This is a genomic window from Pseudomonas californiensis (assembly GCF_021147775.1).
In the GTDB taxonomy this organism is placed as follows: Bacteria; Pseudomonadota; Gammaproteobacteria; order Pseudomonadales; family Pseudomonadaceae; genus Aquipseudomonas; species Aquipseudomonas californiensis.
On sequence record NZ_JAGTPK010000007.1, the window covers coordinates 112,418 to 170,088 of the forward strand.

Here is a 57,671-nt window from a genome sequence, read left to right on the forward strand (position 1 = left end):
GCGCCAGTGAAGAACCGACACTGATACGCTTGACGCCACACTCACTCAGGTCTGCGACCGAAAGCGTCACGCCGCCCAGTCCCATCAGTACATTCACCGGTTTGGGGGCTACGGCGTTCACCACGGCGATGATTTCTTCGCGGGTGCGCAAGCCCGGCGCATACAGCACGTCAGCCCCGGCGTCCGCATAGGCTTGCAGCCTGCGCAGAGTGTCAGCGAAGTCCAGTCGCCCGTGCAGCAGGTTTTCGGCGCGGGCGGTCAGCATGAACGGGAACGGCAGACTGCGTACTGCAGCGGCAGAAGCACGCACACGCTCCACAGCCAGTTCGAAGTCATAGATGGGGTTATCGGCCTGCCCCGTGGCGTCCTCGATGGAGCCACCAACGATGCCGGTCGCGGCAGCAGCAAGCAGCGTTTGCGCACAACCTTGCGGGCTGTCGGCAAAACAGTTTTCCAGATCAGCCGCCACGGGCAAGGGCGTAGCGGCGACGATCGCGGCGACATTGGCCAGCGTTTCATCGCGGCTGAGCGCCCCTTGTGCATCGGCACGCCCGAGTGTAAACGCAAGCCCGGCACTGGTGGTCGCCAGCGCCTCGAAGCCCATCGAGGCCAGCAGCTTCGCTGAACCGGCATCCCACGGATTAGGGATGACAAAGGCACCATCACGTTCGTGCAACGCCTTGAACGTCTGCGCTCTGAGAAGTTGTTGTGAGTCCATGTGCGTGCTCTCCAAGGGTGGCTTTCTATAAGCACACACCTATCGACCTCAGAGCAAGCCCAACTGCTCCACTTGTGGACCACGATCCAGTTCAGGTAATGGCGGCAAGCCTGGCAAACGCACACACAACTGCTCGTGAAAGCGTCGAGCGAGTTCCGGCGCCTTGATGTTGTCCGGCGTATGCAGGAAAACGTAAGGCGTGCGGCCCTCTTCGATCCAGACAGCGACTTTTTCGACCCACTGGACCAGAAATGGATCGTTGGCCTCAAGCTCAGGCCGACCAATGAAGCGTACCTGAGGAAAATCGGTCAAGGCCGCCGGACGCGGCGGCAACTTGGGCTTCTTCGACTGGGCATGCAGGACGGCAGGGTCACTGGAGACACAACTGAACAGCGCTCGCGAGTCCAGGCAAACCCGCTCGATGCCACGGTCCAACAGCAGACGATTGAGCATGCGCTCTTCATCGCCTTTCATGAAGAACGCCATGTTGCGTACCTCAACTGCAAGGGGCACGTTCAACTCGTCAATAAACCCGATCAATTCGGCGAGGCGCTGCGGCGTAAAGCTGGCCGGCAACTGTAACCAGTAAGGCGAAACACGATTGCCCAGCGGGGCCAATAATCGAATGAATGTTTCGGCAGCGCCTACTTGCTGGCGTAAATCGCCATCGTGGCTGATGTCGCGAGGAAACTTGGCAGTGAAACGAAAGTCGGCAGGCATGACTTCTGCCCAGCGCTGCACAGTAGAGACTGCGGGACGGGCATAAAACGTGGTATTGCCTTCGACGACGTTGAATACCTGAGCATAAAGACTCAGGAAGTCCGTGGAGCGGGCATCTTCTGGATAGAGTGACTGACGCCAGGCGTTCTCGCTCCATGAAGGACACCCGAGGTAGTAAGGCAGAGCGGACACTGTCAAACGTGCAGATCGAGCCCCGACACTTCAAGGTCCCAGTCCACAAAACTGGCCGTGGTCAGATAACTGGCCAGGGCGTGGGCAACACGGGTGCTCATGGAGCGAGGGAATATGATGTCTTGCGGACGGGCCGGTACGTTGGCGGTACTGCCAATGGGACGCTCGTCAGCCTCACGGCGCGACGCTTGCGCAGGAGAAGGCAGCGCAGCAAGATCTGCGTCGTTCTCGACTTCCTCGAAGGTACCTTCAACAACCGAAGGACGCTTCTGCGGCTTTCGCTTGATGGGGTAGGAGCGTGGTGAAGGTCCGTCTATGCGCATTATTGTTACTCGGCTTCTGTAGTGGCTATTTAACGTTACAGTCCGGATGCTTGCAAATTAGGTAACGATAACTAGACCACACATATTGCAAATTGTTTGAGCACAAGTCACACACAATGTTTTAAATCGATAAACGGTAGATGGCAATGTGATACACGACCTGCGCAGGTTAATACAGCACAGGCCTCTGGGCCGGGCCATTGAGCTCGTCCCAGCCCGGTATACAGGTATATGTGGGCAACATCTAACGCGCTTTGGGAGTTGCAACCTGATCGCGCAGATACACAGGTTGCGCACCGTCTGCTGGAACAGCTTCGCCACGATTCCAGGCAAACGTCGCCAGCGTGAGCAAGTCCTGCGCGTGCGGCAACATACTTGCGTCGTGCCCGGTCAATGCCACAGGGATGCGCTCTGCATAGCCCCAGCCTGTGCCCGCACCAAACCATTCACCTGCCGTCCCTTTCGGCAATGCTGCAAGCTCTGGCGCCATGACCGCTTCGCTGCCCTGCAAAAGCATCTCGCCGACAGATTCGCTATAACAGCCCCAATACACCTCGTCCATTCGAGCATCAATGGCCGAAGCTACCTGGGAAACGCCATGCTCGCGATAAGCACGCTGCGCCAGCACTGCAAGATTGGAGGTTGGCAGCACTGGACGCTCCAGCGCAAAGGCCAGCCCCTGAACCACACCGATCGCGATACGTACACCGGTAAATGCGCCCGGCCCTCGGCCGAACGCAATCGCGTCGATGGCCGAACGGGCAATACCCGCCTCCGCCAACAGGTCCTTGATCATGGGCAGCAGACGCTGGGCATGCAGGCGCGGGATCACCTCGTAATGGCTCAGCACTTTGCCATCATGCAGCAAAGCGACCGAGCAGGCTTCAGTGGCGGTGTCCAGGGCCAGCAAGGTGGTCATCGGTGAGTCCGTCGTTATGGAAAAGTGGCGCAGTATAAATGACAAATGGCCCGCAAGCGGGCCATTGTTGACGATGCTTCGTGCATCACTTGAGTGCTTCGAGCACCTTGGCAGTGATGTCTTCAACCGAGCCGACACCCGGAATATGGCTGCACTTGGGCTTGCCGTTCTGCGCGCTCAGCTTGCTGTAGAACTCAACCAGAGGCTTGGTCTGCGAATGGTAGACCGACAGACGATGGCGCACGGTTTCTTCGACGTCGTCCTTGCGCTGCAACAATGGCTCACCAGTGACATCATCGACGCCTTCGACTTTTGGCGGATTGAAGATGACGTGGTAGGTGCGGCCCGAACCTTCGTGAACACGACGGCCAGACATGCGCTTGACGATTTCTTCGTCGTCGACCGCGATCTCAACCACGTGATCGATTTCCAGACCGGCCTTCAGCAGTGCTTCTGCCTGAGGAATGGTCCGTGGGAAACCGTCGAACAGTACGCCATTCGCACAGTCCGGTTCGGCCAGACGGTCCTTGATCAGACCAATGATCAGGTCATCAGAAACCAGACCTCCGGAATCCATGACGCTTTTTGCCTTCAAGCCCAGCTCGGTGCCCGCCTTGACTGCCGCGCGCAGCATGTCGCCTGTCGAAACTTGCGGGATGCCAAACTTTTCAGTGATGAATTTTGCCTGAGTACCTTTACCGGCCCCGGGAGCTCCCAGCAGAATCACGCGCATCGTCATGCTCCTAAAATTTTTATATGAAAATCATTGGATTCGCCTCGTCGGCCAATCTAAAAAATAAATCAGGCCAATAGGCCAAAAGGTTGATCAAGATACACAGCAGACCGTAGCCGCACAAGCCGCCGAAAGTCGCAGTAACCAAGGCGCACCGCCCTGTACGCCCTGGTCAAAGATTGGTGTGACCTGCTGCAACCTGGATGGCAGGTTAGCCTGTAAAGCCCTTACTCGCTGCGTGGAAATCAAAACGGGCTGCCAACCGCGCAGCCGCATCCCCGTCAACCTGTATTGCGAAGACCTGCGGCTATACCCGCCACAGAGACCAGCAGCGCCAGTTCCAGAGGGCTGCCCAGCTGCGCCTCGCGGTGGCGAGAGCGTGAAAGCAGTTCAGCCTGAAGCAGGTGCAAGGGGTCCAGGTAGGTGTTGCGCAAGCTGATGAACTCCAGCGTTTCGGGACTGTGCGCCAACAGTTGAGTCTGCCCCGTCAGCCCCAGCACAACGTTGCACGCCTGCGACAATAGGTCGCGCAAATGTGCGCCCAAATGTTGCAGCTCAGGGCTCACCAGACGCTCGTCGTAGAGCCGAGCGATATCGGTGTCCGCTTTGGCCAGGACCATTTCCAGCATGTCGATCCGGGTTCTGAAAAACGGCCAGCGCTCGCGCATCTCAGCCAACATATCGCCCTCTCCGCGTTCCAGCGCCCTGGTGAGCGCTGCCTCCCAGCCCAACCATGCGGGCAGCATCAGGCGTGTCTGCGTCCAGGCGAAGATCCACGGGATCGCGCGCAGGCTTTCAACCCCGCCCTCGCGGCGTTTCGCGGGACGACTGCCCAGCGGTAATCGACCCAGTTCCTGTTCTGGCGTGGCCTGACGGAAATACTCGACGAACTCGGGATGTTCTCTGACCACCGCACGGTAGGCGCTCACGCCGTCGCTGGCCAACTGGTCCATCATCGTGCGCCAGGCAGGCTCCGGAGGCGGGGGCGGCAGCAACGTCGCCTCCAGAACCGCAGCCAGATACAGGTTGAGGTTCTGCTCGGCGATTTCCGGCAGGCCGAACTTGAAGCGAATCATCTCGCCCTGCTCGGTGGTTCGGAAGCGCCCCGAAACTGATCCTGGCGGCTGCGACAGAATTGCGGCGTGCGCTGGACCACCACCGCGACCCACTGTCCCGCCGCGGCCGTGAAACAGCAGCAATTCGACCTGCTGCTCGCGGCAGATCTGCACCAGTGTTTCCTGAGCCCGATACTGAGCCCAGGCTGCAGCCGTGGTGCCGGCATCCTTGGCCGAGTCGGAGTAGCCGATCATGACCTCTTGAGGCCCGTGCAAGCGTGCGCGGTAGCCAGGCAGCCCCAGCAACGTTTCGATCACCGGGCCGGCGTTGTCCAGATCCGCCAGCGTTTCGAACAACGGCACGACGCGCATCGGCCGCTGCAGGCCAGACTCCTTGAGCAACAGTTGCACGGCGAGTACGTCGGATGCGGCCCCGGCCATGGAGATAACGTAGGAGCCCAGTGAAGCTGCGGGCGCAGCGGCGACTTCGCGGCAGGTCGCCAGTACCTCTGCGGTATCGGCAGCAGGCTTGAAATAACCCGGCAACAGCGGACGGCGGTTATTCAGCTCACGCAGCAGGAAGTCGATGCGTGTCTGCTCGTCCCACTCTTCATAGCGCCCCAGGCCCAGGTAGTCGGTGATTTCCGTCATGGCCGCACAGTGACGACTGGAATCCTGACGGACATCCAGCCGCACAAGGAACAGACCGAACGTGACGGCACGACGCAAGCAGTCCAGCAGCGGACCGTCGGCAATCACGCCCATCCCGCACTCATGCAGCGACTGGAAGCACAGCATCAGCGGCCTAAGCAGTTCGCGGTTGTCATGCAGCACCGCCTCAGGTGCAGGCTGCGCTGCGGTCAGCGATGCATTGGCCCAGTTGCGCGTGGCCCGCAAGCGTTCGCGCAGGCGCTTGAGCTCGGCACGATAAGGTTCTGCGCTGTCACCGACACTCGCTCGCAGCGCGTCGCTGGCCTGTTGCATCGACAGTTCCGCAGCCAGGTTGTCGACGTCACGCAGGTACAGGTCGGCAGCCATCCAGCGCGCCAACAACAGGACTTCACGGGTAACGGCTGCGGTGACATTCGGGTTGCCGTCCCTGTCGCCGCCCATCCAGGACGCGAAGCGGATCGGCGCAGCTTCCAGCGGCAAATGCATGCCGGTGGCAGCATGCAACGCGTGATCGGCCTTGCGCAGGTAGTTGGGAATGGCGTGCCACAGTGAGTGTTCGATGACCGCGAACCCCCATTTGGCTTCATCGACCGGGGTAGGACGAATCCGTCGGATCTCTTCGGTGTGCCAGGCCTCGGCGATCAGGCGCTGCAAGCGCGAGGTGATCTGCTCACGCTCGATGCTGTTGAGGTCCCGGTGGTCCAGCGCAGCCAATTGCGCAGCGATGGCGTCGTACTTCTGAATCAGGGTGCGACGGGCTACTTCGGTCGGGTGAGCGGTGAGCACCAGTTCGATGTCCAGCTTGCCCAGTTGGCGGGCCAGCGCATCGGCGGTGTGGCCTTCCGCCTTGAGGCGATCCAGCAGCTCAGGAAGCACCCTGGTTTCGAACGGTTGCGGCCGCGAATCATCGCGGCGATGCATCAACTGATACTGCTCGGCGATGTTGGCCAGGTTGAGAAACTGGTTGAAAGCCCTCGCTACCGGCAGCAGCTCGTCATCCTCAAGGCCATCGACGCTTGAGCTGAGCTCCTCGGCGCCTGCCGCAGATCCGCGCCTGCCCGCTTTCGCGCTTTTGCGAATGCGCTCGATCTTTTCGAGAAAATCAGGCCCGCGCTGTTCACGAATGGTGTTGCCCAGCAGCTCACCCAGCAGGTGAACGTCTTCGCGCAGACGCGCATCAATATCGGCCATCGTTCCTCTCCCGGTTTTTATATGGGCTCAGTTGTGTGTCCACTTGCCTGAACTGAACACATCAATTCAAATCCGCTCTACCAACAGTGCACCAAAGCCCGTGCGGCGACAAATGCTTATGCAGACGTGCCACGTTTGTCGCCCTCGTCTTCACACCGGCTAGTCTCATCACTGAACCAGCCGACCGCTCATAAACCGGGCCGCTGCGCCACGAGCGACCCACCACGAGGTGACTATGAAAATCCGCGAGCTTGCCCAACATTGGGAACGCAACGCCACAGGACGCTTGACCAAAAGCCGCTACGCCATCCATCTGGACCTTGAGTCTGCCGCGCGGCTGGCCGCCCTCTGCGAAATGTACCCCAAGCATCATCCTGAAGAATTACTGGGTGAACTGATTGGCGCTGCACTGGAAGAACTTGAAGCAGGTTTCCCCTATGTCAAAGGCCAGCACGTGGTGTCCACGGATGAAGAAGGCAACCCACTGTACGAAGACGTGGGGGCCACGCCTCGCTTTCTGGCCTTGTCCAGACGGCACCTGCACGAGCTGACCGAAAAGGAAGGCGACGCTGAAAATTGAGTCTCAACGCTGTAACACCGCAGGGTAAACACCCTGCGGCAACTCCTGCGCCTGCTTGAGCCAAGGCGACCACGTCCGCCATCACAGCTCAGTCGTCATACAAAACTGTTCAGTACTGTTTAGTAAATATTTATCTGAACTATTCAAAAACTGCACAGGTCCGAGCCATTAACCATGACGTGAATGGCCGAAGCGCAGCAGACAGTAAGTTGAGGTGCTGCCCGGCCGGAAAGCCATCATGGATAACCACGTTCGGATTCACACAATGGAGTTGATCACCATGAACACCCTGACTGCCAAAACAAAGTTCAAAGGCCTGCGCGGGCTCAAACTCGCTGCGTTGGCATTGGGTAGCACGTTCATCCTCGCCGGTTGCGCAGGCAACCCGCCATCCGAGCAGTACGCAGTTTCCCAGTCGGCCGTGAACAGTGCAGTAAGCGCTGGCGGCACCGAGTACGCCGCAGTGGAAATGAAGTCGGCTCAGGACAAGCTGAAGCAGGCTGACCTGGCCATGCAAGACCACAAATACGACGAAGCACGCAAGCTGGCTGAACAGGCCGAGTGGGATGCCCGCGTAGCCGAGCGCAAGTCTCAGGCCGCCAAAGCCGCCAAAGCTGTGCAGGATGCTCGTCAGGGCGTCAACGAACTACGTGAAGAAGGCATGCGTCAGGTTCAGTGAGCCGTCGACAGCAACCTTGAGTTTTCATGAATTCGTAATTGATTAAAGGACGACCTAACTATGCGCAAACAATTGATGATTCCCGCCCTGCTGGCCATGAGCGTAGCCCTGGCTGCCTGTGCCACCAAGCCAAACCCTAATCTGGAACAGGCACGCACCAACTTCACTGCGCTGCAGACCAACCCTGAGTCCACCAAAGTCGCAGCCCTGGAAACCAAGGACGCCAGCGAATGGTTGGCCAAGTCTGAAAAAGCCTTCCGTGATGGCGAAGACGTCAAGAAAGTCGACCAGTTGTCCTACCTGACCAATCAGCGTGTGGAGCTGGCCAAACAAACCATCAACCTGCGCACCTCTGAGGCCGCTCTGCAAAACGCTTCGGCCGAACGTGCCAAGGCTCGTCTGGACGCTCGTGACGCTCAGATCGCTCAGCTCAAGAACAGCCTGAACGCCAAACAGACCGAACGCGGCACCCTGGTGACTTTCGGTGACGTGCTGTTCGACTACAACAAAGCTGACCTGAAGCCGGGCGCCCAGGGCGACATCGGTAAGCTGGCTGCTTTCCTGCAGGAAAACACTGACCGCAAAGTGATTGTCGAAGGCTACACCGACAGCACCGGATCGGCTGCCTACAACCAGTCGCTGTCCGAGCGTCGTGCCAATTCGGTTCGCATGGCTCTGGTCCGTATGGGCGTAGACCCGGCGCGCATCGTTGCCCAGGGTTATGGCAAGGAATACCCGGTTGCTGACAACACCAGCAACTCCGGCCGCGCCATGAACCGTCGTGTGGAAGTGACCATTTCCAACGACAACCAGCCTGTAGCCCCGCGCTCGTCGATGAAGTAAGCGACCGCACCGCAACAGCATAAAGCCCCGTCTGCGTCAGCAGACGGGGCTTTTTAATGGGCGTTACGTTGACGTTCGGGACGCCGGGTTTGTCGGTCAGCCACCCTGAGGTTCAGGGCGTTGATGGTGTCTGCTGCCCTGCACACCGCACAGCCTGCCTGTGCTGATCGACCAGCACGCCCGACAGCCCCTTGCGGGTCGTGTCAAACAGCACCAGCACTCCGTCAATGCACTGCGCCACCTGCGCCGCCGGGGTCGCTGCAACCTTGTAGTCCTCACCGGGCACGCTCTTGAGCAGGGTGAACTCGCTGAGCAACAGGGCGTCTTCAGGCTTGGCAAAATGCAGATAGCCGTAGTACCACAGGCAGCCGACAGTACCAATAATGGCGCCAATGCCGGTCAGTATCATTGCGTTGACGCTACGTTCGGCGCTCATGGTGTTGACTCGGACGACGGTCGCTGCGAGCCGGCTCCGGACGACTCTGGATAATTGGGCACTTCGGCCAGGCGTCGTAGCCCATTGAAGTGCTGCGGGTCGTCGAGATAGCGCACCATGACTTGCCGCCAGAGCGGATCAGCGAAAGTCTGCACATGCCCACCCCGCGTAAGCTGCAGCACACGGGGTGGCGGCGCGACTTTGTACAGGCTGATGCCATTGTCCAGCGGTACTAAAGTGTCGTCCATGCTCTGAAAAATCAGCATGGGGGTACCCGCCAGTTGCGGCAGGCCATTGATCGCGCTGTCCGCATCAGGGATCAACCACGACAACGGTGTTTTCAGCGTCCAGGTCAGCCAGGAGGTGCCCAGTGTATAGCGGGCAACATCGCGGTAGCTGGCAGGTGCGCCATCGAGAACCAGCGCTTTTACCCGGGACCGCTCCTCAGGGTGCTGCGACAGATAATGCACCGCCAGCGCGCCGCCAATGCTCTGGCCCAGTACCACCAAGGGCTTGCCCTTCACCTGCGGCGATACTTTCAACCAGTCGAACGCGGCCTGAACATCCTGATAGATCGCCGGCAGGCTGGGCGCGCCTTGTGACTGCCCATAGCCGCGATAGTCGAGCATAAGCACCTGATAGCCCTGCTCCGGCAACCACCAACTGCCGCCCAGATGCCACGACAGATTGCCGCCGTTGCCATGCAGATGCAGCACCGTACCTTTGACCGGTACACCCTCTTTGGCTGGCAGCCACCAACCGTGCAAACGCGTGCCATCAGCGGCAGTCAGGTTTACATCCTGGTACTGCAAACGCGCCTTGTCGGGCGTGAAGGGCAGACCTTGCTCCGGGTAGAACAGCATGGAGCTGCAGCCGGTGAGACTCAGGATCAGAACGAGGATGCCGATCAGCTTCAAACGAGGTTTCCTTATTGTCACAGCTACAGAATGTTCGAATAGTCAGCTTCGATACGGTCCAGACTCAGATGATTGAGGAAGTTGGAAAAGCACATCCAGGCCGACAGCGCATTCATGTCACGGAACTGATCGGGCAAGTATTTGGGAGCAACCACCAAGCCCTCGTCGACCAACTGGCGAAGGGTTCGCATGTCTTCCAGCGTGGTCTTGCCGCAGAACAGCAACGGCACCTGCTCAAGCTTGCCCTTGCGCACGGCCAACTGGATGTAGTTGTAAACCATGATGAAGCCTTTCAGGTACGACAAGTCCTTGGTAAACGGCAGCCCATTGGGGACCGAACCCCGGAACACCCGGCTTGCATTGCCGTAGCTCTCAGGCATGCCGAAACCTTGTTCACGGTAGAACTCGAACACTTCCAGGAAGTCGGCGCCCTCTTCTGCCATATGGATGGCACGCGTGCGGTTGGTCAGCTTGCGCAGGCGACTCGGGTAGGAGGCAAACGCTATGACTTCCATCAAGATCGCCAGCCCTTCCTGAGTCACGGTCGACGATGGCGGGCCTTTGGACAGAAAGGTACAGATCGGCTGGTTCTGTCCATTGAGTGTGGTGCCCACATGCACCAGGCCCTCATGAACCTCCAGCGCCCGCACATCCCGTTCGTTGAACATCGCGTCCGTGCGAATCTTGATGTAGTCGGCGCCCGCAGCAGCATCGGCCACGATGCCGTCAGACTCAAATACCCTGATGGTATCTTCGGCTTCGCCAAACACCCGGTTCAGGCGCGATTGCAGCAACGCGACCGCATCCTTGGCTGTGAGGATCTTGGGCTCGTCCTTCAGATCGCCGCGGCCAGCAATATTGTTCAGGTAGTCAGACAGCATCAGGCCAAGGTCAGCCAGGGTCGGGTCTCCGGCGTGAAATGCATCGGAGGCCGCGCCGTACAACTCCTGGGATATCAATCCGAAATCAGGGGTGCCGCGCGCTTCGAGCATACGGATCACCATCCGATACTCTTTGCACATGCGGCGCATGATCTGCCCCACCGGGTTGAACTGACCCAATTGCCGGGTAATGTCGCGCTCGATGTTCTGGAACTCGAGCTTTACCGCGCCAGAATCGAAACCCAATGGGCGATTCTCGTAATACGCCCGGTCCACGGCAGGCAGAGCCTTGCCCTTTGCAGCCAGGAAATCCCTGCGAACCGTGTCGTCCCACTTCACCGCGTCCAGTACACGGATCGGCGTCTGCGCGACGACGATCCGGTCCGATAACGCACGAATAGTCTGCTGGTACTCGTCCACCCGGTACTCCTTGGCTGGTGGGCTATCGCCCTACTGCTTGGCCGCGCGCTGGTAGCACGCGACCTCTTGAAAAACATCGAAATTGGCTGGATCGTCGAGGTAGCCGAACACCTTGTCCAGAGAACTGGTGATCAACAGCTGCTTGCCGAGACTGGTCTCCATCGACTGACCTTCCAGCGCTTTCTGCTCTACCCACTGATCGAACCGGTCCATATCAGGATTGTAGACAACCAGCTCGTCAGCTTCGGTCACCTCAAAACCGGCAAGCGCGTAGTGAGCGCCGTATTTCTCGGGCAGCTTTGCCGACAGATACCAGCGACTGCCATGTCGCACCAGCGTCACGGCGTATTCGTCGCGATGCTGACGGTCGCCCTTGCGGTAGCTGATCACTTTGTAGACGTTGTTGTTCGCGCGTGAGACTTCCAGTTCCAGCGCCTCGCCCCAGGCGTTCTTGCTGGACCAGGTGCCCAGCAGTCCGCGTGGGGCGACATCGTGAGCAGGGATCGGGTCTTTGAAGGTCACCAGACAACCGCTCAACAACAGAAACGACAGCGCAATGATCACGCGCCAGGTCTTCATGGGACACTCCTGAAAAGAGGTATGGTCACCCTCGTACTGCTTGAGGGGTACCCAATACCAGACGCATCTGGCGGGTAAGAATACCGAGTATTTCTTCGTCCGCTTGACGCAACGGGCCATGAAGCAGGCCTTGATATTCCATCCGGCGGATAAGCCCCGTCAATACTTGAGCGTCCTGAAAGGGCTGTACAGAGCCGATCACCTGAAAAAACTGGCAACTGCCCTGCAGCAGGATTTCCTGATGGGCCATGACCAATGGGGTCAGACGTGGATTGATCAGCGCTTCGTGATAGAAGGCCTGCTCGGCGATCAGCGAGTCGCGACGGGTCAGCAGTTGATGACGAAGGTACTCCATCACCAATTGCGCAATATCGTCAGCCAGTCGAAAACGATCACTCGGGCTACCGGAACTGCGGGCCATCATGTCGCGCAATATCACTTCAGTGTTTTGCCACAACTTGGCCAGGTATACCGCGCTGCGTTGCACGTATTGTGCGAAGGCATCAGTCAGCAGGTCGTCTATGTCCTTGAAGTAGTAAGTGGTGGCGGACAGTGGCACACCGGCTTCGGCGGCCACCGCACGGTGGCGCACAGCACGTACGCCATCACGAATGACGATCCGCATGGCGGCATCGAGAATCACCTGCCTGCGTTGCTCGCTGCCCTCTCGACTGGCCTTGCGGCCCTGAAATTTGACGCTTTTGGCTACCGCATTCGCTACTCCGGCAGCTCCTTCTCTTGCAATGGTCACGACAGCTTCCCTTTAAGTCATCCTGGAAAATAGACCAAAAAAAAGCCGCCCATTCAAGGCGGCTTCATTTTTTCTGATTACGCTTGCGGGCGCATGTGCGGGAACAGGATCACGTCCCGGATCGAAGGTGAGTCGGTGAGCAGCATCACCAGGCGATCGATACCGATCCCTTCACCAGCAGTTGGCGGCATGCCATATTCCAGCGCACGGACGAAGTCGGCATCGTAATGCATGGCCTCGTCGTCGCCTGCGTCCTTGTCGGCCACCTGCGCCTGGAAGCGCTCGGCCTGATCTTCCGCATCGTTGAGCTCGGAATAGGCGTTGGCGATTTCACGACCGCCAATGAACAGCTCGAAACGGTCAGTGACATTCGGGTTGTCGTCATTGCGGCGAGCCAATGGCGACACTTCAAAAGGGTACTGGGTGATGAAGTGCGGCTGCTCCAGCTTGTGCTCGACCAACTCTTCGAAAATCATGACCTGCAGCTTGCCCAGTCCTTCGAAGCCCAGGACCTTGGCGCCCGCCTTCTTGGCGATGGCGCGGGCCTTGTCGATGTCCTGCAAGTCAGCCGCGGTCAGTTGCGGGTTGTACTTGAGGATCGAGTCGAATACTGACAGGCGCACGAACGGTTCGCCGAAATGGAACACCTTGTCGCCGTACGGCACATCGGTGGTGCCGAGTACCAACTGGGCCAACTCGCGGAACAACTCCTCGGTCAGGTCCATGTTGTCTTCGTAGTCGGCGTAGGCCTGGTAGAACTCGAGCATGGTGAACTCAGGGTTATGCCGGGTCGAGACGCCTTCGTTACGGAAATTGCGGTTGATCTCGAACACTTTTTCAAACCCGCCCACCACCAGGCGCTTGAGGTACAGCTCAGGCGCGATACGCAGGAACATTTCCATGTCCAGCGCGTTGTGGTGTGTTTCGAACGGCTTGGCCGCCGCGCCACCAGGAATGGTCTGCAGCATCGGCGTTTCGACTTCGAGGAAATCGCGCTTCATCAGGAAGCTGCGAATGTGCGCGATCACTTGCGAACGCACCCGGAAGGTCTCGCGCACGTCTTCGTTGACGATCAGGTCAACGTAACGCTGGCGATAGCGCTGTTCGGTATCGGTCAGACCGTGGTGCTTGTCAGGCAGCGGACGCAATGACTTGGTCAACAGACGCACCGAGGTCATTTCGACATACAGGTCGCCCTTGCCGGAGCGCGCCAGGGTGCCTTCGGCAGCAATGATGTCGCCCAGGTCCCAGGTCTTGACGTCGGCCAGCGTTTCTTCAGGGAGTGTCTTGCGGTTGACATAGACCTGAATGCGGCCGGTCATGTCCTGGATCACCATGAACGAGCCACGGTTGAGCATGATGCGACCGGCAACCTTGACCGGGATCGCTGCATCGGCCAGCTCTTCCTTGGTCTTGTCGACATACTGTTTCTGCAGATCATTGCAGTAGCTGTCGCGGCGGAAGTCGTTGGGGAAGGCCTGACCCTTGGCGCGCTCGGCAGCAAGCTTTTCCTTGCGCAGGGCGATCAGGGTGTTTTCTTCCTGTTGCAGTGCTTGCGGGTCGAGTTGTTGGTCGCTCATGTCTTTAGATATTCCATCACAGGTTCATTGCCCCGGCTTATCCAGGGTTCGCGGGCAAGGCGTATGCCGCCCCGGACGCTGCTGCGGAACTGCGCGATTGGCGCCCGTCCCGCAACTTCATGCTTACAGCCCTTGCTTGAGGCTGGCGATCAGGTATTCGTCGATATCGCCATCGAGCACCTTGTCGCAGTCGCTGCGTTCGATATTGGTCCGCAGGTCCTTGATACGCGAGGCATCCAGCACGTAGGAGCGAATCTGATGGCCCCAGCCGATGTCGGACTTGGTGTCCTCCAGCGCCTGGGAAGCAGCGTTGCGTTTCTGCACTTCCTGCTCATACAAACGGGCCCGCAGCATTTTCATGGCGGTGTCCTTGTTCGCATGCTGGGAACGTTCGTTCTGGCAGCTGACCACTGTGTTGGTCGGAACGTGCGTGATACGCACCGCAGAGTCAGTGGTGTTTACGTGCTGACCACCGGCACCCGAGGAGCGGTAGGTATCGATACGCAGGTCCGACGGATTGATGTCGATTTCGATGTTGTCATCGATTTCCGGCGAAACGAAAACAGCCGAGAACGAGGTATGACGGCGGTTGCCGGAATCGAACGGGCTCTTGCGCACCAGACGGTGCACGCCGATCTCGGTGCGCAACCAGCCAAAGGCGTATTCACCCTTGATGTGCACGGTCGCGCCCTTGATACCGGCGACTTCACCGGCAGACAACTCCATTATGGTCGCGTCGAAGCCGCGCTTGTCAGCCCAGCGCAGGTACATGCGCAGCAGGATATTGGCCCAGTCCTGCGCCTCGGTGCCGCCAGAACCGGCCTGGATGTCGAGATACGCGTTGTTGGGGTCCATTTCGCCACTGAACATGCGGCGGAACTCGAGCTTTTCCAGCGATTCGCGCAGGCGCTCGACTTCGGCAGCCACGTCATCGACAGCGGCCTGGTCTTCTTCTTCAGCGGACATCAGCAACAGGTCCCTGGCATCTGCCAGGCCTGAGGTCATTTCATCCAGAGTGTCGACGATCTGCGCCAGCAAAGCGCGCTCACGGCCCAGATTCTGGGCGTACTCGGGGTTGTTCCAGACATTTGGATCTTCGAGCTCGCGATTGACTTCGGTCAGACGATCATGTTTGTGATCGTAGTCAAAGATACCCCCGAATGGTTTCGGAGCGCTCGGACAAATCCTTGATGCTGTTTAGGATCGGGTTGATTTCCATGGTAGGCAGCACTCGCAGGCGAAATTTTCAAAGCCGACGAGTATACCTCAGCATGCACCACGAAAGCAGCCCGTCAGGCGGGCCTTATGTGGCCAATTTACAGGCGTCCAACGTGAAATATCGGCAACGGACGCCACAAGGCTCAACTCTGGCCGACTGCCACCTGATTGCGTCCACTGTGCTTGGCCAGGTACAGCCCCTTGTCGGCATCCAGAATCAACTGACGACTTTGCGTGCCGATCTGCGGCCCGACCGTCGCCACGCCGATGCTGACTGTCAGGCTTGAACCCTCCACTGGCGCGACGTGAGGGATGTTCATGCCCGCCACACTCTGCCGCAGTTTTTCCGCAATCAGCCGTGCGCCGCCCGGCGAGGTATTGGGCAGCACCATTGCAAACTCTTCACCGCCATAACGGGCCGGAAGGTCAGACGGTCGACTGCAACTGTTGCGGATAGCCTTGGCGACCTGACGCAACGCTTCGTCACCTTCCAGGTGACCGAAGCTGTCGTTATAGGCCTTGAAATAGTCGACATCGATCATCAGCAGCGATAACTGGGTCTGATCGCGAATCGCCCTGCGCCACTCAAGCTCAAGGTACTCGTCGAAATGACGCCGGTTCGAGAGCCCGGTCAGGCCATCAGAGTTCATCAGGCGCTGTAACACCAGATTGGTATCAAGCAACTGCTGCTGGCTGACCCGTAGCGCACGGTACGCCTCATCACGCTGCAACAGGGTCATGTAGGAACGCGAGTGGTAAAGAATCCGCGCGACCAGTTCGATATTGTCAGGCAGTTTGACCAGATAGTCGTTGGCGCCAGCGGAAAACGCTGCGCTCTTGATCAGAGGGTCTTCCTTGGTTGAAAGCACGATGATCGGAATATCACGAGTCAGCGGATTGCTCCGGTACTCGCGAACCAGCGTGAGACCATCCAGGCCCGGCATGACCAGATCCTGAAGAATCACTGTCGGTTTGATTTGCACAGCCTGAGCGATGGCCTGATGGGGGTCGGCGCAAAAGTGGAAATCGATCGAACTCTCGCTTGCCAGGCCGCGTCGGACCGCTTCGCCGATCATGGCCTGATCGTCGACCAGAAGCACCATCGCAGAACTTTCATCCGGGGGCTTGATGTCGTCTATCTGCAATTCATGCATGAAGTGTCTCCTGGTCACCGACCGCCGGTGAGCTCACCTGGAAAGTCATTGAGTAAATACCTCTGTCAGGCGAGGTGCGATGCTGGTCAACGTGCGGATCTCGCTCGCGGCATCAATGGCCGCGGCAGCCTTGGGCATGCCATAAACCGCCGAACTGGCCTGGTCCTGCGCGATGGTGAGATAACCGCGCTCTCGCATCATCTTGAGCCCCTGGGCCCCATCTCGTCCCATGCCTGTCAATAAAACACCCACGGCATCACCGCTCCAATAGCGGGCCACACTTTCGAAAAAAACATCGATAGAGGGCCTGTAAATTTCGTCTACCGGCTCGGCTGTGTAAGCCAGCGTCCCATCCTTCAAAAGGCGGATATGGTGATTGGTACCCGCCAACAGGACCTTGCCACGTTGTGGCACCTCACCTTCACACGCAAGCCGTACCGGCAACCCCGAAGCCGTACTCAGCCATTCTGCCATGCCTGCAGCGAACACTTGATCCACATGCTGTACAAGGACGATAGCTGCCGGAAAGTTGACCGGCAGCCCTTTCAACAGAATTTCCAGCGCAGCCGGACCGCCAGCCGAAGAACCGATGGCCACCAGCCTGTCACGCTTGGCCGTCCCGCGCAGAGCCGGCCCAGGCGTGCGCTCATGCGTGTTGCGCTGACCGATAAGCCACTCGACATTGAGTATCTTGCGCAACAACGGTGCTGCCGCTTCACGCGGATTGCCAGCGCCAATCGCAGGTGTGTCCACCACATCCAGCGCCCCATGCCCCATGGCTTCAAAGACCCGATGCACATTCTGCTCGCGGTCTACCGTCACGATAACAATAGCGCAAGGTGACTTGGCCATGATCACACGCGTGGCTTCAACGCCATCCATCACCGGCATGACCAGGTCCATCAGGATCAGATCAGGCGTTTGTTCGGCACAACGCTCAACGGCTTCGGCCCCGTTGCTGGCAACCCACAGCACCTGATGCAGCGGTTCGAAGGCCAATGCGCGTCGCAAGGCCTCGACCGCTATGGGCATGTCGTTCACGATGGCAATTCTCATCCCTGCGCGTCTCCAATGAGTTCGACGACAGCGTCGAGCAAGGCATCATCATGAAAGCTGGCTTTGGCCAGATAATAGTCGGCGCCCGCATCGAGACCCCGACGTCGATCTTCCTCACGATCCTTGTAAGACACCACCATCACGGGCAGCGATTGCAAACGTGTATCCCGACGCAGCAGCGTCACCAGCTCGATACCGTCCATGCGCGGCATGTCAATATCGGTGATCAGCAGGTCGAAGTCTTCGGCACGCAAGGCATTCCAGCCGTCCATCCCATCGACTGCGACTGACACTTCGTAGCCGCGACCGACCAGCAGTTTGCGTTCCAGCTCGCGCACGGTCAGGGAATCATCGACCACCAGCACGCGCTTGCGAGACACCGATTCACTCTGGCGATTACGGCGATCGATACGCTCGAGCCGCCCGGTATTCAGGAGCTTTTCAACAGAACGCAGCATGTCCTCGACATCAATGATCAGTACCACGGAACCGTCATCGAGCAATGCCCCGGCGGAAACGTCCTGGACCTTGCCGAGGCGCGCATCCAGCGGCATGACCACCAGCGTTCGTTCGCCGATGAAGCGCTCGACTGCAACGCCATACACCGCATCACGCTCGCGTATCACCACCACCTTCAGCGCTTCAGCAGTCACCTGGGAAGGCGGACGATGTAATAACTGGCTGGCCGACACAAGACCGACGTGACGCTCTTCGTCCCAGAAGTGCTGACGGCCTTCAAGCTGTACGATGTCGTCGGGTTGCAGGTCGCGCATACGCTCGATGTGCGCCAGCGGGAATGCGTACGCCTCGCCACCCACCTCAACCACCAGACTGCGCACTACCGACAGGGTCAGCGGCATTTCGATTCTGAAACGACTGCCCTCACCCGGCCACTGCTGCAGTTCGACACTGCCGTGCATCTGGCGAACCATGTGCTGCACGGCATCAAGCCCGACACCGCGACCTGATATCTGCGTGACCTTGTCGCGCATGCTGAAACCCGGCAGAAAGAGAAAGCTCAACAGCTCTTCTTCGCTCAACTGCGCAGCGGTTTCGGCAGGGGAAAGATTGCGCTTGATAATGTTCTCGCGCAGGCGCTCCAGGTCGACGCCACCACCGTCATCACTGAGTTCAACCACCAGCAGGCCCGCCTGATGTGACGCTTGCAGACGGATGAGCCCTTCTGGCTCCTTGCCCATGGCAATTCGTTTTTCAGGTGATTCGATCCCGTGGTCGACCGCGTTACGCAGCAGATGGGTCAGCGGCGCTTCAAGCTTTTCGAGGACATCCCGATCAACCTGGGTCTTGTCGCCCTCGATCTGCAAACGGACCTGCTTGCCCAGTTCACGCCCCAGATCACGCACCATGCGCGCCTGACCGACCAGTACATCGGCGAAAGGTCGCATCCGACAAGCCAGTGCCGTGTCGTACAATAATTGGGCACGCTGTCCGGACTGCCAGCCGAATTCATCCAGCTCGGCGGTTTGCTGAACGAGCATCTGCTGGGCTTGAGACAGCAGACTGCGCGCATCCTCAAGGGCTTTGCGAGCATCAGCGCCCAGGCCATCTTCGCCAAAGCTCGCACCCAGCGCTTCAAGGGCACGGTCACTGCTGCTCTGCAAACGCTTGAGACGCTGCATGCCCGCCAACAAGGGCTTGAGACGCTGAGTTTCGACCAGAGACTTGCTCGACATGTCCAGCAGGCCATTCAAGCGCTCGGCGGTAACTCGCAGTACACGCTCTCCACCTTCGGTAACGCGACGTTCGCGAAGCGGAGCGGCTACCGGCTCCGGCTCGGCTTGCAGCGCGGGCGCGGTATCGAGGCGCAAGTCGGCAGCCAGACTGTCGAACGCGGGCTCTGGCAGAGCCGACATCGTCAGCAGTGGGTCGATCTGTGCGATGTCACTGGCCAACAGCGGATCTGGTGTCGGCACGCTGACTTTGCGCGCAGCACCAGCGCCTGAAGCCAGCAAGGTGTTCATTCTGGTGACGTAGGCGTCGATATCGGGCTGAGCTACGCTGTTGCCACCTGGCGTGGCAATCCGCATCAGCAGGTCAGTACCCGACAGCAAGGCATCAATATGATCAGGCTGCAAAAGGAGTCGGCCTTCCTGCGCGCTGACCAGACAGTCTTCCATGACATGCGCAACACTGACACCAAACTCGACGCCCACAATACGTGCGGCACCCTTGAGCGAGTGCGCTGCGCGCATGCAGGATTCCAGATGCTCGGCCTGGGTGGGATTACGCTCGAGTTCCAGTAGTCCGGCACTCAGGACTTGCGTCTGTGCATCAGCTTCCAGCGTGAACAGTTCGAACAGTGAGGCATCACGCATTTGATCTGGCGTCATGTAAGGCTCCGATGGACCGCCGACAACAACTGTTCTTCATCGAGCCAACGCAGGCTGCGCTCTTTCCACTGCAACACACCCCGCGTAAAACGTGCGTTGGCGTGGGTGCCGGACGCCGAAGCAGCGTCCAGTTCACGCTGGTCGATGGCGTGAATCCCGTCCACCTCGTCAACCGGCACCACGACGGGGCCACCCTCGGCCGCGACTATCAACATACGCGGCACCGTTCGCATAGACTGCGCAGCCACCGAGCCGCTGTCCAGCCCCAACAACTCAACCAGCGAAATACACGCCACCAGCGCACCGCGCACATTGGCGACGCCCAGCAGCGCGCGTGAACGTTGATGTGGCAGCGAATGGATAGTCTGGTTCGGTGCGACTTCGGACAGGCAACGTGAAGCCAGCCCCAGCCACTCATCGCCCAGACGAAAGACCAGAATCGAACGCGTCTTGATGTCGCGCTGCAGTTCGGAGCCCTGAAACTGTTCATGGTGTTCTTGAACCAGCGAATACCGATCCAGCAAGCGCGTAGCCGCAGCCGAATAAACGGCACAGTTACGGCAGTGGATGTGGTCTTCCAGCAACGGACAGGAGCGATCACCGTGGATACCAATACGGTTCCAGCAGTCGTCGATGTCCTGGGCCTGATCATGGGTAAGGCTGGTAAAAGCGGACAGGCCCGTCATCAATGATTTCCTTGTTTGTTCGCGCCACGCGCGGCACGGTCCTGCAAGCGCCTGGCGCCGGCGCTGTCGCCCTGCGCAGCAAGCAGTGCTGCCAACTGAGCCAACGACTCAGGGTGCTGAGGTTGCAAATACAGTGCCTTGCGATAGAAACCCTGAGCCTCGACCGTTCGACCTTCGACCTCACTGAGCAGGCCAAGCCAGTAGAACACCGGCGCGATAGGCTCGTGGCGCTGCAGATATGTTTCGCACGCGGCACGCGCCTCGGCGCTTTTACCTTCGTTGGCCAAACGGGCAATGGTACTCAGCAACGCGGTGACTTCGTCATTGGCCGAGGCCGCAGCAGGCTTCACTGCAGGTGCGAAAGCCGCTGACGTTCGAGTTGCAGGCCGGCTCACGGGCATATCGACTGGCGGGCGTGGCGCGGGCCGGACAGGCGTTTGCACTGGCGCCGCGACCGGCGCTGCAACCACAGGCGCTGCGTGGCGAAACGCGAAGGATTGTGCAACGCCGATCGAGCGCATACCAATGGCCGCCAACAGATTGCCCTCTGCCGGTCCGATAAACAGCAAACCGTCTTCACGGGTCAGCCGTTTGAGCACTTTAAACACGCGCTGCTGTGTCTGTTGATCGAAATAGATCACCAGATTGCGACAAAACACGATGTCATAAGGCACGTGTGTTTCCAGCCTTGGGTCGAGCAGGTTGCCGGGCTGGAAGTCGACACGGTCGCGTACCGGTTCAGAAACCTCGAAGCCGTCGGCAACCGGACTGAAGTAACGCTCACGAAAACCGACGTCCACGCCCCTGAACGAGTTTTTGCCGTAGATGCCGCGCTTGGCTCGGTCAATCGAAATGGGGCTGATATCGATCGCATCGACCTTGAACTGACGAGCACCGATACCCGCATCGAACAACGCCATGACGATGGAATAAGGCTCTTCGCCCGTAGAACAGGGCAGGCTGAGGATACGCAACGGCCTTGCGCCATCCAGGGTCTTCAAGCGCTCGGATGCGAGTTTGCCCAGCGTCGCAAACGATTCGGGGTAACGAAAAAACCAGGTTTCGGGAACAATCACCGCTTCGATCAGCGCTTGCTGCTCCTGTGGCGACGTGACCAGCAATTGCCAGTAGGCCTCGGTATCGACGCAGTGTGCGGCAACCGCCCGTTGACGCAGGGCGCGCTCGATGATGGCCTCACCCACAGACGTAACGTCCAACCCGATGCGGTCCTTGAGGAAACTGAAAAAGCGCGAGTCATCCGTCATGGCGCATCCTCAAGCGACGCGAGGTCGAGCGGCTGTACCGGGTAGAGAAGCTCGCGGACCGGCTCGCTCAACAACTCCTGAACGTGAATCCACTGCAGCAAGCCCAGTTCATCTTCGCGAACCGGGCCCAGGTAAGGCGCCAGGCGATTCTCCAGCCCATACTCCTTGAACTCCGAAGCGGCGCAGCGCAAGGTCTCGGTCGCCTGTTCAAGAATCAACCCGAGCAATTGCGCAGGGTGCGCGTCGTCGTGCCGATAATGCACCAGCACCATACGTGTACTGGTTCTTGCACGTGCAGGCTGCCCTGAATTCAACGCGCTGATGTCAATCACCGGTACGATCTCGCCACGGTGGGCGAAGATGCCTGCCACCCAGTGCGGCGCTCTGGCGATGGCCTTGAGCTTTACACGAGGCAGGATTTCGGCAATTTCCGTGGCCTCCAGGGCATAACGGTCTTCGCCGATACAAAACAACAGGAACAGTTTGCTCGCGACCGGCGAGACGCCGTTACGTCGGGGTGATTGATCCATCATGACGGCGGACTCAGACCTTGAAACGCGAGACGCCACTGCGCAACCCGACCGCTACCTGACTCAACTCGTCGATGGCGAAACTGGCTTGACGCAATGAGTCGACGGTCTGGCTGCTGGCATCCGCCAACTGAACCAATGCCTGATTGATCTGCTCGGCCCCTGTAGCCTGCGCCTGCATCCCTTCGTTGACCATCAGCACACGCGGCGCCAGGGCCTGGACCTGATGAATGATCTGCGACAGTTGCTCGCCCACCTGGGTAACCTCATACATGCCACGACGCACTTCCTCGGAAAACTTGTCCATGCCCATTACGCCGGCAGACACGGCCGACTGAATTTCACGGACCATCTGCTCGATGTCGTACGTCGCGACCGCAGTCTGGTCAGCGAGACGGCGAACTTCGGTAGCGACCACCGCAAACCCGCGACCGTACTCGCCGGCTTTCTCGGCCTCGATGGCAGCGTTGAGCGACAGCAGGTTGGTCTGGTCGGCCACTTTGACAATGGTCACTACCACCTGATTGATGTTACCGGCCTTCTCGTTGAGGATCGCCAGTTTGGCGTTAACCAGATTGGCAGCACCCATGACCTGATGCATGGTGTCTTCCATGCGCGCCAGACCCTGCTGACCGGAACCTGCGAGGATCGAAGCCTGATCAGCAGCCGACGTGACTTCGGTCATGGTACGTACCAGATCACGTGAGGTGGCGGCAATTTCGCGCGAAGTCGCGCCGATCTCGGTCGTGGTCGCGGCGGTTTCAGTTGCAGTTGCCTGCTGCTGTCGTGAAGTGGCAGCAATCTCGGTGACCGAAGTTGTGACCTGAACCGATGAACGCTGTGCCTGGGAAACCAGCGCAGTGAGCTCGGTCATCATGTCGTTGAAACCTGTTTCAACCGCGTTGAATTCATCCTTGCGGGCCAGATTCAGCCGGGTGCTCAGGTCGCCGGTGCGCATGATGTCCAGAATGCGCACAATCAGTTGCATCGGCGCGGTGATGGAGCGCATCAACAGCAAGCCACAGGCCGCCGCCGCCATGACTGCGATAAAGAGAGAAAAGACCATGCTGATCTTTGCGGCCAATACCGCGTTCACGATACTTTCGGTGGCGGTGTCAGCGAGTTTCTTGTTCCCGACAATCAGCTCGTTGAGCTGTTTGCGACCGTCGCTCCAGATAGGATTGAGCTCGCCATAAAACTCAGTCCGCGCGCCTTGGTAATCACCACGTTCGTACTTGGCATGCACGTCGGCCAACATGCGGGAATAGGTCTCACGGCGTTTTTCGAACATTGCAAAGCTGTTACGGTCAGCCTCATCGAAAATGGATGTCTTGTAGCCGTTCATTTGTGTCTGAAGACTGTCGTCAAACCCTTGGAACTGGTCCTTCTCCTGCTTGGTCAGTGGACGTCCCTGACCTTCACCGATCAATTCCAGCGTGCGAATGTAACTTTCGCCCCAGGCGCTGCGAACCAGCGTGCTGTAGTAAACCCCCGGCAGTGCATCGAGGCGAACCTGTTCTTCACTGGACTCAATGGACAACAGGCGGGAATAAGACACCACGACCATCAACAGCATGATTGCAATGATCACGGCGAAACTCGCCAGAATGCGTTGGCGCAAGGTCCAGTTCTTCACGGTCAGCCCTCTGAAGTTCAACAACGGCGTCTGGCCGTGTTCAAGAAGCGGACCGATCGCGGCCCAAGCGGCGTGAGTATAGCCCAGCCATCTGAGCATAAGCGTGTCATATGAAAATGAAATCAATGGCCGTTTGACGCCATGCTGAAAGCTCATGAAATCAGCAATTTACGGGGCAATAACCCTTCTCGACCGGCTCTATGGCTGGCCCTGGACCTGCGGCGGTGGAGGCGTTGGGCGGATGACGGCGTGAGAGCCGTTAGTTGATTTCAAGTGAACAGCAACAGCATGCGTTACAGGAAATACACGCGGAGTTGTATGTCGGCATCACTTTCTTTCGACAGGGCGTGGTCAGGATTTACATTTACCCTGGGATTATCAATAACAATGAGTGGGTGGTCCTTCACCCATGCGGCAGGCAAGTAATCGTCAATGCAACGAAGGATCACCGGCGAGCTGAACGTTACTGAGCATCTCTGACCTGAGTCTCAAGTTCAGCCTTGAGGCCAGGATCAAGTTTCAGTTGACGGGCCAGTTCATCCAGGTAGGCGCGCTCCATGAAGTGTTCCTGATCCACCAGCATCACGCTGGCGATATACATTTCAGCGGCCATTTCCGGCGTGCTGGCTGATCGCGCGACTTCGGCCGGGTCCAGAGGCTTGTTCAGCTCAGCCTGAAGCCAGTGCTGCAATGTCTGATCTTCACTCAATTTGCCGAACTCTTCCTCGATCAGCGCACGCTCCCGCTCGTCGACATGACCATCGGCCTTGGCGGCTGCGACCAGCGCGCGCAGTATCGCCTGGCTATGCTGCTCGGCTTCGGATTCAGGCAAACGATCAATGGTCTGCGGCTCTCGCTGGTTGGCGAGACCCTGGCTGGCCTGCCAGTTGTTGTAAGCCTTGTAAGCCAGCACACCCAATGCCGCCAACCCGCCGTATTTCAACGCTTTGCCACCGACGCCTCGCGACCCTTTGCCCCGGAGCAGGCTCATCGCACCCGCTGCCAGCGCACCGCCGCCAGCCCCGGAAAGCAGACCACCCAGGCCTCCCTGACTGCCGCTCTTCCCGCCGCCCAGCAGGCTACCCAGGCCGTTCATCAAGGAATCGCTGCCCGAAGAGGGTTTGCCGGATTTACCGCTCGTCTTGTCCTGCAACAGGTTCTGGCCAGATTTCAACAACTGATCAAGCAAGCCACGCGTATTCACAGAAAACCTCCACTGGTTTTATCGGATGAATGATTGACCAGCAGGTTGGAGATAAGTCGCTCGCCCCCAATCACCGGTGTGCTTCGAGATGTTGCAGACAGTCAGTGCCCTATCCGTCTGTATCATGCTTTGAACGTTTGTTTCAGGAACATGCAACCGGCGATCAAGGATCCGGTCAATTACTTGCCGTCGGGAACACCTGCCGCGCAAAAACAACTCACATGAATGCTCTGCCGATACAATGGCACTCGAATGAACGTTATCGCTCCGTGAAGCGACCTATGGAGAGTTTGCCCCAAGTGATATCACGTGTTGGTTTTCCGGCAGGCAATAGCGAGGCAGCCGCTGTCATCCGGTCCAATGATTGGAGCACGACTTCGCTCGGACCGATGGATCAGTGGCCCTCGTCGCTCAAGAACGCGTTGAATCTGCTGCTTAACTCGCCTGAATCAATGTACTTGCTTTGGGGGCCAGAGCTGATTTTCTTCCACAACGATGCCTATGCGCCCATTCTCGGTCCGCGCAAGGACCATGCTATAGGCGCATTCATGCGCGAGCTATGGGCGGACGTGTGGGATCAGGTTGCCCCGCTGGTTAACGATGCACTGGCTGGCAAGGCTGGGCGCTGGCAGAACATGCCGTTGGTCATGGCCCGTTACGGGCAGGTCGAGCAAACCTGGTGGTCATTTTCGTTTTCACCCCTGATAGATGAGCATGGCGTGACGGTAGGTATGCTCTGCCTGACAACCGAAACGACACAGAACTATCTGGATCAACAGGCCCTGAAAGCCAGTGAAAACAAACGACTGGAGCTGATTGGCGAACTGATCGAGCTGGAGCGCCAGCAAACTGCCAAACTCGAACAGCGCACGCTGGAGCTCGATACATTCTGGAATATTTCACCCGACCCGCTGGCGGTGCTCGACTTCAACGGCATCTTTCTGCGCGTCAATCCAGCCTGGTCGACCCTTTTGGGACGCGAATCGCGAGAACTGGTCGGCACGTCGATCATGAACCTGTTGCATCCGGACGACGTCGCCAGCACTCAAAAAGCGCTGGAACACACGATTGAGCACGTTCTGCCACTGTTCGAAAATCGCCACCGGCATGTGGATGGCAGTTATCACTGGTTCGGCTGGACGGCAGCATCAGGTAATGGTCTGATTTTCGCGCTGGGCAAACTGTTGACCTACGAAAAGCAACGTATCGAAGCACTGCGGGCTGCCGAAGAAGCACTGCGCCAATCGCAAAAGATGGAAGCGGTCGGGCAACTTACCGGAGGTTTGGCGCACGATTTCAACAACCTGTTGATGGGCGTCAGCGGCAACATCGAAATGCTGCAATCGCGCGTGCAGAAAGGTCGCTTTACAGAACTGGACCGTTATATCGGTTCTGCGCTTGAAGGATCGAGACGCGCCGCGTCGTTGACACATCGACTCCTGGCCTTCTCCCGCCGCCAGACGCTGGCGCCAAAAGCCACTGACATCGACCACCTGATTGCAGGAATGGATGAACTGATAAGGCGCACCGTCGGGCCAGCCATTGATATGCAGGTGCGACCGACTGCAGGGCTGTGGTCGATCATGGTCGATCCGCCCCAGTTGGAAAACTCGCTGCTCAACCTGTGCATCAACGCCAAGGATGCCATGCCGGACGGCGGTCAGTTGACCATCGAAACGCGTAACTGCCAGTTGGACGCGACAACGGCTGCCAGGCACGAATTGCCCATGGGCCGCTATGTTGAACTGTCGGTCAGTGACACCGGCACCGGAATGACCAAAGAGGTGATCGGACGGGCATTCGATCCGTTTTTTACCACCAAACCGATCGGCATGGGCACCGGCCTGGGTTTGTCGATGATCTACGGTTTTGCACGCCAGTCCGGCGGCGGCGCGAGCATCGAGTCGCGGGTCGGACGAGGCTCAAGAGTCAGCATTTTATTGCCGATGGTCGAAAGCGAGGCCGAAACACCTCCGCATGACCACAGTGTCGTATCGCTTCCGTCTCCCAGTGCTGCGGGGGAGACCGTATTGGTGGTGGACGATGAGGAAGCTGTGCGCAATCTGATCACAGAGGTGCTTGTTGAGATGGGTTATGCGGTACTGCAGGCTGAACGTGGCTCAGAGGCGCTGATCATCCTGCAATCGAAAGCTGCGATTGATCTTTTGGTGACCGATGTGGGGTTGCCGGGTGGCATTAACGGCAGACAAGTTGCGGATGCAGCAAGGGCGGTTCGCCCGGACCTCAAGATCCTGTTCGTGACCGGTTACGCCGAAAACGCCGTGTTGGCTCACAACACCCTGGAGCCGGGCATGCATGTACTGCCCAAGCCGTTTTCGATTGCCGTGCTGGCAGCCCGGGTGAACGAGCTGCTGAACGGCGACTGACAGGCCGGTCAGGATATCGCGTCCGCAACCCTCTTTTTCAGATCGCCGACGCCCAAAGTCAATTCAAGGCGTCGGCTTGCGACTTCATCTTGCGGTGCCGTTCAATCGCGCAAATCCGACTCATGAATCGGCTGATCGCGATGGGTTGCACGCTGATACTGGGCTGGCCACGTCGCCAGTTTGCCGCCAAGGTCATCGTCGGCATGCAACGGCCAGTAAGGATCACGGAGCAGTTCCCGGGCGAGCAGAATAATGTCCGCCTGTCCGGTACGCAGAATATGCTCGGCCTGCGCAGGATCGGTGATCATCCCCACGGTACCGGTGGCAATCCCGGACTCCTTGCGCACGCGCTCGGCAAAACGGGTCTGATAGCCAGGCCCTACCGGGATCTCCGCCTTGGCGGCTGTGCCACCTGACGACACATCCACAAGATCAACACCCAGCGCCTTGAGGCGACGCGCCAGCTCTACGGTTTCATCCGGGTTCCAGCCATCTTCCACCCAGTCAGTCGCCGAGACACGAACGAACACCGGCAACTCTTCTGGCCAGACAGTGCGTACGGCTTCTGTTACCTGCAACGTCAGGCGAATGCGGTTTTCGAACGAGCCGCCGTACTGGTCAGTACGCTGATTACTCAACGGTGACAAAAATTGATGCAGCAGATAGCCGTGCGCAGCATGGATCTCGACCACCTTGAAGCCGGCTGTCAGCGAACGTCGTGCCGTATCGACGAACGCTTTGATCACCTCCTGGATCTGGGTTTCGCTCAACTGGACCGGGACAGTGTGCTGAGGATCGAAGGCAATTGCAGAAGGCCCGACCGGCGTCCAGCCGCCTTGATCCTTCGCGATGCTGCCGTGCCTGCCCAGCCAGGGACGCCAGGTACTGGCCTTGCGTCCGGCGTGTGCCAGCTGAATACCGGCTACGGCACCCTGAGCGGCGATAAACCGGGTGATGCGTTGCAGTGGTTCGATTTGCCCGTCATGCCACAGACCCAGGTCTTCGGGCGTGATGCGGCCGTCTTCAGTGACCGCAACAGCTTCGCTGATCACAAGTCCCGCGCCGCCCACCGCACGACTGCCCAGATGCACCAGGTGCCAGTCGTTGGCCAGGCCGTCGACGCTGGAATACTGGCACATCGGCGATACAGCGATGCGATTGCGCAGGGTCAATTGGCGCAGGGTATAGGGCTCAAGCAGCAGGCTCATGGCAACCTCTCATGTCTAGGAATCAGGGTGTCCAGGCTCTGTTCAGTGAACAGATCTTTTGGACAGAGCCTAGTCGACAACCCGGGAGCACGAGGGGTTCCTGCCTGTTCTCAGCGGGGCGCGATGTGAACCACCATCAACTGCACGGTTTCGTTACCGCGAAATTCGTTGAGATCGAGTTTATAGGCCAGTTCGACCCAACGGATGTTCGGGTTGGGCCAGATGTCCCGATCAACACTGAAAGCAATGCCATCAAGCTTGACGCTGCCGCACTCGGTCTTGAGAACCATCTTCAAATGCCGCTCGCCCACGACGCGCTGCTCGACCAATTGAAAGACGCCGTGAAACAACGGCTCAGGGAAGTGCTGCCCCCACGGCCCTGCGTTGCGCAACGCGCGGGCAAGTTCCAGGTGAAACTCTTCGACCGCCAGCGAGCCGTCAGACAGCAAGCGCCCGGTCAGGTCCTGCTCATCGAGCTGACGACGGACTTCCTTGTCGAACGCTTCGGCGAACGCCGGGAAGTTTTCTTCAGGCAATGACAGGCCGGCCGCCATTGCGTGCCCGCCAAACTTGCTGATCAGCTCGGGATGACTGGCTGCCACAGCGTCCAGCGCGTCGCGGATGTGAAACCCTGGCACTGAACGCGCCGACCCTTTGAGCACACCCTCCCCTGCACTCGCGAAGGCGATGGTGGGACGGTGATACCGCTCTTTGAGGCGCGATGCGAGGATGCCGATGACGCCTTGGTGCCAGTCAGCGTCGAACAGGCACAGACCAAACGGCATCGACTCCAGCGGCAGGTCCTTGAGCTGGGTCAGCGCTTCACGCTGCATGCCTTGCTCGATTGATTTGCGGTCCTGGTTCAGTTCGTCCAGTTGCACAGCCATTTCCCGCGCCAGCGTCGGGTCGTCGCACAACAGGCATTCGATCCCCAGGCTCATGTCATCCAGACGGCCGGCGGCATTCAGGCGCGGTCCGAGAATGAAACCCAGGTCTGTGGAGGTGATACGGGAAGGTTCGCGTCGCGCCACTTCAAGAATCGCGCGCAGCCCAGGACGGGCGCGGCCGGCACGGATACGCATCAGGCCCTGATGCACCAGAATGCGGTTATTGGCGTCGAGCGGCACGACGTCGGCCACGCTGCCCAACGCCACCAGATCCAGCAGTTCGCCCAGATTGGGCTGGGTCCGCTGATTGCTTTCAAACCAACTGGTGTCACGCAAACGGGCACGCAACGCCATCAGCACATAAAAGATTACGCCGACGCCTGCCAGGGATTTGCTCGGGAAGGTGCAGCCGGGTTGATTCGGGTTGACGATAGCATCGGCCGCAGGCAGTTCGTGACCCGGCAAGTGGTGATCGGTGACCAGCACTTGCAGGCCAGCGGCCTTGGCCGCAGCAACGCCCTCGACGCTCGAAATGCCGTTATCCACGGTAATCAGTAACTGCGGCTCGCGCTGCAATGCCACCGCCACGATTTCCGGCGTAAGCCCGTAGCCGTACTCGAAACGGTTGGGCACCAGGTAGTCGACGTGGGCTGCACCCAACAAACGCAAACCCAGAACACCCACGGTGCTGGCGGTGGCGCCATCAGCATCGAAGTCACCGACGATCAACATGCGCTGCCCTTCGCGCAGTGCCGTCACCAGCAGGTCGACAGCGGCATCGATGCCCTTGAGTTGTTGATAAGGGATCAATCGCGCCAGACTCTTGTCCAGCTCAGCCTCGCTCGCCACGCCGCGCGCCGCATACAGGCGGGTGAGCAAAGGCGGCAAGTCGCCAAGAAAAGGCAGGGTGTCAGGCAACAGGCGGGGTTCGATGCGCATGCGTTCAGCTGGTTCTCAGTATTGGAGCGATAAATGTTTCTTGATACAGGTACGAACGATGATCAGCCTCGTTCGCCGGTCAACCACTGCAACTGGACTTCATGCTGACCGCGGTCATCGGTGACGAACACGGTGCCTTCGCTGATCATCACGTCCCATTTGATGACCCGCGGCATGTCCTTGGCCAGCACTTCCAGAACGTCCTGCGGCACGGCGGCGATGTTGACGTTTTTCAGATTTTTGATGGCAGGGACCACCTTGCCTTCCCAGACGCGCAAGCTGCCGTAGGCCAGCAGGCTGGTGCGTTCGGTGCGACGCGAACACCATGTCAGCCGATCGGCATCCGGCTGCCCGACTTCAATCCAGTGAAGAACACGATCGTCCAGGCTTTTTTCCCAGAGCGCGGGTTCGTCTACATCAGACAGGCCACGTCCGAAGGCCAGCTGCTCGTTGTACCAGAACGCGTAGGCCAGCAAACGCACGGTCATGCGCTCTTCTGTTTCGGAGGGATGACGGGCAATGGTCTGTTTGACGCTTTCGTAAACACCACGATCAAGATCGGTCAGGTTGAGTTCGAATTTGTAAGTCGTGGACGGCTGGGCCATGAACGGGCTTCTAGTATCTGGAGGAAAGACCGCAAGTCTAACCGATGCTGGCCTCCCGAACGAATCGACAGGACAATGGACCGCCGTTGTTGGCTGAAACCACAATCACTCGAAAGCTCGCGCTTACTTGCCGGGGCCGGAAAATGGGTTAGCCTGATGGTCAGGAGCCCTCGCGACAAACAGCCGAGCGTACGACAATGGTTCACAACGGACGGGTAGAATTGTCATTAATGTGACGCCAGCGAGTTGGCACAACTCAAAGGCATGCCACTCGGCGCATGGACCTATCGAACCATTTTCGGGGATAACACCAGCGAATGCCCTTTCGTGACCCGCACCGCGCACTACTCCGCCTGCTGCTCGCCATGTTTTTTGTGGCCCTGCCTTGCGTGAGCCATGCGCGCGAAACGCTGACCTGGCTCTTGCGCGACTTGCCGCCATCGACGATTTTCGCGGGTTCGATGCAAGGCCAAGGGGCGATTGACCAATTAATGCCGCTGCTGATGGCCCGGATGCCTGAATACGACCACGTTCTGATGCATGTCAATCGGGCCAGAGGTATGCAAATGCTGACCGAAGGCAACTCGCTCAGTTGCGACCCCACTCTTTTATGGACACCGGAACGGGCCAGGACCATTGTTTTCTCGGTCCCTGCCTTTGTAATGTTCAGCAGCGGCCTGATCATGCACAAGCAAGACCTGGCCAGGGTCGAACCCTTCGTTTCCGAAGGCAAGGTAGATTTTGCGGCGCTGATGGCCAGCAAGGTCATCAAGCTGGGGATTGTAGCTGAACGCAGTTACGGCGGGATTATCGACAAGACGTTACAGAACACCCGCCCAAACGAACTGAGCCTGCATTACGGGAGCGATGCGATGGGCAGCCTGCTGCAGATGGCACGGGCAGGACGCTTGCAGGGGCTGCTCGGCTTCTGGTTCGAAACACGCTATCAGTCCATGCAGCAGGGTATCGACCCGCAAGAGTGGACGTTTTTGCCCATTCAGGGCAACCCGGTCTATCAGTCGGCTTACATCGGCTGCAGCAACACCGCTGAGGGTGAGCGGGCCATCGCGCTTATAAATCAGGCGATGCTGGTGCTACGCGAAAGCGATCTGATGGGCTTTTACGCCCAATGGCTTGAGCCCGAACAGCGGCAGCGCTATCTGCAGGACGTCAAAGCAATTTTCGACGCCAATGAAACCCGGTAACGATCCCGACATCAGCAAGGCAAAAAAAGAAACCCCGAACAGAGGGGAGACTGTTCGGGGTAAACATGACCCATTCAGGCCAGTACGTCAGACCTTGATCGCCGGAGCACAACGATCAATCCTGCCGTACTTGATGAGAGCACTCAATGCTTTCAGGGTTCCGCACCACACGTGTCAAAATGCAGGTGCGGCAGTAAACACGCGACCTATGGCCGCGTTGCGCATCGCGGCAATGACGCACGGCTCGATCCTGCCTTCAGCGACCATCAGATCTCGACGTAACCCATCGACAACGTCCGTCAACTGGCGCTTGTCGCTCAACTGATCGGCTGTAAATGTGCGCGCAATCACGCGTGCACCGGTTGTATCGTTCAGCGTCACCAGACGCTCACCTCGAGAGCCCGCCTGACCAATGACGGCCTGGTAGGGAGCCAGCGCTTCGCTTAGCAGCAAGCTGATATTTTCCATCCGGATCACCACTCAACAGTTTGAATGCAAAGGTGCTTACCAATGACCATCGGCGATGACGGAAAGTTCTTTCCATCGCAGGGTCGAGCGCCTGCCTGAATTCGAGCATGCCCCTGAAATGTGACAGGGAAAAAACAGGACACCTACGTCCACGGCTGTGTCCCAGTATGAAACTGTTACAGCCAGTGTGCTGACTCGTCATCATCGTGTAGGAATATTCGTCAAAAATAAGCTCAAATCCCTACAAGTAGCCCTATCAAGGCACCGCAGCCATAAACAATCGTCTCAGATGCAATACCATTGGCCACCCTTTATTGGAGCTAGACCTTGAGCGCTTGTACTGATCTTCCGTTGCGGATCATCGTGGCTGATGATCACCCCATTTTTCTCATAGGTCTGCGCGTGGTGCTGGAGCAGGACGATGCCGCCAGAGTCATTGCCGTGGCGAGTAATCCTGATGAACTGCTGGCCGAGCTCGCGAGGCACTCCTGCGATGTGCTGGTGACCGACTTCATGATGCCTGTGGAACAACAGAATGACGGCCTGCGGCTGTTGCAACGCATTCAGCGGGACTTTCCTGCGTTGCCGGTCGTGGTGGTGACTACGCTGAGTAATGCGGGGCTGTTCCAGGCCATGCTGGCACTCAACGTCAGAGGGCTGCTGAGCAAGGCCAGCGTGGCCGGGGAATTGCCGGACGCGATAGAAGCTGTGCGACGCGGCCAGATATTCCTTGCAGACTCGGTGCGCTGCGTCCTGAACGAAGCGCAAACACGTGGGTCCGACACGCTGGTAGCGTTCGAGCGACTGTCACCCAAGGAGCTCGAAGTGCTGCGCCTTCTTTCGGCAGGCTCGGCCGTCGGGCAGATCGCGGCGAAGTTGAACCGCAGCAAACAGACGGTCAGTGCCCAGAAGGTCAGCGCCATGCGCAAACTGGGGCTGACCAATGACGCGGCGCTGTTTATCTATCTGCAGGAACACGGCCTTTCCTGAACGTCTGGAGACAACCGCTCCGGATGGATATGCCGGCGCTCGTCCAGCCACTGACTCAGGTCAGCAGCGCTCATCGGACGTGCGATGAAGTAGCCCTGGATGGCAGGTGCGTCGAGCATCAAAAGGCTGTGAAAATCGTCAAGCGTCTCGACACCCTCGACCACTACAGTCATGGCCAGGCGCTTCGCCATGAGCATCGTCCCGGCCACCACCGCTGACTTGCGAGCATCTTCCGCCATCCCACGGACGAATTCAGTGGGGATTTTCAGCTCACTGAAAGGCCACTGGAGTAATCGTTCAATACTCGACGCGCCCATGCCGAAGTCGTCGATGGACAATCTGCAGCCATGCATGCATAGCCTTAACAAACCTTCCATTTGCCATGCCTTCGGCTGCTCGGCGTCCTGCTCCAGCATCTCGAGCGTCAGCACGTTTGCTGGCAGTTGGTAATCTGCCAGCGCCTGCAGGACCCGCTCAGAAAAGTCAGCCTGCTGCAGCAATTGCGGAGCGATATTGACTGCAACGGGCAAAGCCTGACCATGAGAATTCATTCTCTGCGCAGAAAACTGCAGGGCCTGATCCAGAATCCGCCAGGTCAGAGGGGCCAGGAGCCCTTCGCTCGCGACGGTTTCCAGAAAGCGCCCCGGCGACAGCAGGCCATATTGCGGATGTTGCCAGCGGGCCAGCGCTTCAACGCCCAGTACCGCACCGTCGAGACTGACCTTTGGTTGAAAATGAGCGATCCACTGCGCGGTGATGCGGTTCATGTCAGAGAGGGTGCAGGCGGATGGGATAAACAGTTGTTCTGCACTCAAAAGCCCTGACCCGGAATCGTCCGGCAGGTCTTCATCGGGCAACTGCCGAGCGCGCTCATAGACCTCGATAAGTTCGTGCAAGGCCGCGGCGCAAGTCGGTTTCTGAAGACAGCCCAGCACCTCCAGACCTTGACCGAGCGCCAATTGCGCAACGCCCTCCAGCACACATTGATCGGTACTACTGAGCACGATCAGCGCATTGGCCTGTTTGTCCTGCGCCAGATGACGAATCAGATCCAGCCCATCGGGGCCGTCCATCTGCAAATCACAGATAGCGATATCAACCGGCCCGCGGCTCAGCAGTGACAGTCGGGCAGCCTCGACGCTGTCGGCTGTCAGCACATCGAATACCTGATTGGCATTGAGCATCTGGTGCAGCGCCATCAACTGAAAGGGATGGTCTTCGAGGATCAGAACCTTGAGTGAACGCACAGTCATGCCTAAAGAGTCAGAGCCGTCGGGGCCGGGGAAACCGTACTCTAGACACACCCGGACGCAAACCCCATAGGACAAGTCCTAAACTGAGTCTCGCGGCCTCTCAGCCCCCCTTGGGGCAAGCCCTCAGACGCGTCTGCTCAATCCTCCGGCAGGTCGATCAAGTGCAGTTCGATCTCTATCTTCAGATTGCCGATTGCGATCTCCAGCACCCGCCAACGCTCAACAAGATCGTCAGTACCTTCACGCGACACGCAGTCGTCCAGCGACGCACAGGCCTTGGCCAACGGCACAGCATCAATGAGGCAGGCAGCCCCTTTGAGACGATGCAACGACGCCGCAAGAATCTCCCCATCCTGAGTCCTGGCGGCGTGTTCAAGGACTGAATGCTCATGGAGAAGGTTCTTCCACAGTTCGGCCAGTAAACGCTGTATCTGCTCATCATTGGCCTGCGTCATGCGCCGCAGGGTATTGATATCAAAGTTTGACTCACCGACCAGATTCGCCAACTCCTGGGACAGCCGCTGGAGCGAAAGCGGCTTTATCAGCAGACCGTCCATGCCTGACAGCTCACAACGCCGTCCTTCCTCACTCATGGCATTGGCAGTACAACCGATCACCGGGCAACGTGGTCGCCCTTCCTGCGCCTCTATCCGCCGAATCGCCTCGGTCAGCGCATAACCGCTGACACCGGGCATGTTGCAGTCAGTGATGATGGCGTCGAACCCACCTTCACGCCATGTCTGGAGCGCCTCCTCTCCCCCCGCTGCGGTCACCACTTGATGCCCCAGAAACTCCAACTGCCGGGTCAGCACAAGCCGGTTGGCTGACAGATCATCGACCACCATCAATCGCAGGCTCTGCTGTATTAAAGGCGGCTCGACCCAGTCGGTATCGGGTACGGAGGCTGGTTCGACCCGGCTCAACGGCACATCGATAATGACCAATGTGCCCTGCTCTGGCTCACTCTGCAGTGTGATGGCACCGCTCATCAACTCGACCAACTGTCTGGAAATACTCAGCCCCAGTCCGGTACCGCCATAACGTGATGCGGTGTCATCACTGGCCTGGGTGAATGGCTGAAACATCGTCGACTGTCGCTCAGGTGCGATGCCCACGCCGCTGTCCTGCACAGTGATGCGCAGGTGTGTGACATCGATGGATTCGTCATGCACGTCGACCGCTATGACTACAGCCCCCTCGAACGTGAACTTCAGCGCGTTGCCCACCACGTTGTGCATGATCTGACGCAATCGCAACGGGTCGAGCCAATAGTCACCGCGTGCACGCTCAGCAAATTCCAGCCGAAGCTCCAGCACCCTGGCGCGAGCCTGAGCGTCAAAAAGTTGTGCCACACTCTGAAAAAAAGGCTGGAGTGAGGTCACCTCAAGCGACAGCTGCATGCCCCCCGCTTCGATTTTCGCCAGATCCAGACTGTCGCCTACCAGTGCAACCAGCTCTCTCGCCGAGCGGTGCGCCACCTCCAGCGCTTCGGATGGTTTATCACCCCGACGGATTGCCTGTTCGCATTCGAGCTCCAGCAAGCCGATGATCGCCCCCATCGGCGTACGAATCTCATGGCTCATGATGGCCAGAAATGCACTCTTGGCCTGATTGGCCTGATCAGCGTGTCGTAACGCTTCCTCAAGTCGCCGCTCCAGACGCTTGCGCTCGGTGATATCGATCCAGCCGCCGAGCAAACCCTGGAGCGTACCATCGGCATCAAAGAACGGAACCGTCCATTGCCAGGCGTCCACGCGCTTGCCAGACAGCTCCATCGTGCGGTCCGCGAAGATCGGACGATGGGTTTGCAATAATGTCAGGTAATCCGCATGCATTTGTTCGGCGACCGGCCGCGACATAAAGTCGATGTCTGTCAGACGTCGGCCATTCATCTGCTCAAAGCTGACCCCAAAGCTGTTCTCGTAGCTACGGTTGCAGGAGATCAGGCGTCCCTTCAAATCGCGGACATAGATAGGGTTGGGAATCCCGTCGAACAATGCCCGCTTGAACGCGAGTTGATCGTTGAGCTGCGCCTCGGCCTTCATACGCTGACGGATATGCACCTTGAGCTGGCCGCTCCAGAGCAGCGAAACCAGACCAACCAGCACCGCCAGCGTCACAACCCATAGCACCCACGACGGTATTCGACTCCAGAGCGAGGGTTGAGGCAGCAACGCCCCCAGCCACTTCATTCGAATGGAGCGCAGCTCGGCCACAGGAAATTCTTCAAGTGCCTTGTTGAGAATGCTCAACAGCTCCGGCTGCGACTTGATCACTGAAAAGCGATCCGGCGACCATTTGCCCTCAACGCTTCGTGCCACCCTGAGCTTGCCCGGCGGAAAGAGATAGGCCCCGGCTTCGTTCTGGATGGTCGCATCTGCCAGGCCGCTCTCGACCAAGGCTCGCGCCTGATCGTACGTATCGGCAAGCCGAATCTGAATAAGCGGATGTTCGCGCCTTATCTGCTCCTCAAGAGCATGGCGTGCGGGCAACGCCAGTACATGGCCTTCAAGTCCCTCAAGCGAAACATTGGGCGAGCTGTCGGCACGCACGACAAATACCCAGCTGTTTCCGCCAAACGAGTAGGTGAAATCAAGAAACCGGCGACGCTCATCGTTTTCCGCCAGGGTTGTATTCATTTCCGCCTCAGCGGTGCGAAGTATCTCCATGCTTCGCTGCGTGGAAGGCACCTCCTTGTGAACGAACTGCAGGCCGGTCATGCGTGAGATACGAGCCAGCACATCGACATTGAGACCCACCCACTGGCCATTGCTGTCCTTGTAAACGTAAGGCGGATGCTGGGTGGTCGAGATCGTCACCCTCGGATGCTTGAGTATCCAGCGCCGCTCGACACCCGTCAGGTTGATTCGATGCCCATCCAGGTCGGCCCCTAACCCGCTGGTCCAGCGTCCGAGTATTTCGCGATGCGCAGAGCTGTCCAGACTGGCCAGCGCACGGTCAATGAGCATCAACAGGCGCTGCTGATCCTCACGCACGGCAAATGCAAAGCCGACCGGCGGCAACTCGCTCTCGAACTTGATCTGCAACCCAAGATAGGGTCGTAATCCGGTATAGGCCCGAACGATGACCTCATTACCGATGAACACATCGACATCGCCCTGATTGATGGCTTCCAGGGCGCTGGGCAGGTTGGGGGCGATGACAATTTCACTGTCCGGATACACGCGATGTGCAACGTCTGAATCGGCATAACCGTCCAGCAGGACCACCTTTTTCGAGGCCAGGTTCGACGGCAGGCTCTGGTCCTTCCCTCGACCGACCACCACCGCTCGGTCAGGCATGTACTCGGTGGAAAAGGCCAGCCCCTTTACCCCGCGCTCAAATCCGTTGGCGCTGGTGAGAATATCGATACTGCCGTCGCGCAGTGCGGCAATCGCTTCATCGCGTTTGGCAAAGCCGGTGACCTGAACCGTTGTGTTCAGCTGATCACCAACAAGGCTCAGGTAATCGGCACTGATGCCCTGATAACGATTGCGGTCGGTCGTGATATCGATGGGCTCGTAATCGGCAATGGTGATGCCGACTCTGAGCACCTTGTGCTGATCGAGCCATTCTCGGTCAGGCTCATCCAGAGGCAGGTCCTCAGACGCCTGGAAAGGCGTCACCAAGGCGAATGGCAAACTCTGTGCGGCACCGACCGCCTGAGCCAAAAACATTATCAACAGAAAAGGCAGAGAGCGTCGGACACCGCGTCGCTTTCCCGATCGTGCCGCTGTGCACGCCTCCCTGACATCACCTTGCCTGCTTGCCTGTTTCACAACGACTGACTCATCTGTATGGCCTGAAAACTCTCAAAGTTTGGCACGTACACATGAGAAGGCCCGCCAAGTGGCGGGCCTAAAGTTGTTACACAACGATTCGATCAGAGCGGTTTGCCGCGGTTGCCATGCTGGCTGACGAAGGCCTGTATGGCTTTCAGGTCATTTGGCAAAACCGTGCAGCGTTCGTCTCGCTGAAACAAATCAGACAAATGTGCAGGTAGCTCAAGCGCTTTTCCTACACCCGCCTTCAACACTGCGTCAGGGAACTTGACCGGATGAGCGGTCCCCAGAATCACCATCGGTGTGTCCAGACTGCGACGGCATTCGCGCGCAGCCTTCACGCCGATCGCGGTGTGCGGATCGAGCAACTCGCCAGTGTTGGCATACACCTCGGCAATGGTTTCGCACGTCTCTTCGTCAGTCACCGCCAGAGAGTCGAACAACTTGCGGGTTTCGGTCCAGCGTTCTTCGTCGACGCTGAAACCGCCGCCCTGGCGGAATGTGCTCATCAGCTCGGCAATCGCAGAACCGTTGCGACCGTGCATGTCGAACAACAGACGCTCGAAGTTTGACGACACCATGATGTCCATCGACGGAGACAGAGTGGCGTGCAGCGTTTCCTTGACGTACTGATTGCCGCTCATGAAACGGTGCAGAATGTCGTTGCGGTTGGTGGCGACGATCAGTTGATTGACCGGCAGGCCCATGTTGCGAGCCAGATAGCCTGCGAAGATATCGCCGAAGTTACCGGTCGGAACCGAGAACGACACCGACCGTGCCGGGCCACCCAGTTGCAGCGATGCATGGAAGTAGTAAACGATCTGGGCCATGATTCGTGCCCAGTTGATCGAGTTGACCGCTACCAGTGGGGTTCCTTTCAGGAAGCCTTGATCGGCGAAGCTGGCCTTGACCATTTCCTGGCAGTCATCGAAGTTGCCTTCGACTGCAATGTTGTGGATGTTGTCGCCGAAGATGGTGGTCATCTGGCGACGTTGCACGTCCGAAACGCGATTGTTCGGGTGCAGGATGAAGATGTCGACGTTATCGCAACGACGGCAGCCTTCGATGGCCGCCGAGCCAGTGTCACCAGAGGTCGCGCCGATGATCACCACACGCTCGCCCCGCTTGGCCAGCACGTAGTCCAGCAAACGACCCAGCAGTTGCAGCGCGAAGTCCTTGAACGCCAGCGTCGGTCCGTGGAACAGCTCCAGAACCCACTCGTTGCCATTCAACTGACGCAGTGGTGCGACGGCGCTGTGAGCGAAGACACCATAGGTTTCTTCAAGGATTTTCTTGAAGTCGGCATCAGGAATGCTGCCAGCCACGAACGGACGCATCACCCGAAACGCCAACTCGTGGTAAGGCAAGCCAGCCCAGGACGCGATTTCTTCCTGGGTGAAGCGTGGCAGGTTTTCCGGGACGTACAGGCCGCCATCGCTGGCCAGGCCAGTCAGCAGCACTTCTTCAAAATTCAATGCCGGCGCTTGGCCGCGGGTACTGATATAGCGCATGAGATCAAACCTTTGGTCTGAGCGGCAAGCTTGCGGCTACAAGCTTGCAGCTAGGTGTCAATTGCGTGTGTACGGCACGCCGCTCGTGGCGCGCCATTGACTTAATTCAGATGCTCGACGCGAATGCGGACCACAGGGCCGACGACATCCTGCAGGGCTTCGAGCGCCGTGATGGCGTCATTGATACCCTGCTCCACGACACGGTGCGTCAGCAGAATCATCGGTACCAGGCCGTCGTGCTCTTCGACTTCCTTCTGCATGATGGATTCGATATTGATGCCACGCTCGGACAGAATGCTCGCTACCTGCGCCAGAACACCTGGATGGTCCTTGGCCTGGATACGCAGGTAATAAGCGCTTTCGCATGCTTCGATCGGCAGGATCGGATGGGCAGACAACGAATCAGGCTGGAACGCCAGATGCGGTACGCGGTTCTCCGGATCGCAAGTCATGGCACGCACCACGTCCACCAGGTCAGCGATCACCGAAGAAGCAGTCGGCTCCATACCGGCACCAGCGCCGTAGAACAACGTCGAACCCGAGGCGTCACCATTGACCATCACCGCGTTCATCACGCCGTTGACGTTGGCGATCAGGCGATCTGCCGGGATCAGGGTCGGGTGCACGCGCAGCTCGATGCCTTGCGCGGTGCTGCGCGCAACACCCAGATGCTTGATACGGTAGCCCAGCGCCTCTGCGTAGTTCACGTCAGCGGTGGTCAGCTTGGTGATGCCTTCGGTATAAGCCTTGTCGAACTGCAACGGGATACCGAATGCGATCGATGCAAGGATAGTCAGTTTGTGCGCAGCATCGATGCCTTCAACGTCGAAAGTCGGGTCTACTTCGGCGTAACCCAGCGCCTGGGCTTCAGCAAGAACGTCCGGGAAGGCACGGCCTTTTTCACGCATTTCAGTCAGGATGAAGTTGCCTGTGCCGTTGATGATCCCGGCAACCCAATTGATGCGGTTGGCAGACAGACCTTCGCGGATGGCCTTGATGACCGGGATCCCGCCTGCAACGGCGGCTTCAAAGGCAACGATCACGCCCTTTTCACGTGCCTTGGCAAAGATCTCGTTACCGTGAACGGCGATCAGCGCCTTGTTGGCAGTAACAACATGCTTGCCGTTCTCGATGGCCTTGAGGACCAATTCACGGGCGACGGTATAACCGCCGATCAGCTCAACAATGATGTCGATTTCAGGGTTGGTCGCAACGGCAAACACGTCGCTGGTCGTAGGCGTACCGGCAATCTGGCAGTTGGGGTTTGGCGTACGAACCGCAATTTGCGCGACTTCGATTCCACGCCCGGCACGGCGGGCAATCTCCTCGGCGTTACGCTGAAGTACGTTGAAAGTACCGCCACCGACAGTACCCAGCCCACATATGCCTACTTTGACCGGTTTCACTGATGAACTCCCCGAAAAACAGCCGATCCTGAATCGGCTGTGGAAAACAGTCGTGTATCACCACACGACTACTGTTAGGCGCGACGACGACAGCGCCGCCGTCCCGGACCGTGAGGCGGACCTCACGAAGTGCAACTATTTGGCGCCCATCGCCAGCTTGGCCACCTGGGCCGCAGGCTGATAACCCGGAATGACCTGACCGTCAGCCAGCACGATGGCCGGTGTGCCGTTGACGCCGATGGATTGACCCATCTCGTACTGCTTGGTCACAGGGTTGTCACACTTGGCAGCCTTGATGTCCTTGCCATCGACCATGCGGTCCATGGCGGCCTTGCGGTCCTTGGAACACCAGACAGCCTGCAATTGCTCGTCACCCGGCGAACCCAGACCCTGACGCGGGAAGGCCAGGTAACGGACTTCGATGCCCATCTTGTTCAACTGCCCGACTTCTTCGTGCAGCTTGTGGCAATACGGGCAAGTGGTGTCGGTGAAGACCGTGATGTGCGACTTGGTTTCGCCAATCGCCGGATACACGACCATATCCGTTGCCGGAATGGCGTTGATGGTTTTGGAAATGGCCAGACGCTCGGTCTTCTCGGTCAGGTTGACCGGCTTGCCATTCTGAACCTGAAACAGGTAACCCTGGACCACAAACTGGCCGTCGGCGCTGGCATACAGCACGCGGCCGCCCTTGAGTTTGACTTCGTACAGACCATTGAGAGGGCTTGGTGCGATGCTCTCGACCGGCAGTTCAAGCTTGAGCGAATCAAGGGTCTTGCGAATAGCCTGATCGGGTGCTGCATCAGCCAGGGCGAACGTACTGAACATACCGGCCATTACAACAACGGCGGCAGAGAAAAGCTGAGGCAAGCGCATGAAAACTCCTATGACGGCGGACTGACTGACCACTGCAAAAACAAAGAGGACCAGCCTCGATCTGCGAAACCGGCAAAGCCTATCACATAAGGCCTGTAACACCGACCCACCGTGACGTAAGACAAGGCTTATATTGCACCGGATTATCATCCACGCGGGTGATGTTTCGCGTGCATGTCCTGCAGTCGGGCGCGTGCGACGTGCGTGTAGATCTGGGTCGTCGAAAGGTCGCTGTGCCCCAGCAGCATCTGCACCACGCGCAAATCCGCGCCGTGGTTGAGCAAATGAGTGGCAAACGCGTGCCGCAGGGTGTGCGGCGACAGGGCTTTGCCGATACCGGCCACTGCGGCGTGGTGCTTGATGCGGTGCCAGAATGTCTGACGAGTCATCTGTTCGCCACGCAGACTGGGAAACAGTACATCGCTGGGGCGCCCGCCCAGCAATTCGTCGCGCGCCCCACGCATATAGCGCTCAACCCAGACGATCGCTTCTTCGCCCATGGGCACCAGCCGCTCCTTGCTGCCCTTGCCCATCACGCGCAATACACCCTGACGCAAATTCACCTGCTCCAGCGTCAGGCTGATCAACTCGGTGACGCGCAAGCCGCACGCATATAGAACCTCCAGCATTGCGCGGTCACGCTCACCAATTGCCTCGCTCAGGTCCGGCGCAGCCAGCAGAGACTCGACGTCGGCTTCGGACAGAGACTTGGGCAACGGCTTGCCCAGTTGCGGCATGTCGATCTGCAGGGTCGGATCGACAGCGATCAGTTTTTCACGCAGCAGGTAGCGATAGAAGCCCCGAGCACCTGAAAGAAATCGCGCGGTAGAGCGTGGCTTGTAAGCCTGATCAACACGCCAGGCCAGATGATCAAGAATAACCTCGCGCCCGGCACCGACAAGGTCCACGTGACGCTCCTGCAACCAGCCGTTGAACAGGACCAGATCACTGCGATAAGCATCGCGCGTGTTATCGGAGAGACCTTTTTCCAGCCAGAGGGCATCCAGAAACTGGTCGATCAGCGGGTGGTCAATGGCAGACATGGTTACGGGTACTCGTATGACGCCAAAAGGGCGACTCATCAAACAGCAGACAGCAAAAAGGCAGCCCGAAGGCTGCCTTTCTTATGCATCGAAAAACTGTATCAGGACAGTTTTTCCTTGATGCGAGCTGCTTTACCGGACAGGTCACGCAGGTAGTACAGTTTGGCCTTGCGAACGTCACCGCGACGTTTCACAGCCATGCTGTCGATTTGCGGGCTGTAGGTCTGGAAAGTACGCTCAACGCCAACACCGTTGGAGATTTTACGAACAGTGAAAGCACTGTTCACGCCACGGTTACGCTTGGCAATTACAACGCCTTCGAACGCTTGCAGACGCGCGCGGTCGCCTTCCTTCACTTTCACCTGAACGACAACAGTGTCGCCTGGGGCAAAGGTAGGGATCTCTTTGGTCATCTGCTCTGCTTCGAGGGCAAGAATGATTTTGTTAGTCATGCTGGTGCTCCTAAGGTAATCCGTATGGATCAACCATCGATACGTTAACTATCGTCCCGCTCGCGGATGTATTCCGCCAGCAGCTTCTTCTCTTCTCCAGAAAGCGAGCGGCTTTCCAGAAGATCAGCCCGTCGTTCGTAGGTCCGCCCAAGGGACTGCTGCAAACGCCAACGCCGGATGTGCGCGTGATTGCCACTTAGCAACACGTCGGGAACACGCTGATCCGCATACACCTCAGGTCGGGTGTAGTGCGGGCAATCCAGCAGACCATCCGTGAAGGAATCTTCCTCCGCGGAGTCCACATGCCCTAAAGCTCCAGGCAGCAGCCGCGTAACCGCGTCAATCAGGACCATCGCCGGCAGCTCGCCACCGGAAAGAACATAGTCACCAATCGACCACTCTTCATCGACATGAGCCTCAATAAAGCGCTCGTCAATGCCTTCATAACGACCGGCGATGAGGATAATCGCTTCCTCCTGCGCCAGTTCGCGTACCGCAGACTGATTCAGTTGGCGGCCTTGTGGCGACAGGTAAATAACCTTCGCCGCATCCCCTGCCGCTTGTCTGGCCTGAACCAGAGCATCTTCAAGGGGCTTGATCTTCATCACCATGCCCGGACCACCGCCAAATGGGCGATCATCCACAGTGTGATGACGATCAGTGGTGTAATCCCGCGGATTCCAACAGGTGAGCTGCAACAGCCCCTGTTTCACCGCACGGCTGGTAATGCCGTATTCGCTGATGGCGGAAAACATCTCGGGAAACAGACTGATGACTTCTATGCGTAGGCTAGCCATGGCACTCAGAAGTCCGCATCCCAATCCACCTTCATCTCGCCAGCACCCAGGTCGACTGCCAACACGCATTGCTCCGTATAGGGCAACAGGCGTTCACGATCATCCAGGCTACCCGCGCAGGGCTTTACAACCATTACATCGTTCGAACCGGTTTCGAGCAGGTGATCGATTTTCCCGAGCAATTGCCCAAGTTGATCAATGACCTTTAGGCCTTCAAGCTGGTACCAGTAGTACTCGCCATCGTCCAGATCAGGGAACAGGTTACGCGGCACGCAGATTTCGTAACCGGAGAGAAGACGAGCTTCTTCGCGATCATCGAGACCTTTGAGCTTTGCGACCAGAAACTTGCTTTGCAAGCGTCCACTGACCAGCTCAACCTGCTTCTCAACGCTGCCTTCGCGCCGAAGCGTCCAGGTTTTGTAGTCCAACAGGTTTCCAATCGGATCAGTAAAGGAAAAGACCTTCACTTCGCCGCGAACGCCATGAACTGAGTAAATCTTGCCAATGACGATCAGATCGTCGGCAGGTGCAGGCGTCGCGTTCATAAGACTCAGGCCGCGGCCTTTGCCTTGTTGTGCTCTTTGAGCAGCTGTGCAACGCGCTCAGAAGTTTGTGCACCTACGCTCAACCAGTAGTTGACGCGCTCTTCGTTAACGGACAAACGGATTTCCTGACCACGGGCAACCGGGTTGAAGAAACCAACCTGTTCCTTGTGGGAACCGTCACGAGCGTTGCGGCTGTCGGTTACGGTCAAGTGGTAAAACGGGCGCTTTTTGGAGCCGCCAAGGGCAAGACGGATGGTTAGCATTGAACATCGTTCCTGTAGTCGGTGCTGCAAATCTAAGATGCACAGCGGGCATAGGTGCCCGAAAGGCCGCATATTCTAAGGAATATCCCGACTTTTGCAAATGTCTTTTTCCGGCGCCTATCGGCATGCCTTCCAGATTTGCCAAGGAGCTGTCGGTATGACAGCGAGTAGAAGCCCGCAAAACGCGGGCTGGCTGAGGGTTACCCCTCATGTGGGACGCGCGCAGCATAACGCGCGCGACTCAATCACATCTTTGGCATGCCGCCGCCGGGGAGCATTCCGCCCATCCCGCGCATCATTTTTGCCATTCCGCCTTTGGCAGAGAATTTTTTCATCATCTTCTGCATCTGCTTGTGCTGCTTGATCAGGCGCCCGATATCCTGCACCTGAGTGCCTGAACCCATCGCGATACGACGCTTGCGCGAACCACTGATCAGGTCCGGGTCACGACGTTCGGCCGGTGTCATCGAGTTGATGATGGCTTCCATCTGCTTGAACTGCTTCTCGGCTGCGCCCTGGGCATTGCCCATCTGGGACAGGTTCACACCACCGATGCTGGGCAGCTTGTCCATCAGGCCACCAAGGCCGCCCATGTTCTTCATCTGTTGCAGCTGGTCGCGGAAGTCTTCGAGATCGAAGCCTTTGCCCTTCTTGAGCTTTTTCGCCAGCTTGTCGGCTTTATCCTTGTCGAGGGTCTGTTCGGCCTGCTCGATCAGGCTGAGCACATCGCCCATGCCCAGGATTCGCGACGCAATACGGTCCGGGTGGAATGGCTCGAGCGCATCGCTCTTCTCGCCCATACCGATGAATTTGATCGGTTTGCCGGTGATCGCGCGCACCGACAGTGCAGCACCACCTCGTGCATCACCATCGACCTTGGTGAGGATCACACCCGTGAGTGGCAGCGCATCACCAAACGCCTTGGCGGTGTTGGCCGCATCCTGACCGGTCATGGCGTCTACGACAAACAACGTCTCGACCGGCTTGACCGCGGCATGCAATGCCTGGATCTCGCCCATCATCTCGGCGTCGATGTGCAAGCGACCGGCGGTGTCGACGATCACGACATCAATGAATTTGAGCTTTGCTTCTTTAATCGCAGCCTGCGCGATGTCCACCGGCTTCTGGCTGACGTCGGACGCAAAGAACGTGACACCGATATCATTGGCCAGCGTTTCGAGCTGCTTGATGGCTGCGGGACGATAAACGTCGACCGAAACGACCATCACGGTCTTCTTCTTGCGCTCTTTAAGGAAGCGCGCCAGCTTGCCAGCCGTTGTGGTCTTGCCCGCACCTTGCAGACCGGCCATCAATACGACGGCAGGCGGAGTGACGTTGAGCACCAGATCTTCGTTGGCGGCGCCCATCAGGCTTTCGAGTTCGGCCTGGACGATTTTCACGAACGCCTGGCCCGGCGTCAGGCTGCGCGACACCTCGGTGCCGACAGCACGCTCCTTGACGTTGTTGACGAAGTCTTTGACCACCGGCAAGGCGACGTCGGCTTCAAGCAACGCCATACGCACTTCGCGCAAGGTATCTTTGATGTTGTCCTCGTTCAGCTTGGCCTTGCCAGTCACGTGGCGAAGCGTCTGCGAGAGGCGGTCAGTCAGATTTTCAAACATGCGCGATCCTTTCAGGCTCTCGTCGAACCCCGGTTGATGCGGCCCGGCCCGTGATGCAGAAATGGCGCTCGGCGAGCCTGCGGCTTGAGCAGGTCGCGGATTATAGCGAAGACTCTGTCGCACGGACACCATGCAGACTGCTTCTGTGGTCTTTCGTGATTTGTGGGTTCTATGCCAAACTCAGCGTCTTTTCAGGCCCGTCCATCAGGATCTATGTTCCCTTTGCCACCCAGCCTGCTCACCAGCCTCGCCGCCGCCAGCCTTTACGCCGCTGCGACCGTCTATCAGGGTCTTCGCCTGAGCCAGAGAGCCAAGCCTGATAAAAGGCTGCTTTGCCTGCTCGGCACCCTGGCGGTCATCGCTCATGCCATAGGTCTTTTCTCCCAGCTTGCGCGACCGGCAGGCCTGGGCCTGGACTTCTTCAACTCGGCCAGCCTTATTGCCGCGTCAGTGATTGCAGTGACGCTGATCGCCACCGCCCGCATCCCGGTGGAAAATCTTCTGGTGCTGCTGTTCCCTCTGGGCATGGTCACGGTACTGCTGGCGCAGTTCGCGCCAAGCGGTACGGTGCAGCCGATCATGGAAGAGCCCGGCATCCTCAGCCACATTCTATTGTCGCTGCTGGCATACGGCATGTTTACAATTGCCGCTTTTCAGGCATTGCTGCTGTTGCTGCAGGATCACCAGCTAAAGAACAAGCACCCCGCCGGACTGATCAAAAACTTCCCACCCCTGCAGACCATGGAGAGCCTGCTGTTCGGTTTTCTGTGGGCAGGCTGGACCCTGCTGTCGCTGTCGCTGCTCTCGGGCTGGCTGTTTGTAGAGAACCTGTTCGCTCAGCACCTGGTGCATAAAACCCTGCTCGCCTGCCTTGCGTGGGTGGTGTTCAGTGTTCTGCTTTGGGGGCGCAACCGCCTGGGATGGCGCGGACACAAGGCCATTCGCTGGACGCTGGGCGGCTTTTGCCTGCTGATGCTGGCCTATTTCGGCAGCAAGCTGGTACGCGAATTCATTCTGCATATCTGACGGGCGACGATCATGGATAACCTGCCCATCGGACCGCTGCTCGGTGTTCTGGCGCTGTTGATACTCTGGTCCGCACTGCTGACAGCTGTCGAGACCGCGCATCAGCAACTCCGGGCACTACGCGCAGGTACTGATCCGGCGCAAGCCGAGCGAATGCCCGAGCTGGCCTTCAATATCAACAGCCTGATTCTGTGCAATACGCTGATCAGGGTGCTGATCACAATCATCGCCACGTTTCTCGCGACCAGCTACTGGCTGTACAACGGCCCGACTGCCGCCTGGCTGGGCACCGCCAGCGTCATGCTGGTGTTCGCCGAATACATGCCACGCCGCCTGGGGCATCGTTACGCAGTGGCGACCGTCCTGCTTGGCAACGGGACGTTGCGGGTCCCGATGAAGTTCATCTGGCCGCTGACCTGTATTTTCAACGGCCTTGCCAAACTGCTGCTAAACCCGCTCATGAAGCGCGGCACTGCGGAACATGCTTCGGAGTCCGCCAACAATCCGGTGCAGCACGCCCGTCACGACGGTGTGCAGGAACACCACCCTCGTGCCAATGTGCTTTCAGGTATCCGCGCGCTGGACAGCATTACCGTCAACGACATCCTGATCCCACGCAGCGAAGTCGATGGCGTCAATATCGACGACCCTATCGAACTGATCATCGAACGTCTGATCATTTCGCGTCATACACGCCTGCCGGTCTACCACAACGACATCAATCAAGTGCAGGGTGTAATCAACACCCGTGACATCAGCCACTTGCTGCCCAAGGCCACGCTCACCAAGGAGCAACTGCTGGCGGTCTGCTACGAACCTTATTTCGTGCCTGAAAGCACGCCCCTGCAACTGCAACTGCTGAACTTCCACAAGCAGCAGCGCCGATTGGGCGTGGTGGTCGACGAGTACGGCGAAGTGCTGGGCATTGTGACCCTTGAGGATATTCTGGAAGAAATCGTCGGTGAGTTCGAGAACGAGCAGAGCCTGGATAACCCGCACGTAAAGCGCCAGGAAGACGGCCGTCTGGAAGTGGAAGGCGCCGCCTCCATTCGCGACTTGAACAAGAGCCTGGGCTGGCATTTGCCTTCCGATGGACCCAAGACACTCAACGGGCTGGTGACCGAAGCACTGGAAACCATCCCCGACGCACCGGTATGCCTGAAGATCGGTCCTTATCGCCTGGAAATTCTCGAAACCGAAGACAACCGGGTTACCCGCGTAGCCATGTGGCAGAACGCCCCCAGCCGGGTCTTCAAATAAAACGCCAAGCGCTGTTACCACTTGTTTCAGCGCGCGCGCCCTTCCTATAATCAGAACGCTTACCCAGCCCAGCCGTTGCGCGTGCTACCCGCACAGAGCGCCAACGGCCAGTTCGTCAGCCTGAACGGCTCATACCACTCAATGGCCTTCGCCCCTATCCCGAGCGATGCCATTGCCCTCCCGCCCAACCGGGCTACGCTGCTCAGCGCTGCATTCGTAAATCACAATAATGAAAACCTGTCGCAGTGTGACAAGCACTGACCGACAAGACGACTGTCAGGGAACCCTCGCATGACCAGCACTTCAACTTTCAACGAAGACGACGCCGCGCCTGCCGCTCCCGTCAATTCGGCAACCCGCGTTGCCACGGCAAGCTTCATTGGCACTGCCATTGAGTTCTACGATTTCTATGTCTACGCCACCGCTGCTGCACTGGTGATCGGACCAGTGTTCTTCCCGCAGACGTCAGGCACCGCACAGATGCTGTCGTCGTTTCTGACGTTCGGGATCGCGTTTCTTGCAAGGCCGTTGGGCTCGGCGCTGTTCGGCCATTTTGGCGATCGGGTCGGACGAAAATCCACATTGGTCGCATCTTTGCTCTTGATGGGCATCTGCACCACCCTGATCGGCGTGCTGCCCGGCTACGCCACTATCGGGGCCTGGGCACCCATACTGCTGTGCGTTTTGCGCTTCGGCCAAGGGCTGGGCCTGGGTGGGGAATGGGGTGGTGCGGCCTTGCTGGCCACTGAAAACGCCCCCAAGGGCAAGCGAGCCTGGTTTGGCATGTTCCCACAATTAGGTCCGTCAATTGGCTTTCTGGCGGCCAACGGGCTGTTTTTGACTCTGGCAATGACCCTGACCGACGAGCAATTCCGTGCCTGGGGCTGGCGGATTCCGTTTCTGCTCAGCGCGCTGCTGGTCATGGTCGGGCTTTACGTACGCCTGAAGCTTGAGGAAACACCGGTTTTCGCCAAGGCGATGGCCCATCACAAGCGGGTCAGCATGCCTATTGTCGAAACCTTCAGCCAACACTGGAAGCCGATGCTACTGGGCGCAGCCTCGATGGTGGTGTGCTATGCGCTGTTTTACATTTCGACCGTGTTTTCGCTGAGCTACGGCGTTTCGACGCTGGGTTACACGCGTGAAACTTTCCTCGGACTGCTGTGCTTCGCAGTGTTGTTCATGGCGGCGGCAACGCCTTTGTCAGCGCTGGCAAGCGACCGCTTCGGGCGCAAACCGGTGCTGATTGCAGGCGCAGTCCTGGCAATACTGTCGGGGTTCGCAATGGAGCCATTACTGACCCACGGCACTACCTGGGGCGTGGCGCTGTTTCTGTGCATAGAGCTGTTCTTGATGGGCATCACGTTCGCACCGATGGGTGCGCTGCTGCCGGAGCTGTTCCCGACGCAGGTGCGCTACACCGGCGCATCGGCCGCTTATAACCTGGGCGGGATCGTGGGTGCTTCGGTTGCACCCTTCTTCGCCCAGAAACTGGTGGCGATGGGCGGCTTGAGTTGGGTGGGAGGTTACGTTTCGGCAGCAGCGCTGATCAGCCTGCTGGCCGTACTGTGCCTGAAAGAAACACGCAATAACGAGCTGTAAAGCAAAACGGCAAGCCAAGGCGCGACGCCTTGGCTTGCACGCTCATGCAGACGCTTAAAGCTCGACCTTGACCGCTTGCGAAGCGCGAGTGGCCTTGGCACGGGCGGCATCAACAGACTCGTCGCGAGCCAGGGCAACACCCATCCGACGCTGACCATTGACTTCCGGCTTGCCGAACAGGCGCAGTGCAGTATCAGGCTCTGCCAGTGCAGCGCCCAGATTGGAGAACGCAGTCTGCGTGGACTGTCCTTCGACCAGAATCACAGCGGAGGCCGACGGGCCGAACTGACGAATCAAAGGAATCGGCAGCCCGAGGATGGCACGTGCGTGCAGTGCGAACTGCGACAGATCCTGCGAGATCAGTGTGACCAGCCCGGTGTCATGCGGACGAGGCGAGACTTCGCTGAACCACACCTGATTACCCTTGATGAACAACTCGACGCCAAACATCCCGCGACCGCCCAGCGCCTCGGTTACTGCCTTGGCGACGCGCTCGGACTCGGCCAGCGCAGCCGGGCTCATTGCCTGTGGCTGCCAGGATTCCTGATAATCGCCCTTCTCCTGACGGTGACCGACAGGCGCGCAGAATGTGGTGCCGCCGATGTGGCGCACGGTCAACAGTGTGATTTCATAATCGAAGTCGATGAAGCCTTCGATGATGACGCGACCTTTACCCGCGCGGCCGCCTTCCTGAGCGTAGTCCCAGGCTTTCTGGACGTCATCGGTGCTCTTGAGCAGGCTTTGGCCCTTGCCCGACGAACTCATGACCGGTTTGACCACGCACGGGAAGCCCAGGTCTTCGACGGCTTTGCTGTACGCCTCGAAGGTGTCGGCAAAGTGATAAGGCGATGTCGGCAGTTTCAACTCTTCTGCTGCCAGACGGCGAATGCCTTCCCGGTTCATGGTCAACTGAGCGGCACGCGCAGTAGGAACAACAGTAAAGCCTTCGGCCTCCAGCTCAACCAGAGTCGCCGTGGCAATGGCTTCGATTTCCGGCACGATGAAATGAGGCTTCTCGGCCTCGATCACTGCACGCAACGCTGCACCGTCAAGCATATTGATGACGTGGCTGCGATGTGCAACCTGCATGGCCGGGGCGTTTGCGTAACGGTCTACCGCGATGACTTCGACGCCCAGACGTTGCAGCTCGATCACGACTTCCTTGCCCAGTTCGCCGCTGCCGCAAAACAATACACGCGTCGCGGTAGGCGACAGTGGAGTTCCGATTTGAGTCATCTCAGGTCCTCGTGGAGCAGATTTCAAGGGCCGCTCGCCGTATGCGAACAGCCGCGTTGGAGAAAGGCGCGCAATTTACCACGAAGCCCCGAGCATTTGGGGCTCAGCCCGGACAGGCTTTGTTGCGCGCACGCCAGGCCATGATCATCCACACCACCGTTACACCGGCGAATTTCGAAGCCAATGCGGTCAGCACGACAGGTGCAGTGAGCGCATCGATCATCCCGAAGAAGATAAAGGTATCCAGTGGAATGCTCAGCGCAGAGCTGATCCACAAGCGGTCGCGCAACGGACGCTTGGTGATGCTGAATACCAGCCAGTCAATGCACTCGGACACAGCGAACGCCGTGGCACTGGCCAGGGCGATGGTAGGGTCGCTGGTGATATAGGACAGCACCAGCGCCACCAGCATTGCGATGATTGCGCCATGGCCGAAGCGGATTTGCACCATATCGCGCAGCACGAACACCAAGCCGCCCCAGGCGGACCAGATGACGTCCAGATGCGGCGCACTGGAAAAGGCGAAGTTGATCAGCACCACACTGCTGATATAGGCGATCAGGAAAAGCATGAGGGATTACAGCCTGGAAAAACGGACACCCATGGTAGCAGCCGGGAAAGCCGAGGTCAGGCCTGAAGAGCTGGCGGCACGCTGTTCGGTATGTTGCGTCTCCAGGTCGGTCTTCACGAGCAGGACAGCGCGTCCCGACGCGCTATCAGTGGGCGGTCAGGATTTGCTTCCCACTGTCCACAACATTCCGCTGGCACGGGCTCGTTCGTCGCACAGGCCAAGAACCACACGGCGCTCGTCGTTGCTCATGCGGCTCCACAGGGTGATTTCGCTGACCGTACGCTGGCACCCGGTGCAGATATCTGCCTCATCCAGTGCACAAATGCTGACGCAAGGCGAACGGACAGGCTTTTCTGTAACGGGATCGCTGCTCATCATTCTTCCTGCTCTTTCAGGTCACGTGCATAACGCTGTGCATTATGGACGTAGTGAGCCGCGCTGGCCTCCAGCATTTTCTTTTGGACGTCAGTCAGCTCGCGTACCACTTTACCCGGCGAGCCCATCACCAGTGAGCCATCGGGGATGACTTTTCCTTCGCCGATCAGTGAATTGGCGCCGATAATGCAGTACTTGCCGATCTTTGCCCCGTTCAGGATCACTGCGTTGATCCCGATCAGGCTGAAATCATCAACGCTACAGCCGTGCAGCATGGCGTTGTGGCCGATGGTGACGCCTTTGCCTATTTCCAACGGCGAGCCCATGTCGGTATGCATGACCGTGCCGTCCTGCACGTTACTGTTCTCGCCTATATGGATCAGCTCGTTGTCGCCTCGCAGCACAGCGTTGAACCAGACGCTGGCACCGGCCTCGAGCCTGACTTTGCCGATCAGGACCGCATTGGGCGCGACCCAGCTCAGCGGGTCAGTCTGGACGCGGGAATCCCCCAGGCGATATTTCATGCAGATTCCTCTGGCAGGCCGCGCTCTTGGGCGCGGATCGTTATAGATGACTCGTGAGAGGCTGGACGCTCAACTGGTGGAACGTTCGGGAGGATGATGCAGGCTGATTTTGGTGTCGTACAGCACATTGACCAGCTCGACGATCATGATCGCCGTCAGCCCCCAGATCTTGTACCCGCCATACCGATAGCTGGGCACGTACCAGCTTCGCCCTTCATAATCGATGCGGTGGGTGTGCTCACGAGTGTCCTGACGGAAGAACTCCAGCGGCACACTGAACACTGCGGCGATTTCAGCATCGTTCGGTCGGTACTCGACAAAATCGGGGATTACCCCCACGTACGGCGTGACCTTGATACCGTGTTTGGAAATCAACGGGCTCAACGGGCCAATCACTTCGACAAGACCCGGCGGCAGGCCTATTTCCTCTTCAGCTTCGCGCAAGGCCGTAAAGATCAGGTCAGGGTCTTCGGGATCGCGTCTGCCGCCCGGGAACGCAACCTCACCGCCATGGGTCGACAAACCGCTGGCGCGCAGTGTGAGGATCAATTCGGGTTCATGACTGCGCGTGACAGGCACCAGCACCGCAGCCTCGGGGAATGGTCGATCCGTTTCGAGGGTATCTGGCGTATGACTGACTACACGGCGAAGTAGCTCATCCAGCATGGGGAATCTCGATCTGTTGCCTGTCTGGCATCATGCACCAAAGCAGCGACGCGCCCAACCCCTTGCAGGACAAAGTCATACGACAGAGGCGCTTGCTCATCAACGTCGCGACAGGCCAAGATAGCGCCTGCATCCACTAACGACTGAGCCCATGAAATTTTGTAGCCAGTGCGGCAACCCGGTTATCCAGACCATCCCGGAAGGCGACAGCCGTCTGCGTTACGTCTGCGAGCATTGCCACACCATTCACTACCAGAACCCGAACATCGTGGCAGGCTGCCTGGTGACCCGCGGCGACAAGGTGTTGCTGTGCCGGCGCGCCATCGAGCCGCGCCTGGGCTTCTGGACGCTGCCGGCAGGCTTCATGGAAAACGGTGAGACCATCGAACAGGCCGCGCGTCGTGAAACCGTCGAAGAAGCCTGTGCAACCCTGGGCGAACTGCAGCTCTATGCTTTGATCGATGTGCCGCACATCAATCAGGTGCACGTGTTCTACCGAGGCGAACTGGCCACGGACGATTTCGCGCCAGGCATAGAGAGCCTGGAAGTCCAGCTATTCGACGAAGCTGACATTCCGTGGTCGGACCTGGCTTTCATGACGGTCGGGCGTACCCTAGAATACTTCTTCGCAGATCGGCGTCAGCAGGTATACCCGGTGCATACCAGCGCCCTGCCCCCGTCGCGCCCACTGCTCGACACTTAAATTCTGGATTGCACTCAAGATCGGCCCTCTCAGAGGGCCTTCAGGGATACGGTAATGCGCTGGTTGCTCGCTTTCGTTGTGATGTCGTTCGTGCCGCTGTCAGAAGCTGCTTTTACCCAAACCATCCTGCCCAAAGGCAGCGAACAGAAGATCATCAACAACAAGGTCATCAACACCGAAAGCATTGCCAGCAAGAAAATCGACAAGGTACTGGTGCTCAAGTCCGCACGTCAGTTGCAGTTGATCAGTGGCGGTGAGGCCTTGAAGACGTATCGAATTTCATTGGGCAAGAACCCCAAGGGCACCAAAGTTCAGGAAGGCGACCAGCGTACGCCTGAAGGCTTCTACTGGCTGGACTGGCGCAAGAACAGCACCAACTACAACCTGTCGATGCATATCTCCTACCCGAACGTGACCGACTCGGAACGCGCTCGCAAAGAGGGCGTGAAGCCGGGCAGCATGATCATGATTCATGGCACGCCGCTTGATGAGGAATATCCGGAGTGGTACTTCCACACGCTGGACTGGACCAACGGCTGCATCGCCATGAAAAACAATGACATGCGCGAGGTCTGGGATTTGGTCAAGGACGGGACGATGATCGAGATCAGACCCTGAAGCATTCAAATCGGGGGAGAGAGTTGGGCAGTGTGCTGTTTGCTCACGAATGCCGGGGGCCAGCATCCGAAGTATTGCCGGGGCTGGATGCAGTTCCCTGCATGGCTGACGCAAAACGCCACACACAGTTACCGCCAGCGAACTAGAAGTCTTCCAGGAGCCACACTTCATAAGCCGGCGTTTCGTAAGGGTGGCTCTGCTTGAGAGCCACCACCGCCTGATGTATCAGCTCATCGGCAACGACCATCTCGACTTTCCATTCCTCCACCTGCTCAACCACGCCGCCCTGCCCGAGAAATGGCTGACTGCCATCCAGCAGGCGGAACTGACCCTGGCCGAGCACTTGCCATGAACACTGGTCGTAAGCGCCTATCTGCCCTGCCCCAGCAGCAAAAACGGCGCTTTTGACCTGATTCACATGGCTCGACGGCACGAAGAAGGCGAGCTTGTACATCCGACTCAGTTAACCCATGCCCGCGCATTGCGGAACATGCGCATCCAGGCACCGTCCTCGTTCCACTCTTCAGGACGCCAGGAGTTCTGAACCGCACGGAACACGCGCTCAGGGTGCGGCATCATGATGGTGACGCGACCATCGAGCGTGGTCAGACCGCCTATGCCCCGCGGCGAGCCGTTCGGGTTCGCCGGATAAGCTTCAGTGACCTTGCCATGGCTGTCCACGAAACGCAGCGCCACAGTGCCCGAGACATCGGCCTCAAGCAGTGCGTCGGCGTTACGGAATTCCGCATGACCTTCACCGTGGGCAATGGCGATCGGCATACGCGAACCGGCCATGCCCTGCAGGAAAATCGAAGGGGACTCCTGGATCTGAACCATCGCAACGCGCGCTTCGAACTGCTCGGAACGGTTACGCACGAAGTGCGGCCAGAACTCGCTGCCCGGGATCAACTCGTGCAGGTTGGACAACATCTGGCAACCATTGCAGACACCCAGCGTGAAGCTGTCGGTGCGCTCGAAGAAACCCTGGAACGCATCGCGGGCGCGGCTGTTGAACAGGGCCGACTTGGCCCAGCCTTCACCGGCACCCAACACGTCACCGTATGAGAAGCCACCACAAGCGACCATGCCCTTGAAGTCGTTCAGGTCGACACGGCCCGCCAGGATGTCACTCATGTGCACGTCAATCGCGTTGAAACCGGCACGATCGAACGCAGCCGCCATTTCGACCTGCCCGTTGACGCCCTGCTCACGCAGCACAGCCACCTGAGGACGTACACCGGTTTTGATGTAAGGCGCAGCAATGTCATCGTTGACGTCGAAGCCCAGCTTGACGGTCAGGCCCGGGTTGTCTTCTTCCAGAAGCGCGTCGAATTCCTGATCGGCGCACTCGGCGTTGTCACGCAGACGCTGGATCTGGTAGCTGGTTTCGGCCCACTGACGCTGCAGCAGACGACGCTGACCGGTGAACACCGGCTCGCCACCATAGCTGATCGAGACTTGATCGTTGTTGACCGGCTGGCCGATGACCGCGACGCAATCTGCAAGACCGGCAGCGCTGAACTGTGCCAGCACCAGCGGCGTGGCGTCCTGACGAACCTGGA

Annotated in this window: 54 protein-coding genes (2 of these 54 running past the window's edge); 11 read left to right on the forward strand and 43 right to left on the reverse strand. The window is 58.5% G+C overall.

Translation table 11 applies throughout. The features are described 5' to 3' along the window. The 6 genes from KDX37_RS09015 to ppc form a co-directional block, all read right to left on the reverse strand. On the reverse strand, window positions 1-718 hold the 5' portion of the coding sequence (locus KDX37_RS09015; protein ID WP_231652326.1) for an isocitrate lyase/PEP mutase family protein. The gene continues 116 nt to the left of window position 1, outside the view; 718 of the gene's 834 nt are visible here — the first part of the coding sequence; the start codon lies at window positions 716-718; its stop codon lies beyond the left edge, outside the window. 48 nt (window positions 719-766) lie between these two features. Beyond that, the gene (locus tag KDX37_RS09020) at window positions 767-1,630 is read right to left on the reverse strand and encodes a DUF72 domain-containing protein (RefSeq protein ID WP_231652444.1); all 864 of its coding nucleotides are present in this window, start codon (window positions 1,628-1,630) and stop codon (window positions 767-769) included. Between the two features lie 2 nt (window positions 1,631-1,632). Continuing rightward, window positions 1,633-1,953: a hypothetical protein gene (locus KDX37_RS09025; protein ID WP_231652327.1), complete on the reverse strand. Its 321-nt coding sequence runs from the start codon at window positions 1,951-1,953 to the stop codon at window positions 1,633-1,635. Window positions 1,954-2,197: 244 nt separating this feature from the next. After that, on the reverse strand, window positions 2,198-2,872 hold the full coding sequence (tsaB, locus tag KDX37_RS09030; protein ID WP_231652328.1) for a tRNA (adenosine(37)-N6)-threonylcarbamoyltransferase complex dimerization subunit type 1 TsaB: 675 nt from the start codon (window positions 2,870-2,872) through the stop codon (window positions 2,198-2,200). Window positions 2,873-2,957: 85 nt separating this feature from the next. After that, window positions 2,958-3,605: an adenylate kinase gene (adk, locus tag KDX37_RS09035; RefSeq protein WP_231652329.1), complete on the reverse strand. Its 648-nt coding sequence runs from the start codon at window positions 3,603-3,605 to the stop codon at window positions 2,958-2,960. A gap of 281 nt (window positions 3,606-3,886) precedes the next feature. Beyond that, window positions 3,887-6,523: a phosphoenolpyruvate carboxylase gene (ppc, locus tag KDX37_RS09040; RefSeq protein ID WP_231652330.1), complete on the reverse strand. Its 2,637-nt coding sequence runs from the start codon at window positions 6,521-6,523 to the stop codon at window positions 3,887-3,889. Between the two features lie 235 nt (window positions 6,524-6,758). On the opposite strand from ppc, the gene KDX37_RS09045 reads away from it, so the two are divergent. From KDX37_RS09045 to KDX37_RS09055, 3 genes are all read left to right on the forward strand, one after another. Next, window positions 6,759-7,103: a pilin assembly protein gene (locus KDX37_RS09045; protein ID WP_231652331.1), complete on the forward strand. Its 345-nt coding sequence runs from the start codon at window positions 6,759-6,761 to the stop codon at window positions 7,101-7,103. Window positions 7,104-7,368: 265 nt separating this feature from the next. After that, window positions 7,369-7,782: a DUF4398 domain-containing protein gene (locus KDX37_RS09050; RefSeq protein ID WP_231652445.1), complete on the forward strand. Its 414-nt coding sequence runs from the start codon at window positions 7,369-7,371 to the stop codon at window positions 7,780-7,782. A gap of 60 nt (window positions 7,783-7,842) precedes the next feature. Beyond that, on the forward strand, window positions 7,843-8,625 hold the full coding sequence (locus KDX37_RS09055; RefSeq protein WP_231652332.1) for an OmpA family protein: 783 nt from the start codon (window positions 7,843-7,845) through the stop codon (window positions 8,623-8,625). A gap of 112 nt (window positions 8,626-8,737) precedes the next feature. On the opposite strand, the gene KDX37_RS09060 is transcribed toward KDX37_RS09055, so the two are convergent. From KDX37_RS09060 to KDX37_RS09130, 15 genes are all read right to left on the reverse strand, one after another. Then, window positions 8,738-9,061, reverse strand: coding sequence for a hypothetical protein (locus tag KDX37_RS09060; protein ID WP_231652333.1), 324 nt, complete (start codon window positions 9,059-9,061; stop codon window positions 8,738-8,740). Continuing rightward, the gene (locus KDX37_RS09065; protein WP_231652334.1) at window positions 9,058-9,978 is read right to left on the reverse strand and encodes an alpha/beta hydrolase; all 921 of its coding nucleotides are present in this window, start codon (window positions 9,976-9,978) and stop codon (window positions 9,058-9,060) included. The genes KDX37_RS09060 and KDX37_RS09065 overlap by 4 nt, the downstream gene beginning before the upstream one ends. A gap of 23 nt (window positions 9,979-10,001) precedes the next feature. Continuing rightward, a complete protein-coding gene (locus KDX37_RS09070) occupies window positions 10,002-11,279 on the reverse strand; it encodes a flavohemoglobin expression-modulating QEGLA motif protein (protein WP_231652335.1) in 1,278 nt (425 codons plus the stop codon). 30 nt (window positions 11,280-11,309) lie between these two features. Then, window positions 11,310-11,858 carry a hypothetical protein gene (locus KDX37_RS09075; RefSeq protein WP_231652336.1) on the reverse strand — a complete coding sequence of 183 codons (549 nt, stop codon included), beginning with the start codon at window positions 11,856-11,858 and terminating at the stop codon, window positions 11,310-11,312. Between the two features lie 25 nt (window positions 11,859-11,883). After that, the gene (locus tag KDX37_RS09080; RefSeq protein WP_231652337.1) at window positions 11,884-12,609 is read right to left on the reverse strand and encodes a TetR/AcrR family transcriptional regulator; all 726 of its coding nucleotides are present in this window, start codon (window positions 12,607-12,609) and stop codon (window positions 11,884-11,886) included. A gap of 77 nt (window positions 12,610-12,686) precedes the next feature. Next, the gene (gene lysS / locus KDX37_RS09085; RefSeq protein WP_231652338.1) at window positions 12,687-14,189 is read right to left on the reverse strand and encodes a lysine--tRNA ligase; all 1,503 of its coding nucleotides are present in this window, start codon (window positions 14,187-14,189) and stop codon (window positions 12,687-12,689) included. 123 nt (window positions 14,190-14,312) lie between these two features. After that, window positions 14,313-15,408 (reverse strand): peptide chain release factor 2 gene (gene prfB / locus KDX37_RS09090; protein WP_231652339.1). Its coding sequence is split into 2 segments (ribosomal slippage): window positions 14,313-15,335 and window positions 15,337-15,408, totalling 1,095 coding nucleotides; the frame shifts between segments, so codons are not numbered across the junction. A gap of 142 nt (window positions 15,409-15,550) precedes the next feature. Then, window positions 15,551-16,561 carry a response regulator gene (locus KDX37_RS09095; protein WP_231652340.1) on the reverse strand — a complete coding sequence of 337 codons (1,011 nt, stop codon included), beginning with the start codon at window positions 16,559-16,561 and terminating at the stop codon, window positions 15,551-15,553. Window positions 16,562-16,606: 45 nt separating this feature from the next. Further along, entirely contained in the window at window positions 16,607-17,617 is a 1,011-nt protein-coding gene (gene cheB / locus KDX37_RS09100) for a chemotaxis response regulator protein-glutamate methylesterase (protein ID WP_231652341.1), read from the reverse strand. Then, window positions 17,614-19,968: a hybrid sensor histidine kinase/response regulator gene (locus tag KDX37_RS09105; protein ID WP_231652342.1), complete on the reverse strand. Its 2,355-nt coding sequence runs from the start codon at window positions 19,966-19,968 to the stop codon at window positions 17,614-17,616. Before KDX37_RS09105 ends, cheB begins: the two co-directional genes overlap by 4 nt. After that, window positions 19,965-20,654, reverse strand: a complete 690-nt coding sequence (locus tag KDX37_RS09110; protein ID WP_231652343.1) for a chemotaxis protein CheW — start codon at window positions 20,652-20,654, stop codon at window positions 19,965-19,967. Before KDX37_RS09110 ends, KDX37_RS09105 begins: the two co-directional genes overlap by 4 nt. Beyond that, entirely contained in the window at window positions 20,654-21,919 is a 1,266-nt protein-coding gene (locus tag KDX37_RS09115; RefSeq protein WP_231652344.1) for a CheR family methyltransferase, read from the reverse strand. Before KDX37_RS09115 ends, KDX37_RS09110 begins: the two co-directional genes overlap by 1 nt. Next, the gene (locus KDX37_RS09120) at window positions 21,916-22,452 is read right to left on the reverse strand and encodes a chemotaxis protein CheW (protein ID WP_231652345.1); all 537 of its coding nucleotides are present in this window, start codon (window positions 22,450-22,452) and stop codon (window positions 21,916-21,918) included. Before KDX37_RS09120 ends, KDX37_RS09115 begins: the two co-directional genes overlap by 4 nt. A 10-nt stretch (window positions 22,453-22,462) precedes the next feature. Beyond that, window positions 22,463-24,085: a methyl-accepting chemotaxis protein gene (locus KDX37_RS09125; protein ID WP_231652447.1), complete on the reverse strand. Its 1,623-nt coding sequence runs from the start codon at window positions 24,083-24,085 to the stop codon at window positions 22,463-22,465. A gap of 463 nt (window positions 24,086-24,548) precedes the next feature. After that, a complete protein-coding gene (locus KDX37_RS09130) occupies window positions 24,549-25,289 on the reverse strand; it encodes a tellurite resistance TerB family protein (RefSeq protein ID WP_231652346.1) in 741 nt (246 codons plus the stop codon). 299 nt (window positions 25,290-25,588) lie between these two features. On the opposite strand from KDX37_RS09130, the gene KDX37_RS09135 reads away from it, so the two are divergent. Further along, complete coding sequence (locus tag KDX37_RS09135) at window positions 25,589-27,676, forward strand: hybrid sensor histidine kinase/response regulator (RefSeq protein WP_231652448.1); 2,088 nt, start codon at window positions 25,589-25,591, stop codon at window positions 27,674-27,676. A gap of 101 nt (window positions 27,677-27,777) precedes the next feature. Here the strand turns inward: KDX37_RS09135 and KDX37_RS09140 are convergent, their stop codons facing one another. The 3 genes from KDX37_RS09140 to KDX37_RS09150 all read right to left on the reverse strand — a co-directional run bounded on the left by KDX37_RS09140 (window position 27,778) and on the right by KDX37_RS09150 (window position 31,315). Continuing rightward, window positions 27,778-28,884, reverse strand: a complete 1,107-nt coding sequence (locus KDX37_RS09140) for an NADH:flavin oxidoreductase/NADH oxidase (protein WP_231652347.1) — start codon at window positions 28,882-28,884, stop codon at window positions 27,778-27,780. Between the two features lie 110 nt (window positions 28,885-28,994). Then, entirely contained in the window at window positions 28,995-30,710 is a 1,716-nt protein-coding gene (recJ, locus tag KDX37_RS09145) for a single-stranded-DNA-specific exonuclease RecJ (protein WP_231652348.1), read from the reverse strand. A 62-nt stretch (window positions 30,711-30,772) separates the two neighbouring features. Continuing rightward, complete coding sequence (locus KDX37_RS09150) at window positions 30,773-31,315, reverse strand: YaeQ family protein (protein ID WP_231652349.1); 543 nt, start codon at window positions 31,313-31,315, stop codon at window positions 30,773-30,775. Between the two features lie 317 nt (window positions 31,316-31,632). Here KDX37_RS09150 and KDX37_RS09155 point away from each other — a divergent pair, with 317 nt between their 5' ends. Next, window positions 31,633-32,520 carry a TIGR02285 family protein gene (locus tag KDX37_RS09155; protein ID WP_406641825.1) on the forward strand — a complete coding sequence of 296 codons (888 nt, stop codon included), beginning with the start codon at window positions 31,633-31,635 and terminating at the stop codon, window positions 32,518-32,520. Between the two features lie 174 nt (window positions 32,521-32,694). On the opposite strand, the gene KDX37_RS09160 is transcribed toward KDX37_RS09155, so the two are convergent. Next, on the reverse strand, window positions 32,695-32,988 hold the full coding sequence (locus KDX37_RS09160; protein ID WP_231652350.1) for a DUF3509 domain-containing protein: 294 nt from the start codon (window positions 32,986-32,988) through the stop codon (window positions 32,695-32,697). A gap of 327 nt (window positions 32,989-33,315) precedes the next feature. Here KDX37_RS09160 and KDX37_RS09165 point away from each other — a divergent pair, with 327 nt between their 5' ends. After that, window positions 33,316-33,978: a response regulator gene (locus KDX37_RS09165; protein ID WP_231652351.1), complete on the forward strand. Its 663-nt coding sequence runs from the start codon at window positions 33,316-33,318 to the stop codon at window positions 33,976-33,978. Here the strand turns inward: KDX37_RS09165 and KDX37_RS09170 are convergent. From KDX37_RS09170 to ffh, 11 genes are all read right to left on the reverse strand, one after another. Then, a complete protein-coding gene (locus tag KDX37_RS09170) occupies window positions 33,951-35,231 on the reverse strand; it encodes an EAL domain-containing response regulator (RefSeq protein ID WP_231652352.1) in 1,281 nt (426 codons plus the stop codon). The genes KDX37_RS09165 and KDX37_RS09170 overlap by 28 nt on opposite strands. A 137-nt stretch (window positions 35,232-35,368) precedes the next feature. After that, window positions 35,369-38,908, reverse strand: coding sequence for a transporter substrate-binding domain-containing protein (locus KDX37_RS09175; RefSeq protein WP_231652353.1), 3,540 nt, complete (start codon window positions 38,906-38,908; stop codon window positions 35,369-35,371). A gap of 206 nt (window positions 38,909-39,114) precedes the next feature. Next, window positions 39,115-40,524: a threonine synthase gene (thrC, locus tag KDX37_RS09180; RefSeq protein WP_231652354.1), complete on the reverse strand. Its 1,410-nt coding sequence runs from the start codon at window positions 40,522-40,524 to the stop codon at window positions 39,115-39,117. Between the two features lie 101 nt (window positions 40,525-40,625). Next, window positions 40,626-41,930: a homoserine dehydrogenase gene (locus KDX37_RS09185; protein ID WP_231652355.1), complete on the reverse strand. Its 1,305-nt coding sequence runs from the start codon at window positions 41,928-41,930 to the stop codon at window positions 40,626-40,628. A gap of 135 nt (window positions 41,931-42,065) precedes the next feature. Further along, entirely contained in the window at window positions 42,066-42,806 is a 741-nt protein-coding gene (gene dsbC / locus KDX37_RS09190) for a bifunctional protein-disulfide isomerase/oxidoreductase DsbC (protein ID WP_231652356.1), read from the reverse strand. A 146-nt stretch (window positions 42,807-42,952) separates the two neighbouring features. Then, window positions 42,953-43,849, reverse strand: a complete 897-nt coding sequence (gene xerD, locus KDX37_RS09195) for a site-specific tyrosine recombinase XerD (RefSeq protein WP_231652357.1) — start codon at window positions 43,847-43,849, stop codon at window positions 42,953-42,955. Window positions 43,850-43,950: 101 nt separating this feature from the next. Continuing rightward, window positions 43,951-44,301, reverse strand: a complete 351-nt coding sequence (gene rplS, locus KDX37_RS09200) for a 50S ribosomal protein L19 (RefSeq protein WP_004878874.1) — start codon at window positions 44,299-44,301, stop codon at window positions 43,951-43,953. 44 nt (window positions 44,302-44,345) lie between these two features. Next, window positions 44,346-45,098 carry a tRNA (guanosine(37)-N1)-methyltransferase TrmD gene (gene trmD / locus KDX37_RS09205; protein ID WP_024657458.1) on the reverse strand — a complete coding sequence of 251 codons (753 nt, stop codon included), beginning with the start codon at window positions 45,096-45,098 and terminating at the stop codon, window positions 44,346-44,348. 5 nt (window positions 45,099-45,103) lie between these two features. After that, complete coding sequence (gene rimM / locus KDX37_RS09210; protein WP_004878870.1) at window positions 45,104-45,643, reverse strand: ribosome maturation factor RimM; 540 nt, start codon at window positions 45,641-45,643, stop codon at window positions 45,104-45,106. 5 nt (window positions 45,644-45,648) lie between these two features. Further along, window positions 45,649-45,906: a 30S ribosomal protein S16 gene (rpsP, locus tag KDX37_RS09215; protein WP_024685933.1), complete on the reverse strand. Its 258-nt coding sequence runs from the start codon at window positions 45,904-45,906 to the stop codon at window positions 45,649-45,651. 245 nt (window positions 45,907-46,151) lie between these two features. After that, window positions 46,152-47,528: a signal recognition particle protein gene (gene ffh, locus KDX37_RS09220; protein ID WP_231652358.1), complete on the reverse strand. Its 1,377-nt coding sequence runs from the start codon at window positions 47,526-47,528 to the stop codon at window positions 46,152-46,154. A gap of 213 nt (window positions 47,529-47,741) precedes the next feature. On the opposite strand from ffh, the gene KDX37_RS09225 reads away from it, so the two are divergent. From KDX37_RS09225 to KDX37_RS09235, 3 genes are all read left to right on the forward strand, one after another. Next, window positions 47,742-48,554, forward strand: coding sequence for a cytochrome C assembly family protein (locus KDX37_RS09225; RefSeq protein WP_231652359.1), 813 nt, complete (start codon window positions 47,742-47,744; stop codon window positions 48,552-48,554). A gap of 12 nt (window positions 48,555-48,566) precedes the next feature. Continuing rightward, complete coding sequence (locus tag KDX37_RS09230; protein ID WP_231652361.1) at window positions 48,567-49,814, forward strand: transporter associated domain-containing protein; 1,248 nt, start codon at window positions 48,567-48,569, stop codon at window positions 49,812-49,814. A gap of 291 nt (window positions 49,815-50,105) precedes the next feature. After that, on the forward strand, window positions 50,106-51,416 hold the full coding sequence (locus KDX37_RS09235; protein WP_231652362.1) for an MFS transporter: 1,311 nt from the start codon (window positions 50,106-50,108) through the stop codon (window positions 51,414-51,416). Window positions 51,417-51,470: 54 nt separating this feature from the next. Here the strand turns inward: KDX37_RS09235 and purT are convergent, their stop codons facing one another. From purT to KDX37_RS09260, 5 genes are all read right to left on the reverse strand, one after another. Continuing rightward, the gene (gene purT, locus KDX37_RS09240) at window positions 51,471-52,652 is read right to left on the reverse strand and encodes a formate-dependent phosphoribosylglycinamide formyltransferase (protein ID WP_231652363.1); all 1,182 of its coding nucleotides are present in this window, start codon (window positions 52,650-52,652) and stop codon (window positions 51,471-51,473) included. A 103-nt stretch (window positions 52,653-52,755) separates the two neighbouring features. Next, window positions 52,756-53,223: a preQ0 transporter gene (locus KDX37_RS09245; protein WP_231652364.1), complete on the reverse strand. Its 468-nt coding sequence runs from the start codon at window positions 53,221-53,223 to the stop codon at window positions 52,756-52,758. A gap of 156 nt (window positions 53,224-53,379) precedes the next feature. Further along, the gene (locus KDX37_RS09250; RefSeq protein WP_231652365.1) at window positions 53,380-53,598 is read right to left on the reverse strand and encodes a DUF1289 domain-containing protein; all 219 of its coding nucleotides are present in this window, start codon (window positions 53,596-53,598) and stop codon (window positions 53,380-53,382) included. Continuing rightward, window positions 53,598-54,122, reverse strand: a complete 525-nt coding sequence (locus tag KDX37_RS09255; RefSeq protein WP_231652366.1) for a gamma carbonic anhydrase family protein — start codon at window positions 54,120-54,122, stop codon at window positions 53,598-53,600. Before KDX37_RS09255 ends, KDX37_RS09250 begins: the two co-directional genes overlap by 1 nt. Window positions 54,123-54,191: 69 nt before the next feature. Next, window positions 54,192-54,788 (reverse strand): CoA pyrophosphatase, encoded by a 597-nt coding sequence (locus KDX37_RS09260; RefSeq protein WP_231652367.1) that lies wholly within the window; start codon window positions 54,786-54,788, stop codon window positions 54,192-54,194. Window positions 54,789-54,939: 151 nt separating this feature from the next. Here KDX37_RS09260 and KDX37_RS09265 point away from each other — a divergent pair, with 151 nt between their 5' ends. Together KDX37_RS09265 and KDX37_RS09270 are read left to right on the forward strand one after the other, a co-directional pair. Beyond that, complete coding sequence (locus KDX37_RS09265; RefSeq protein ID WP_231652368.1) at window positions 54,940-55,491, forward strand: NUDIX hydrolase; 552 nt, start codon at window positions 54,940-54,942, stop codon at window positions 55,489-55,491. A gap of 54 nt (window positions 55,492-55,545) precedes the next feature. Next, window positions 55,546-56,109 carry a L,D-transpeptidase family protein gene (locus tag KDX37_RS09270; protein ID WP_231652369.1) on the forward strand — a complete coding sequence of 188 codons (564 nt, stop codon included), beginning with the start codon at window positions 55,546-55,548 and terminating at the stop codon, window positions 56,107-56,109. A 142-nt stretch (window positions 56,110-56,251) separates the two neighbouring features. On the opposite strand, the gene KDX37_RS09275 is transcribed toward KDX37_RS09270, so the two are convergent. Together KDX37_RS09275 and purL are read right to left on the reverse strand one after the other, a co-directional pair. Then, the gene (locus KDX37_RS09275; RefSeq protein ID WP_231652370.1) at window positions 56,252-56,563 is read right to left on the reverse strand and encodes a Nif3-like dinuclear metal center hexameric protein; all 312 of its coding nucleotides are present in this window, start codon (window positions 56,561-56,563) and stop codon (window positions 56,252-56,254) included. 5 nt (window positions 56,564-56,568) lie between these two features. Continuing rightward, window positions 56,569-57,671, reverse strand: partial view of a phosphoribosylformylglycinamidine synthase gene (gene purL / locus KDX37_RS09280; RefSeq protein ID WP_231652451.1) — the 3' portion only. It continues 2,794 nt past the right edge of the window; the window shows 1,103 of its 3,897 coding nt (coding positions 2,795-3,897); its start codon lies beyond the right edge, outside the window; it ends in the stop codon at window positions 56,569-56,571.

Bases quoted from the DNA above. Each gene is read 5' to 3' on its own strand.
- KDX37_RS09025 (WP_231652327.1), bottom strand. From the start codon at position 1,953: ATGCGCATAGACGGACCTTCACCACGCTCCTACCCCATCAAGCGAAAG.
- tsaB (WP_231652328.1), bottom strand. From the start codon at position 2,872: ATGACCACCTTGCTGGCCCTGGACACCGCCACTGAAGCCTGCTCGGTC.
- adk (WP_231652329.1), bottom strand. From the start codon at position 3,605: ATGCGCGTGATTCTGCTGGGAGCTCCCGGGGCCGGTAAAGGTACTCAG.
- ppc (WP_231652330.1), bottom strand. From the start codon at position 6,523: ATGGCCGATATTGATGCGCGTCTGCGCGAAGACGTTCACCTGCTGGGT.
- KDX37_RS09045 (WP_231652331.1), top strand. From the start codon at position 6,759: ATGAAAATCCGCGAGCTTGCCCAACATTGGGAACGCAACGCCACAGGA.
- KDX37_RS09050 (WP_231652445.1), top strand. From the start codon at position 7,369: ATGGAGTTGATCACCATGAACACCCTGACTGCCAAAACAAAGTTCAAA.
- KDX37_RS09055 (WP_231652332.1), top strand. From the start codon at position 7,843: ATGCGCAAACAATTGATGATTCCCGCCCTGCTGGCCATGAGCGTAGCC.
- KDX37_RS09060 (WP_231652333.1), bottom strand. From the start codon at position 9,061: ATGAGCGCCGAACGTAGCGTCAACGCAATGATACTGACCGGCATTGGC.
- KDX37_RS09075 (WP_231652336.1), bottom strand. From the start codon at position 11,858: ATGAAGACCTGGCGCGTGATCATTGCGCTGTCGTTTCTGTTGTTGAGC.
- lysS (WP_231652338.1), bottom strand. From the start codon at position 14,189: ATGAGCGACCAACAACTCGACCCGCAAGCACTGCAACAGGAAGAAAAC.
- KDX37_RS09095 (WP_231652340.1), bottom strand. From the start codon at position 16,561: ATGCATGAATTGCAGATAGACGACATCAAGCCCCCGGATGAAAGTTCT.
- cheB (WP_231652341.1), bottom strand. From the start codon at position 17,617: ATGAGAATTGCCATCGTGAACGACATGCCCATAGCGGTCGAGGCCTTG.
- KDX37_RS09105 (WP_231652342.1), bottom strand. From the start codon at position 19,968: ATGACGCCAGATCAAATGCGTGATGCCTCACTGTTCGAACTGTTCACG.
- KDX37_RS09110 (WP_231652343.1), bottom strand. From the start codon at position 20,654: ATGACGGGCCTGTCCGCTTTTACCAGCCTTACCCATGATCAGGCCCAG.
- KDX37_RS09115 (WP_231652344.1), bottom strand. From the start codon at position 21,919: ATGACGGATGACTCGCGCTTTTTCAGTTTCCTCAAGGACCGCATCGGG.
- KDX37_RS09120 (WP_231652345.1), bottom strand. From the start codon at position 22,452: ATGATGGATCAATCACCCCGACGTAACGGCGTCTCGCCGGTCGCGAGC.
- KDX37_RS09140 (WP_231652347.1), bottom strand. From the start codon at position 28,884: ATGAGCCTGCTGCTTGAGCCCTATACCCTGCGCCAATTGACCCTGCGC.
- recJ (WP_231652348.1), bottom strand. From the start codon at position 30,710: ATGCGCATCGAACCCCGCCTGTTGCCTGACACCCTGCCTTTTCTTGGC.
- KDX37_RS09150 (WP_231652349.1), bottom strand. From the start codon at position 31,315: ATGGCCCAGCCGTCCACGACTTACAAATTCGAACTCAACCTGACCGAT.
- KDX37_RS09155 (WP_406641825.1), top strand. From the start codon at position 31,633: ATGCCCTTTCGTGACCCGCACCGCGCACTACTCCGCCTGCTGCTCGCC.
- KDX37_RS09160 (WP_231652350.1), bottom strand. From the start codon at position 32,988: ATGGAAAATATCAGCTTGCTGCTAAGCGAAGCGCTGGCTCCCTACCAG.
- KDX37_RS09170 (WP_231652352.1), bottom strand. From the start codon at position 35,231: ATGACTGTGCGTTCACTCAAGGTTCTGATCCTCGAAGACCATCCCTTT.
- KDX37_RS09175 (WP_231652353.1), bottom strand. From the start codon at position 38,908: ATGTTTTTGGCTCAGGCGGTCGGTGCCGCACAGAGTTTGCCATTCGCC.
- thrC (WP_231652354.1), bottom strand. From the start codon at position 40,524: ATGCGCTATATCAGTACCCGCGGCCAAGCGCCGGCATTGAATTTTGAA.
- dsbC (WP_231652356.1), bottom strand. From the start codon at position 42,806: ATGCGCTTGCCTCAGCTTTTCTCTGCCGCCGTTGTTGTAATGGCCGGT.
- xerD (WP_231652357.1), bottom strand. From the start codon at position 43,849: ATGTCTGCCATTGACCACCCGCTGATCGACCAGTTTCTGGATGCCCTC.
- rplS (WP_004878874.1), bottom strand. From the start codon at position 44,301: ATGACTAACAAAATCATTCTTGCCCTCGAAGCAGAGCAGATGACCAAA.
- trmD (WP_024657458.1), bottom strand. From the start codon at position 45,098: ATGGCTAGCCTACGCATAGAAGTCATCAGTCTGTTTCCCGAGATGTTT.
- rimM (WP_004878870.1), bottom strand. From the start codon at position 45,643: ATGAACGCGACGCCTGCACCTGCCGACGATCTGATCGTCATTGGCAAG.
- rpsP (WP_024685933.1), bottom strand. From the start codon at position 45,906: ATGCTAACCATCCGTCTTGCCCTTGGCGGCTCCAAAAAGCGCCCGTTT.
- ffh (WP_231652358.1), bottom strand. From the start codon at position 47,528: ATGTTTGAAAATCTGACTGACCGCCTCTCGCAGACGCTTCGCCACGTG.
- KDX37_RS09225 (WP_231652359.1), top strand. From the start codon at position 47,742: ATGTTCCCTTTGCCACCCAGCCTGCTCACCAGCCTCGCCGCCGCCAGC.
- KDX37_RS09230 (WP_231652361.1), top strand. From the start codon at position 48,567: ATGGATAACCTGCCCATCGGACCGCTGCTCGGTGTTCTGGCGCTGTTG.
- KDX37_RS09235 (WP_231652362.1), top strand. From the start codon at position 50,106: ATGACCAGCACTTCAACTTTCAACGAAGACGACGCCGCGCCTGCCGCT.
- purT (WP_231652363.1), bottom strand. From the start codon at position 52,652: ATGACTCAAATCGGAACTCCACTGTCGCCTACCGCGACGCGTGTATTG.
- KDX37_RS09245 (WP_231652364.1), bottom strand. From the start codon at position 53,223: ATGCTTTTCCTGATCGCCTATATCAGCAGTGTGGTGCTGATCAACTTC.
- KDX37_RS09250 (WP_231652365.1), bottom strand. From the start codon at position 53,598: ATGAGCAGCGATCCCGTTACAGAAAAGCCTGTCCGTTCGCCTTGCGTC.
- KDX37_RS09255 (WP_231652366.1), bottom strand. From the start codon at position 54,122: ATGAAATATCGCCTGGGGGATTCCCGCGTCCAGACTGACCCGCTGAGC.
- KDX37_RS09260 (WP_231652367.1), bottom strand. From the start codon at position 54,788: ATGCTGGATGAGCTACTTCGCCGTGTAGTCAGTCATACGCCAGATACC.
- KDX37_RS09265 (WP_231652368.1), top strand. From the start codon at position 54,940: ATGAAATTTTGTAGCCAGTGCGGCAACCCGGTTATCCAGACCATCCCG.
- KDX37_RS09270 (WP_231652369.1), top strand. From the start codon at position 55,546: ATGCGCTGGTTGCTCGCTTTCGTTGTGATGTCGTTCGTGCCGCTGTCA.
- KDX37_RS09275 (WP_231652370.1), bottom strand. From the start codon at position 56,563: ATGTACAAGCTCGCCTTCTTCGTGCCGTCGAGCCATGTGAATCAGGTC.